41 protein-coding genes, 2 tRNA genes and 1 pseudogene (2 of these 44 cut by a window edge) are annotated in these 57,671 nt (G+C 49.7%); 23 read left to right on the plus strand and 21 right to left on the minus strand.

Features of this window, described 5'->3' with window-relative positions:
- The 4 genes and pseudogenes from Pan161_RS23400 to Pan161_RS23415 form a co-directional block, all read right to left on the minus strand.
- A protein-coding gene (locus Pan161_RS23400) for a tRNA-queuosine alpha-mannosyltransferase domain-containing protein (RefSeq protein WP_145231166.1) crosses the window boundary here: on the minus strand, positions 1 to 478 show its beginning. Its footprint begins 638 nt before the window's first position; the window shows 478 of its 1,116 coding nt (coding positions 1–478); its start codon is at positions 476 to 478; its stop codon lies beyond the left edge, outside the window.
- 100 nt (positions 479 to 578) lie between these two features.
- Positions 579 to 1,163 carry an STAS domain-containing protein gene (locus Pan161_RS23405; protein ID WP_390620756.1) on the minus strand — a complete coding sequence of 195 codons (585 nt, stop codon included), beginning with the start codon at positions 1,161 to 1,163 and terminating at the stop codon, positions 579 to 581.
- 27 nt (positions 1,164 to 1,190) lie between these two features.
- Positions 1,191 to 2,338, minus strand: a pseudogene (locus Pan161_RS23410) (SulP family inorganic anion transporter); the annotation flags it as partial.
- A gap of 185 nt (positions 2,339 to 2,523) precedes the next feature.
- The gene (locus tag Pan161_RS23415; RefSeq protein ID WP_145231169.1) at positions 2,524 to 2,796 is read right to left on the minus strand and encodes a hypothetical protein; all 273 of its coding nucleotides are present in this window, start codon (positions 2,794 to 2,796) and stop codon (positions 2,524 to 2,526) included.
- A gap of 397 nt (positions 2,797 to 3,193) precedes the next feature.
- On the opposite strand from Pan161_RS23415, the gene Pan161_RS23420 reads away from it, so the two are divergent.
- From Pan161_RS23420 to Pan161_RS23430, 3 genes are read left to right on the plus strand one after another with little or no spacing between them, the layout of a single operon-like run.
- A complete protein-coding gene (locus Pan161_RS23420; protein WP_145231170.1) occupies positions 3,194 to 6,922 on the plus strand; it encodes a S8 family serine peptidase in 3,729 nt (1,242 codons plus the stop codon).
- 35 nt (positions 6,923 to 6,957) lie between these two features.
- The gene (locus tag Pan161_RS23425; protein ID WP_145231171.1) at positions 6,958 to 7,368 is read left to right on the plus strand and encodes a thioesterase family protein; all 411 of its coding nucleotides are present in this window, start codon (positions 6,958 to 6,960) and stop codon (positions 7,366 to 7,368) included.
- Positions 7,369 to 7,373: 5 nt separating this feature from the next.
- Positions 7,374 to 7,682 (plus strand): putative quinol monooxygenase, encoded by a 309-nt coding sequence (locus Pan161_RS23430; protein ID WP_145231172.1) that lies wholly within the window; start codon positions 7,374 to 7,376, stop codon positions 7,680 to 7,682.
- Between the two features lie 7 nt (positions 7,683 to 7,689).
- Here Pan161_RS23430 and Pan161_RS23435 read toward each other — a convergent pair whose 3' ends face one another.
- The 4 genes from Pan161_RS23435 to Pan161_RS23450 all read right to left on the minus strand — a co-directional run bounded on the left by Pan161_RS23435 (position 7,690) and on the right by Pan161_RS23450 (position 14,373).
- Positions 7,690 to 10,827, minus strand: coding sequence for a tetratricopeptide repeat protein (locus tag Pan161_RS23435; RefSeq protein ID WP_145231173.1), 3,138 nt, complete (start codon positions 10,825 to 10,827; stop codon positions 7,690 to 7,692).
- Positions 10,828 to 11,129: 302 nt separating this feature from the next.
- On the minus strand, positions 11,130 to 12,410 hold the full coding sequence (gene serS / locus Pan161_RS23440; protein ID WP_145231174.1) for a serine--tRNA ligase: 1,281 nt from the start codon (positions 12,408 to 12,410) through the stop codon (positions 11,130 to 11,132).
- Between the two features lie 477 nt (positions 12,411 to 12,887).
- Positions 12,888 to 13,211: a hypothetical protein gene (locus Pan161_RS23445; protein ID WP_145231175.1), complete on the minus strand. Its 324-nt coding sequence runs from the start codon at positions 13,209 to 13,211 to the stop codon at positions 12,888 to 12,890.
- A gap of 184 nt (positions 13,212 to 13,395) precedes the next feature.
- Positions 13,396 to 14,373 carry an NAD-dependent epimerase/dehydratase family protein gene (locus Pan161_RS23450; protein WP_145231176.1) on the minus strand — a complete coding sequence of 326 codons (978 nt, stop codon included), beginning with the start codon at positions 14,371 to 14,373 and terminating at the stop codon, positions 13,396 to 13,398.
- Positions 14,374 to 14,557: 184 nt separating this feature from the next.
- On the opposite strand from Pan161_RS23450, the gene Pan161_RS23455 reads away from it, so the two are divergent.
- Positions 14,558 to 14,631, plus strand: a tRNA-Val gene (locus Pan161_RS23455).
- 151 nt (positions 14,632 to 14,782) lie between these two features.
- Here Pan161_RS23455 and Pan161_RS23460 read toward each other — a convergent pair.
- A complete protein-coding gene (locus Pan161_RS23460; protein ID WP_145231177.1) occupies positions 14,783 to 15,841 on the minus strand; it encodes a DUF1559 domain-containing protein in 1,059 nt (352 codons plus the stop codon).
- Between the two features lie 467 nt (positions 15,842 to 16,308).
- Between Pan161_RS23460 and Pan161_RS23465 the strand changes: the two genes are divergently transcribed.
- The gene (locus Pan161_RS23465) at positions 16,309 to 16,800 is read left to right on the plus strand and encodes a carboxypeptidase-like regulatory domain-containing protein (RefSeq protein ID WP_145231178.1); all 492 of its coding nucleotides are present in this window, start codon (positions 16,309 to 16,311) and stop codon (positions 16,798 to 16,800) included.
- 180 nt (positions 16,801 to 16,980) lie between these two features.
- On the plus strand, positions 16,981 to 20,055 hold the full coding sequence (locus Pan161_RS31540; RefSeq protein ID WP_145231179.1) for a redoxin domain-containing protein: 3,075 nt from the start codon (positions 16,981 to 16,983) through the stop codon (positions 20,053 to 20,055).
- A 245-nt stretch (positions 20,056 to 20,300) separates the two neighbouring features.
- Here Pan161_RS31540 and Pan161_RS23475 read toward each other — a convergent pair whose 3' ends face one another.
- Positions 20,301 to 20,768 carry a hypothetical protein gene (locus tag Pan161_RS23475; RefSeq protein ID WP_145231180.1) on the minus strand — a complete coding sequence of 156 codons (468 nt, stop codon included), beginning with the start codon at positions 20,766 to 20,768 and terminating at the stop codon, positions 20,301 to 20,303.
- A gap of 19 nt (positions 20,769 to 20,787) precedes the next feature.
- A complete protein-coding gene (locus tag Pan161_RS30720) occupies positions 20,788 to 20,988 on the minus strand; it encodes a hypothetical protein (protein ID WP_232103439.1) in 201 nt (66 codons plus the stop codon).
- Positions 20,989 to 21,736: 748 nt separating this feature from the next.
- On the opposite strand from Pan161_RS30720, the gene mgtE reads away from it, so the two are divergent.
- Entirely contained in the window at positions 21,737 to 23,128 is a 1,392-nt protein-coding gene (gene mgtE, locus Pan161_RS23480) for a magnesium transporter (protein WP_145231181.1), read from the plus strand.
- Positions 23,129 to 23,172: 44 nt separating this feature from the next.
- Here the strand turns inward: mgtE and Pan161_RS23485 are convergent.
- Positions 23,173 to 23,245, minus strand: a tRNA-Thr gene (locus Pan161_RS23485).
- 379 nt (positions 23,246 to 23,624) lie between these two features.
- On the opposite strand from Pan161_RS23485, the gene Pan161_RS23490 reads away from it, so the two are divergent.
- From Pan161_RS23490 to Pan161_RS23510, 5 genes are all read left to right on the plus strand, one after another.
- Positions 23,625 to 25,289: a CocE/NonD family hydrolase gene (locus Pan161_RS23490; protein WP_145231182.1), complete on the plus strand. Its 1,665-nt coding sequence runs from the start codon at positions 23,625 to 23,627 to the stop codon at positions 25,287 to 25,289.
- 64 nt (positions 25,290 to 25,353) lie between these two features.
- Positions 25,354 to 26,151: an NIPSNAP family protein gene (locus tag Pan161_RS23495; RefSeq protein ID WP_145231183.1), complete on the plus strand. Its 798-nt coding sequence runs from the start codon at positions 25,354 to 25,356 to the stop codon at positions 26,149 to 26,151.
- A gap of 400 nt (positions 26,152 to 26,551) precedes the next feature.
- Entirely contained in the window at positions 26,552 to 27,082 is a 531-nt protein-coding gene (locus Pan161_RS23500; protein WP_145231184.1) for an RNA polymerase sigma factor, read from the plus strand.
- Entirely contained in the window at positions 27,069 to 27,737 is a 669-nt protein-coding gene (locus Pan161_RS23505; protein WP_145231185.1) for a hypothetical protein, read from the plus strand. Before Pan161_RS23500 ends, Pan161_RS23505 begins: the two co-directional genes overlap by 14 nt.
- A gap of 146 nt (positions 27,738 to 27,883) precedes the next feature.
- Positions 27,884 to 29,098: a S1C family serine protease gene (locus Pan161_RS23510; RefSeq protein WP_145231186.1), complete on the plus strand. Its 1,215-nt coding sequence runs from the start codon at positions 27,884 to 27,886 to the stop codon at positions 29,096 to 29,098.
- Positions 29,099 to 29,289: 191 nt separating this feature from the next.
- On the opposite strand, the gene Pan161_RS23515 is transcribed toward Pan161_RS23510, so the two are convergent.
- Complete coding sequence (locus Pan161_RS23515; protein WP_002647797.1) at positions 29,290 to 29,832, minus strand: inorganic diphosphatase; 543 nt, start codon at positions 29,830 to 29,832, stop codon at positions 29,290 to 29,292.
- Positions 29,833 to 29,985: 153 nt separating this feature from the next.
- Complete coding sequence (locus Pan161_RS23520) at positions 29,986 to 30,342, minus strand: FKBP-type peptidyl-prolyl cis-trans isomerase (protein ID WP_232103441.1); 357 nt, start codon at positions 30,340 to 30,342, stop codon at positions 29,986 to 29,988.
- A 390-nt stretch (positions 30,343 to 30,732) separates the two neighbouring features.
- Between Pan161_RS23520 and Pan161_RS23525 the strand changes: the two genes are divergently transcribed.
- On the plus strand, positions 30,733 to 31,164 hold the full coding sequence (locus Pan161_RS23525) for a GNAT family N-acetyltransferase (RefSeq protein ID WP_145231188.1): 432 nt from the start codon (positions 30,733 to 30,735) through the stop codon (positions 31,162 to 31,164).
- Positions 31,165 to 31,241: 77 nt separating this feature from the next.
- Here Pan161_RS23525 and Pan161_RS23530 read toward each other — a convergent pair whose 3' ends face one another.
- The 4 genes from Pan161_RS23530 to mfd form a co-directional block, all read right to left on the minus strand.
- Positions 31,242 to 31,871: a peptidylprolyl isomerase gene (locus tag Pan161_RS23530; protein WP_232103444.1), complete on the minus strand. Its 630-nt coding sequence runs from the start codon at positions 31,869 to 31,871 to the stop codon at positions 31,242 to 31,244.
- A 272-nt stretch (positions 31,872 to 32,143) separates the two neighbouring features.
- Positions 32,144 to 37,153: a hypothetical protein gene (locus Pan161_RS30725; RefSeq protein ID WP_197995488.1), complete on the minus strand. Its 5,010-nt coding sequence runs from the start codon at positions 37,151 to 37,153 to the stop codon at positions 32,144 to 32,146.
- A 412-nt stretch (positions 37,154 to 37,565) separates the two neighbouring features.
- Complete coding sequence (locus Pan161_RS23540) at positions 37,566 to 38,816, minus strand: peptidylprolyl isomerase (RefSeq protein WP_145231189.1); 1,251 nt, start codon at positions 38,814 to 38,816, stop codon at positions 37,566 to 37,568.
- Between the two features lie 186 nt (positions 38,817 to 39,002).
- Complete coding sequence (gene mfd / locus Pan161_RS23545; protein ID WP_232103446.1) at positions 39,003 to 42,440, minus strand: transcription-repair coupling factor; 3,438 nt, start codon at positions 42,438 to 42,440, stop codon at positions 39,003 to 39,005.
- A 119-nt stretch (positions 42,441 to 42,559) separates the two neighbouring features.
- On the opposite strand from mfd, the gene aroB reads away from it, so the two are divergent.
- The 7 genes from aroB (at position 42,560) to Pan161_RS23580 (ending at position 48,619) form a co-directional block, all read left to right on the plus strand.
- The gene (gene aroB / locus Pan161_RS23550; RefSeq protein ID WP_197995489.1) at positions 42,560 to 43,732 is read left to right on the plus strand and encodes a 3-dehydroquinate synthase; all 1,173 of its coding nucleotides are present in this window, start codon (positions 42,560 to 42,562) and stop codon (positions 43,730 to 43,732) included.
- A 428-nt stretch (positions 43,733 to 44,160) separates the two neighbouring features.
- On the plus strand, positions 44,161 to 44,544 hold the full coding sequence (locus Pan161_RS23555) for an Hpt domain-containing protein (protein WP_145231190.1): 384 nt from the start codon (positions 44,161 to 44,163) through the stop codon (positions 44,542 to 44,544).
- 46 nt (positions 44,545 to 44,590) lie between these two features.
- Entirely contained in the window at positions 44,591 to 45,178 is a 588-nt protein-coding gene (locus Pan161_RS23560) for a response regulator (RefSeq protein ID WP_145231191.1), read from the plus strand.
- A gap of 180 nt (positions 45,179 to 45,358) precedes the next feature.
- On the plus strand, positions 45,359 to 45,763 hold the full coding sequence (locus Pan161_RS23565; protein WP_145231192.1) for a hypothetical protein: 405 nt from the start codon (positions 45,359 to 45,361) through the stop codon (positions 45,761 to 45,763).
- A 133-nt stretch (positions 45,764 to 45,896) separates the two neighbouring features.
- Complete coding sequence (locus Pan161_RS23570) at positions 45,897 to 46,601, plus strand: YggS family pyridoxal phosphate-dependent enzyme (RefSeq protein WP_145231193.1); 705 nt, start codon at positions 45,897 to 45,899, stop codon at positions 46,599 to 46,601.
- Positions 46,602 to 46,622: 21 nt separating this feature from the next.
- Complete coding sequence (locus Pan161_RS23575) at positions 46,623 to 46,937, plus strand: DUF167 domain-containing protein (protein WP_145231194.1); 315 nt, start codon at positions 46,623 to 46,625, stop codon at positions 46,935 to 46,937.
- A 377-nt stretch (positions 46,938 to 47,314) separates the two neighbouring features.
- Positions 47,315 to 48,619: a PQQ-binding-like beta-propeller repeat protein gene (locus tag Pan161_RS23580; RefSeq protein WP_232103450.1), complete on the plus strand. Its 1,305-nt coding sequence runs from the start codon at positions 47,315 to 47,317 to the stop codon at positions 48,617 to 48,619.
- A gap of 76 nt (positions 48,620 to 48,695) precedes the next feature.
- On the opposite strand, the gene Pan161_RS23585 is transcribed toward Pan161_RS23580, so the two are convergent.
- Both Pan161_RS23585 and Pan161_RS23590 read right to left on the minus strand, forming a co-directional pair.
- Positions 48,696 to 49,490 (minus strand): hypothetical protein, encoded by a 795-nt coding sequence (locus Pan161_RS23585; protein WP_145231195.1) that lies wholly within the window; start codon positions 49,488 to 49,490, stop codon positions 48,696 to 48,698.
- A 1-nt stretch (position 49,491) separates the two neighbouring features.
- Complete coding sequence (locus Pan161_RS23590) at positions 49,492 to 50,961, minus strand: MotA/TolQ/ExbB proton channel family protein (protein ID WP_145231196.1); 1,470 nt, start codon at positions 50,959 to 50,961, stop codon at positions 49,492 to 49,494.
- Positions 50,962 to 51,352: 391 nt separating this feature from the next.
- On the opposite strand from Pan161_RS23590, the gene Pan161_RS23595 reads away from it, so the two are divergent.
- The 3 genes from Pan161_RS23595 (at position 51,353) to ppk1 (ending at position 56,197) form a co-directional block, all read left to right on the plus strand.
- The gene (locus Pan161_RS23595) at positions 51,353 to 52,375 is read left to right on the plus strand and encodes an ROK family protein (RefSeq protein ID WP_145231197.1); all 1,023 of its coding nucleotides are present in this window, start codon (positions 51,353 to 51,355) and stop codon (positions 52,373 to 52,375) included.
- Complete coding sequence (locus tag Pan161_RS23600) at positions 52,372 to 53,991, plus strand: Ppx/GppA phosphatase family protein (protein ID WP_145231198.1); 1,620 nt, start codon at positions 52,372 to 52,374, stop codon at positions 53,989 to 53,991. The genes Pan161_RS23595 and Pan161_RS23600 overlap by 4 nt, the downstream gene beginning before the upstream one ends.
- A 76-nt stretch (positions 53,992 to 54,067) precedes the next feature.
- Positions 54,068 to 56,197, plus strand: a complete 2,130-nt coding sequence (gene ppk1 / locus Pan161_RS23605) for a polyphosphate kinase 1 (RefSeq protein WP_145231199.1) — start codon at positions 54,068 to 54,070, stop codon at positions 56,195 to 56,197.
- 579 nt (positions 56,198 to 56,776) lie between these two features.
- Here the strand turns inward: ppk1 and Pan161_RS23610 are convergent.
- Positions 56,777 to 57,671 carry the 3' portion of a Gfo/Idh/MocA family oxidoreductase gene (locus tag Pan161_RS23610; protein ID WP_145231200.1) on the minus strand. The gene runs 404 nt beyond the window's last position, so only the last 895 of its 1,299 coding nucleotides appear in the window; its start codon lies beyond the right edge, outside the window; it ends in the stop codon at positions 56,777 to 56,779.

The following is a 57,671-nucleotide window of genomic DNA, read 5'->3' on the forward strand; positions in this document are numbered from 1 at the left end:
CGAGGGCATCAATGAACGCATAATCGGGCATCCGCCGTAGAAATTCACGGGAAGCCTGAAAGAAATCCTGTCGGTGAAAATCGGAATTAAACCAGAGCGAATCTGCAGCCAGCGCTGATTTTAAATTGATAAAGCCGTAGGTCAGATCGCGTGTTTCCCCTGTCGGTAACGGATAGGTCCACTGATTTTCGTGGAAATAAACAACGCGGGGTAGCGCCGCGATATCTGCTGGTACCAGCCCCAGAAAGGTCGCCAGATCAAACATATCGGTGACCCACAGGACATCCCAGCGTTCTCCCGCAACAAAACGGTTCCGGACGTCTTCAGCCAGCGTTACCGCCGCATGCTGCATCCGCCATTTCCAGTGCCGCGGCGGGAGCGTGAGCGTCGTGAACTCGTGCACGCTGTGGGAAATCCACTGCGTCAGGAATTCACGATGACTCCCACCGTGATAGGCATTGATTGCCAGAACTCGCATCAAACCATTCTCTACCCGAAGCCACGCCTAAAAACTTTTGCAGAAAAACGCCTGCAGGAACAGATTCCAATGAGATGAAACGGCAGGCGATCTGGTTTGATTAAACGTGTTCCAGAGCATCCTGTTCAACTCGACCTGAATGCGAACCCTGCTCCTGTTCGAGTTGCTGGATTCGCGAAATCGCATCATTAAAGGTCGCCAGGCAGTTTTCTTCAGTTACTTTTTCGATAATTTTCAGACGCACCAGTGTGCGTTTCACCTGTGGTTTTGTACCAGTAAAAAAGACCGTTGCTCCCTGATGATGTGCTTTTTCGATGATATCGTCAAGCAGGTAAGCGCCCGACATATCGACCATGGGTACCCGCGCCATTCGGATAATCAGATATTTGTAATCGATCAATGCCGAAGAAGCACGATAAATTGTATCGGAAACACCGAAGAACAGCGGGCCATCCAATCGCAGCTTCAGCACTTTTTCTTTGAGTTCATCCGGCATGGATACATCGGTGGGCAAAGAACGGTTCATATCATTCAAACTGACCACATTCTGCTCGTAGGTCTGCCCGAGTTCCTGGACGATTCGCACAAAAGCAATGGTAATCCCGACCCCCATCGCGACAAGTAAATCAACAGAAATGGTCAAAATCAAAACGGCCCAGAAACAGATCGCGTCCGTCAGAGGCATACGGTGCAATACAGGCAAAACGCGGTAATCGATGATATCAATACCCACTTTAAGTAGAATCCCTGCCAGACAGGCCATCGGAATGTAGGTGGCATAGGGAGCCAGTCCCAGCATTAACGCTAGAAGTACCACACCATGAATAATCGATGCAAGCCCCGTTTTTCCGCCACACTTGATATTGGCAACAGTCCGCATGGTGGCAGTCGCAGTGGTGACTCCCCCCACGAGACCACAGCCCAGGTTGGCAACTCCCTGCCCGAATATTTCACGATCACTGTCATGTCGCTCATTCGTCATGTTATCCGCCACCAGACAGGTCAACAGCGAATCAAAATACAAAGCCCGGCTACAGCAAAGGCACCGCCAATCATATCACCAAAGCGGCTAAAATCAGGCCAGTACAAATGAGGTAGACCGACCGGCATTGATCCGAGATATTCGATGTCTCTGAAACCAGAGAATTGAGCGATACTGGTTCCGACAATCAACCCCAGGAGAGGAGCCGGCAGCCACTGTTTTTTGGTAATGCGAGGCCAAAGCAAAATAGTAAAAAATGTTGCCAGAGAAATAATCAGTGCATGAGGTTTTTCATGCATGACGTCATAAGGGATTTGTTTAATCGCTCCCACCACAGAACTCGGCGTGGCAAAACCCAGCATGGGTGGGATTTCGAGCAGAATAATAATCACGCCGATCCCACACATAAACCCGGACACCACAGAATAAGGCGTGTAGTAGATAAATCGTCCGATTTTCATTAACGCCAGAACGATACAGATTAAACCGCTCAGAAAGACCATCGACATGATAAACACCATATCCGGTTCTCCAGATGCCAGTTTGGTCGCAGCAATCACTCCCGCTAACTGCATCACCATGGGACCAGTTGGACCACTGACGCCGGTAGTGGAACCTCCAAACAGCCCTACCAGAATTCCACCACAAATGGCGGCCCACATCCCTGCTTCTGGCCCTAGCCCGGAAGCCACTCCAAATGCCAAAGCCAACGGCATGGCGATCACAGCGACCGTCACTCCGGACAAGAGATCCGACGGAATGTTAGTGTGCATAACCTTAATGTTATGCCAGGGGTTAAAATCACTCAGATATTTAAAAGCATTAAATTTAGATTCATTTGAATCATTCGATGACATGGCGAGTATCCATAAATCCATCTACCTGAAATTATTCAGGTTAAACGAAGAGGAAAGCAGCACTCTCTGTTCAGGCAGCTCTTTGAAGTCCGGATAGGACGAAATCCATTCACGAACAAAATCGTAAGGGAATTGATCTGAATGAGCGCAACAGGAGAGTAACCAGTAGAAGCGAAAGTGAGCATGCCCGAAAAACCGGGCAGCATTCAACTGAGGGCAGGAGGTCCGCGGGAGATATGAATCTCATCGCAGTCAGACTCTTTCACACTGAAATCGATATTCTGAGTCAGTATGCCCAAAAGAGGCAGCACGTCTGAGAATTCAGCATCCTGAATCAGCGTTTCATCTTCGACCGAGTCTTCACTTTCCTCCAGCTCATATTCAGCACAGAGCCAGTCAGGATTGGACTCGGGAGTATCCAGCAAACTCGAACCGCCCAATAGAAAAACGATGTCCAGTGCAATCACTGAACATAGCATGAACATCAAAGTCTGGCGGGAGTTCTGTAGCATGCATCAATGATATTTTATTTTCACACTTTGTCAATGACGCGTTTGTGAACTAACCTGAAATAAGAGTCCTCAGGTGTATTTTCATCTGGGCAACGTTCGTAAGTGCTTAATAAGTCTACCCTATCTCATATTTTCTCATAACACCAGTATTCACAAAAACGACGCTTCATGTGAGAATATAAAAGAGTCTGGCAAAATGCGTTCTATATTAAAGTATGGTCTACCAGGGAAGGATTAACGGTTAGCGTTTGCAAGACGTCTGCCGTTCTCCAGAATAGATTCGCCCTCCTGACTGAATTCCAATGAAACAATCAAAAAATCAAACAGGGCCATCCGCCCTGAATCCCGAAAGCGTGAGGGGCTGATGAATCGTTTATATCGTTATAATCTGCTGCGTTCCTGTCTGGTGATGATCTGCCTGGCCTACTGGCTCTCTCCCGGAATCCAGCCGGCGTCAGCACAGATGAAAGAAGAATTGTGTGACTGCTCTCCGGAATTAACCCTGCTGTTACGTGTCAACGATGTGCGTCGCACAGCGGAGCTGGTCACGAAAGCCGGTGGAAAAATTGTCTACGATCCTAACCTGGGCATTGGAAATGACATTCCCTTCCTCGTCGTAAATCTGCCTCCCAGCAAACTCAACGATAAAAAGTTCATCGATTCGCTTAAGCTTCCCTCTGGTGTGATGGAAGAAATCATCCCCAGTAAAATTGTTCCCCAGGCGGAACCAGCCATCGATACGTCCAATCCGGCGGACCTGCAGGTTGCCCCTGATGCAGACTTTGATTCGCTGTATGTCCCTCTGGATGATATCAAGGTCCCTGCACTGCGTAAGCGGGTTGCCGGCAAAGGACTGGGAGAAGGCACGATCGTCGCTATTATCGACACCGGTATTGATACCAGTCACCCCGTCTTTCAGGATCGCGTAATCTTCTGGAATGATGCCACGCGGGAAGGTCGATCGCCGCTGACTAAAAGCAGACAGTTGGATGGCAAAATTGAACTGGAACATAATAAGTTCATCGCACTCCCCGAAACAATCAAAGACAATGAGTACGTCTATTCCGGCTATATCGACGAGAAAAAGCTGGGATTTCAACAGGGAGACCTCTGGACCACGCTCGACAAAGAAGGTGTCGATATCAATCGTAACGGCACGAAAGACGACAAACTGCTGGTCGTCGTCGGAATCATTCCAAATCCGGAACTGGTCAAACTGGAAGCAGCCAGCAAAAAAGCGGAAGAAGAACGCAAAGCCGCAGCTGCAAAAGACGAACCCATACCGGCAGAAAAACCCGATCTGGAAAAACGGGATCTGACCAAAGAATACGCACTGGCATTTGTTGATGTGAACATGGATGGCAAGTTCAGCAAAGAGGAAGCTGACACGCCCATCATGGATTTCAATTCTGCCCGAAAAATGCAGCGGGAAGATCTGAAACCTCCCTATCAGCTTATGCTGGAATTTCCATCACGTACCAAGCGAATTGCCTACCCTCTGTTATTTCGACCGGATGCCAAGAAGCAGGTCACCGAAATTACAGTCGCCTTTGACCAGCAGTCCCATGGCACCCATGTTGCAGGAATTGTTGCCGGCAGTGGTCTGCAGATTGAGGGTGCCGCGCCGAAAGCCCAATTAATGGCCATCAAGGTCTGCTCAGGTCGCAGTTGTACCGACCAGGCGATTCTACGCGGAATCATCTCTGCCTTTTTCAACCCGCAGGGTTATGTTCCCGATGTGGTGAATATCTCACTGGGCAGCCACGAAGGCTATATCAAGCGCCCCTTGAGCATTCTGCTGCAGGATCTCTCGGCGAAATTTGGAACGACATTTTTCATTTCCGCCTCCAATGACGGTCCCGGCTACCGTACCATCAACGGTCTGGGTGGTTCCAGTCCGGCGGTATTTGTGGGTGCCCACGTCTCTGCGAATACATTACGCGAACACTATCGCCTGGCCGAAGGGGTGAATGCCCCCGAGCATGGGCTGCTTTACTTCTCATCTCTGGGCCCCTCATATACAGGGGAAATGCGTCCGAATGTGGTCGCCCCCGGATCGGCTCTGTCATCGACACCGTTGAATTCGGATGGCTCCAGCATGTTCAACGGAACCAGTATGTCATCACCGATCGCCGCTGGTGCAGCAGCCGCCATGCTGTCTCTGATCAAAGCCGATAAGGAATACGCCAAGGTCCTGGAACGGCAGGAGAAGAAGATTGAAGCCATTCGGAAGAAATCGTCAGACAGTAAATATTCCCTGACCTCACTGGCATTGAGTATGCGACTGGCACTGGAAAATTCCGCCATGCGAATGAAGGGCTTTACTTACGCTCAACAGGGAGCAGGCCTGATCGACATCGATAAAGCCTACCCGGAATTTTTGAGGCTGGCCAACCTGACGCTTGATCCTAAAAAACAGACTGCGGAATTCAGCATCAATCACTATTCCAAGTTCAATCGTCTATATGATCGATCGAATAATATCGAAGCGCACAAACGCGTTGATCTGGATCTGAATATTGACGGTGAGGTATCCGATCAGGGTAGCCTGTTATTAAAGAATACCACCGCAATCGTCAAACTGGAAAAAGTGGAAGTTCAGGACAGCGACGGGAATGTCACGATACTGGATGTAAACGGAAAAAATGAGAAAGTCCCCTTCTCCATCGCGTTACCAGGGAAAGAAGAAGCACAGGGTAACCAGATCTCGCTGGTCCTGTCCAACAGCAGTAAATCCTACTTCTACAGCACTCGGAAACGAAATCTGATGGAGACCGGGAAAACTTACCTTGCCTATTACACCGTCACACAGCACGGCGAGCGTGAATTCAGTTTCCTGGACGTGGTTCATAAACCAATCGAACTCTCAGACCTGAATACGGAAGTCAGTCTGCCCAGCCTGAATCTGCAGGATTCAGAACGAGTCGCCGCTTTCGTTGTGCCACAGAAGACGATCTCCGCCGGTGCCTACCATCGTTATCCTGTCGCAGTGACACGCCGCGACAGCGGCCTGACCGTGATGCTGGGTTTTGTTGCCAGCAGTTCAGGACGGTTACTGGTCAGTGTCTTTAATCCAGAGGGAGAAGAAATTGGCTACCGCGTCATCCAGCAGACCGCCCAGCTGGGTGGAGACCGTTCTAACGCTTCTCTGACTGTATCCACCAAGGATGAAGGCATCCATGAAGTGGTCGTCAGTACGTTCAGCGGAAACTGGTTGAACGAATCGAAATATGATCTACTGATCGAAGCCCAGCGGTTCCGCGCCTCAACTGAGGACCTCGCGCTGGCAACGGTTGACTCTGGAAAAGATGCGGAAAAACTCATTACGTTTTCCAATTCCTCAAACCAGGTCAAAAGCATGTCCGCCAGTCTGGGAGGCCTGACCCGGGTTGTCCCACAGGACAAGTTCCCGATCCTGGCCAACTATCGTACGTTCCGTAAGCTGGATATTCCTGAGTGGAGACCGGAAAGTGGTGAAAGCCAGACGACCAGCGTGCGGCTCACTTTCCCTCCCGATGATAAAAAATACGAAGGCTTCAGCGGACGCATCGACCACAGGCTCTATAAGAAAGGCCCGGATGGCAAAATGGTCGAAGCCCATAAAGGGATGTTCTTTGGACGCGGAAAATCCTTCAACAATATTCCCCGCCCTGAGCCGGGTAAACCCTATGAAACATTGTATGCTGCAGTTGATACCTATTTCACGGTGCCTAATGACGAAGGCTTGAAAGACAGCCAGGGAACCATCACCCTGGATGCTGCTTTCCCAGGAATACCGGTAAAAATGGAAGGCTCCTTCGATCTGAAAATTCTGACTGTCGGCAGACCTGATGTGTATATTCTTCAGATCAAAGGACCTAAGAAACTAATTGACGCCTCCGCTGCCAAGACGAATCACAGTAACCCCTCGGAAGCGACTCTGGAAATTCCGACACGGATTAATGGCATCTCCAAAATCACCGTTACCTTGCCAGTCACGGTCACACCGGATGTCAAATCCACGCTGGCGAAGCAGCTGATTCGCTCCTCCATCAGTATTTCGACAAGTGATTCCCGGATCTCGGACTCGATCCCGATTGAGATCACGCAGTAACCCGGCAATCACGTTCAGGCAGGAACTGAGATTTCATGCAGGACCAGCAGCCTCGTATCGGGGCACAACATTCGATTTCGTTTCAGGTGGAAAGCAGCCAGGCGATTACTTTTTCGCAGGAAGCAGAGATTTCCGTGCTCTCCACACCGTCTCTGATTTGGTTTCTGGAACAGGCCGCGTTACAATTTCTGCAACCGTGGCTGGATGAGAAGTCGATCAGTGTGGGCACTCATGTGGATGTGGAGCATCTGGCTCCGACTCCCGTTGGTGCCACAGTGAACTGTACCGCACAGCTGATCTTTCATGATGGCCCCGTCTATCGCTTTAAAGTGGAAGCGTACGCCGGGGATGAAAAGATCGCGAAAGGTCTGCACTCCCGTCGGATCATTCAAACCAGCCAGTTAGTACGACGCCTGCAGGCATTAGAAACAAAAAGCAGAAAGTAATCAACATGATCTTCGTCATCGCAGATATTGAAATCGCAGAGGGAAAACAGGCAGCCTTCCTGGAAGCCTTTCATCAGCTAGTCCCGCTGGTACACGCGGAAGAAGGCTGTATCGAATATGGTCCCGCAATTGATGAAGAGACCGACATCCCGGTCCAGGTGAAGAATGGCAGCCAGATTGTGACCGTCATGGAGAAATGGGAGAGCGTGGAAGCATTGAAAGCACACCTCGCTGCCCCGCATATGCTGACTTACCGGGAACAGGTCGCCGATCTTGTCAAAGGGACAAAGATCAAAGTTTTAAAACCGGCTTAAGGGTAGCTTACGGTTTGGGAGCAACCAGCGGCAGCTCCTCTGTCTCCGGTTCTGTCTGACCTGCGGGGGCTTCTGGCAGAACCGGAATCAGTTCTCCAGTCAGCTGATACAGATAAAATCGCACCAGTGGCCGGTAAGGCGTCGCTGGTTCCGACTCCAGTATCTCACGCAAATGCGCTGTCGCCAGTTCGGGTTGACCCGCTTCGATTTCACAGCGGGCCAGATTCAGCAGCAAAGGTATCTGCTGCTGCGAAAGCCCGTACAGATAGTTCACGATCGAAACGGCATGCTGATTAGGCCAGAAACTGTTCGATATCGGTTGGATCAGAGGCATTGACTGCAGGATCCCGGCAATACGAGCTTCTTCTTGCGACCGGATTTCCTGCCGCCATAAATCAAAGCAGCCACGATAATTCCCATTCCCCAGATTGGCAAATGCTGCCTGTGCCCGCCAGGGGATCTGTGGATTCTGCAGCGCTTTCTGTTCCAGCAGCGACATCTGATTATCCGCTTCTTCCGATTGACCCACTTCCATCAGAATACTCGCATTCAGATTCTGAGCCAATGGATTCTGTGCCTGATACACCGGATCATCCAGATACCGCCGGGCCAGTAAGACGAATCCATTCTGATACGCCTGGCTGGCTAACTGCAGCCTGTCGGCTCCTTTTTCCTGCTGGGCATCCAGCTCCTGTGTGATTTGGGTGATTTGCGTATTCAGCTTTTCCAGATGATCTGTGTAAGCCCGCAGTCTGGCAAAAGCATCATCCGATAACTCTTCTTGCCCCTCGATCATTTCCAGATAAGTCTTCAATTCATGATGTGCCAGATCGATCTTTCCCATATTGGAATACAGGTCGAACAACATCAGATGTGAGGGCGCAAATTCCGGTTCGATGATCAGGGACTGATGGTAGGCATGCAAAATCTGAAAGTAACGCATCCGATCGATACTGACTGCAGGCCGCTGCTGATTTCGATCGACAGGCGGTGCCAGCAGTTGGGCTTCCAGGCTGGCCAGATAGCCGTAGGCACTCCCCAGGATCCGATAGGCTTCTGCACTGTTCGGATCCTCAATTAAACCCCGGTTTGCCAGCTGAATGGCCAGGATCGCAAAACTGGATGACAACTCGTGGTTTCCCCCGGACTGGGACATCAGACCCAGATAATGGCGGGCCGTCTGCACATCGTTGCCCATACTCGAATTCTGCGGCAGCAGATAGCGGCTGTAAAAGGATTTGGGACGTGCCCAGTCGCTACGGATTTCCGGAAAATCTTTCTGTTCCCGGAATGCCTGTTTTTTGAAATCGAGTTGATGTTCCGCCAGGAAATTCTTTGTGGTTTCGCTTTCATTATCTGTTCGATAGAAGACGGCGGTCGCAGCATTTAATTCCGTCAATTGCCAGTCCGGGGTGGTCAGCAGGTCAAAAAATGTACGATAATCCGGATTCATCCCGGACAGACGCGGAATCACATGGGTCACCTGATATTGATTAAACGTCTGCTTCCAGACTTGAGGTAAACCGCTGCCGATCTGATCTTCGCGTTGCACACGCAGTGCACGTCGCGTTTTATTATGCAGATCAATCAAGTCATCTTCCCCGGTTCCCGCGAACAAAGCCAGGCGGTTATCCACGAATGATTTCTGATCCAGCCAGATGAGCAGGTCCCCCTGCTCCAGTACAAAATGGAAGGGTCGGTCATCCAGTGAATCAGCTAATGCTTCCTGGTACCCCTCAATGGTATGTGTCAATGAGGGACTGAAACCAATTCCCACAGCATGACGTGTCGAGCCCTGCCCCTGGAATCGTCCGCAGACGACCAGGTAAGCCAGGACAAAAAATGTCAGAACCGTTAATGCCCGACCGCCGCGCGAAAACAGCAACTCGGAAGTTTCAACGCTATAGGTCTGCCGGAAATTATCTCGATACCAGATCTGAAAATTCCGATTGGCAAAGATAGCACAGAGCACCCCCGTCACCACCAGTTCGTGGCTGGCCAGTACAGAAAGACCACAAAAGCCGATAAAGACAAACAGCTGGCCCCAGCTCATTTTTGCCTGGTTCAGCACAAAACTCACAAACGTCAACACGATCAGAATGAAAGAGGCTACCGCGTAATGATTGAGCGACTTCCAGAACAAAGGCGACGTCATGGAAAAATAGCCGAGTTCTTCAGGTCTGACTCCGCCGACAAACATCGAACGCATGAGCGGATAATCAACGGCGTAATAGTTCAGACCGGTGGTGAGCGAATGCCAGCCAACGGGATTTAGCAATGTCGCTAGCAGGCTGACTCCCAAAACCATCCAGAGCGATTGATAATCGGTGTCATCATTTAACACCGAACGATCCAGCAGTGAGGCGACCGTCTCTCCCAGTGCGAATAACGCCAGCAAGGCGATCCCCAGAAAGACGCGGGGGTCAAGATTAGCCCAGACCAGAAACAGCGGGACTAACAGCCACAGTGCGCGCGGCGAATTAAGTTCCTGCCACCGATACAGACAACTCAGCGTCAACACCACACCCAGAATCGTTATGATTTCGGGAGTCACATTCAGCTGCGGAAAACAGGCAATCAAGGCCAGTACCGCCAGGATCGATCCCCACCAGGTGGAGATCTCCCTCTGGCAGAGATGCACGATCACATAAAATGTAATACCCAGCAGCAGGATCTTGAACAGCGTTAATCCGGTATCACCCAGCACGCCATACACACCCGACAGCGTTAAATCAAACAGCCAGGCATTGTTGTACCAGGGTCGATCATTGGCGGTATAGGAAAACACATCATTTGCCGGAGGCCAGAAGCCATGGCTGGCCAGATACTGACCGGTCTTCACATGCACCAGTGTTTCGGTATCCGAGATATACGTGGCTGCAAACAGACAGGCCAGCAGAATCGCCGCCCAGCGTAACATAAAATCGCCGCGAATGGCTTCGTCTTCCACCAGTTCAGGGGTCAACGGTTCCCACTCTGGCAGACCTTCTTCTTCTGCGCTCTGATTCACCAGGGCCGCATCAGACTGATCTTTACCCGCCTGACCTCCGTCAGCATCGGTTGGAGTCCTATTTTGTTCGGGATTGGATTCAGAAGGGTCGGGGGAGTTCTCGTCAGGCAAATCTTTGTCTGGATGATCGTTCACGTAAATACTCTAGATCTGAAACGGGGACAAAAAAGAAAAGTACACCGAAACCAATTTTGGCCGGAGCACACTCAGGTTGTCCAGCTAAAACCAGTAATATTCAGGATCTGCCCAAAAGCGCATCCCGTGGAACTATAGTTTCTTCAATATATCTGTAATTGATTGAGAGAGTCTTCGAGATACTGTCATAAATCCAGCACAGGCAGGATCAACCTGATCCTGAGGGATTCGGTACATTCCACCAGCTTCCCTCATTCTTTTACGAATTCCTGATCGACACCGTTTGCCGTAAATCGGAACTTTTAACCAATCTGACCTTTTCCAATCCAGGGTCGCAGCACTTCGGGAACCAGAATGGTTCCGTCCGCCTGCTGATAATTTTCCAGAACGGCTATAATTGCCCGGGCAATTGAAACGGCAGTCCCGTTCAAGGTATGTACGAATTCCGTCCCCTTCTGCCCGCTTGACTTGCAGCGGGTTCCCAGTCTTCTTGACTGGTAATCCGTGCAGTTGGAAGCGGAGGTCACTTCACCATATTCGCCTGCTTCGCCACGACCGGGCATCCAGGCTTCCAGATCATACTTGCGATAGGCGGGCGCTCCCAGGTCACCGGTACAGGTATCAACGACGCGATAATGCAGCCCCAGTCCCTGGAAGATCTCTTCTTCGATCCGCACGATTTCTTCATGCATCTCATCGGAAGCCGCATTGGTGGGTTCTGTGAAGGCAAACATTTCCACTTTTGTGAACTGATGCACGCGATAAATGCCACGTGTTGCCTTACCATGGGCGCCGGCTTCGGTACGGAAACAGTGTGACAGGCCGGCAATTTTATAAGGCAGCGTCTCGCGGTCCATGATCTGATCTTTCATGGAGCCTCCCAGCGTAATCTCTGCTGTCGCGACCAGGCTGAGGTCCGTATTCTCCACGGAATAAATCTGGGTCTCGTCTCCACGGGGATTAAAACCGATCCCTTCCAGAATCTCTTTCTTTGCCAGATCGGGAGTGCTGTGAAGAATGAATCCTTCCTGCACCAGTTTCTGCATCGCATACTGACAGAGTGCCATCTCCAGCAGTACCGCTTCGTTTTTCAGATAATAGAATCCGTGACCGGCGACCCGCGTTCCCGCTTCAAAATCAATCAGGTCATGCTTCTCAGCCAGCGCCACATGATCCAGGGGAGTGAAATCAAACGCAGGCTTCTCGCCCGACATCCGCACGACGGTATTCGCCTTGTCTTCTTTTCCCACAGGTACATCAGGGTGTGCCAGGTTAGGCACGCGTGCCTGCTCCGACCTCAGCAGTGTCTCGACTTCACGCTGCTCGATCTCAATCGCGGAGATCTGCTCGCGTAGTTCTTTCCCCTGAGCGATCAACGGCTGCCGGGCAGCGTTGTCTGCTGCCTTGGGAATTTGAGAGGAGACCGATTTCTGTTCCTGCCTTAAGTTGTCACCCTGAACAATCAGCTCTCTACGGCGCTGGTCCAGTTTGCTCAGTTGCTCCAGATCGACTTCGATTCCACGATTGCGACAATTCTCAAGAATGACTTCCTGATTCTCGCAGATGAACTGCAAATCCAACATAAGAAATCAACTACTCCATGCAGAGTTCAGAAACAGTGTAATAAACGGTGCCCGGACGGCATTCCCCCAAACAGGGAGCACGCATCATATCTCATGACAATTTTAATGTCCAAGGGTAACGCTTTTTCACTGCAGAAAATGGCTGATGCAGCCGGAATAATGCAAATTTGCCTGTTACAGCGATTAATAGACTGGGTCCAGTTTCGCTGTAGCGTCTCCAAGTCCAATTGGACCGAGTATAATAGATCGACAGACGCTATAACTATATGTGATGCGCTCTAGCGTCCCGACTCTGCCGCTTCTCCACCCTTCGGAAGAAAATCCCTCCAAAAGCACCAGCATACAACATATCTACCCGCTGAAAAAATAAACTCCTGCCAATGTCGAAAGCCGCGCAGGAAGCTCAGCTCTCAGACAACTCACAGGAGCAACAATTTCATCTTCAGACGACTGTATTGAGCGCGCCGTCTGGTTTATTTACTCAGGTAAAGGCAGAGTCAGCATTTCACCGTGAATCGGCTGAGTGCTTTTGACCTGGTAGCGATCATAATCATAACGCTGATACAGCCCTGTATTCATCCGGGTATCACAGCGTTTACCGCGATACAGGTGGTAGGAATAACGGGGCCAGGGATACGTGTTGCCTTTAAACTGGCGTCCCTGATTCTCTTCCTGACACAATTCACAGAACGAAAGAAAGAAACGTCCGCCGCCCGCCTGGGCTGTCTGCACAGCCAGTCCGGTCCCAAACATTCCTAATAAGACTGTAGAAACAAAAACGGTCTTCCGGAATCCCTTCATCGTACGCTCCATTCCCTTGATTCTGCGTGTTGTGTGTGATGTAAGAAAGAGAACCACACTTCACATTCATCATCGGGTTTAGGGAACCCGGGAAATAAGAGCCGCCTCGCTCCGATCTGGATCCACAGCAGATTCGTATTCAGGTTATGCGGGTTATACGACTCTTATCAGTTATTTCTGACTGTCAGGCCAGACCACGGATCCGCTTTTTGGACGCGATGATATCATCCAGGATGGCATCCAGCTTGACCTGTGGCTTGCGACCCAGCGTCTGCTCCAACCGTCCCAGATCGGGAACCCGCCGCTGCACATCTTCAAAATCTTCATTGTACGCCTTGTTATAAGGCAGATATTCAATTTTAACTGCCGGGTTCACTTTGGCAATGATGGCTTCCGCCAGTCCGCAAATCGAAACCGGTTCATCGCTGCCAATGTTGTAGACCTGCCCTTTCGCAGAATCCAGATTGGTCAGATCGATCACACAATCCACGATTTCATCCACATGTCCGAAGCAGCGCACCTGGCTGCCGTCATCGAAGACAACAACAGGTCCTCCATCCAGCGCCTGATCAATAAAGCGGGGAATCACCATTCCATATTGTCCCACCTGACGGGGGCCGACGACATTAAAGAAACGACCAATGCGCACATCCAGATCATATTTCTGGGCATAAGCCAGCGCCAGAAACTCATCAATGGCTTTCGAAGCTCCATAAGCCCAGCGGGGCCGCGTCGTGGGACCGAAATGCAGGTCATCTTCTTCCGTCCAGCGTTCTTTGGGGTTTTTTCCGTAGACTTCACTCGTCGATGCCAGGAAAAACTTATGCCCCCCCTGCACGGCATGTCGCAGCAGGACTTCGGTCGGATAAATATTGGTTTCAATAGTTCGCACCGGATTGTCTGCGACCAGTTTCACACCGACGGCAGCGGCCAGGTGATAGATCGTATCGACTCCCTGCACCATTTCCGCCATGAGTACAGGATCGGTAATCGAGCCTGTGCGAAACGTGAAGTTGGGATGATCAATGATGCCATCCAGATTCTGAAGAAAGCCGGTCGACAGGTCATCGACGGCAGTAACCTCTTGTCCCTGTTGAATTAATTGCTCACATAAATGGCTGCCAATAAATCCGGCACCACCGGTGACCAGGCAATGAGACATAAAACAAATCTTTCTCAAGAAAGGAAAAAACCGCAAAAATGCGAAATTCGGTCCAAAGTCGGCGAAGGCTTAAAACAGTTTACACGCAAGAGTTGCATTTCGCTACGAACCTGCCATAATACGTACGTGTCATACATAATGACGCAAGAATAATATCGAAATTACCGATGTTAATCAAAATTCCGGGCGATTAGCTCAGTTGGCTAGAGCATCTCGTTTACACCGAGAGGGTCGGGGGTTCGAGCCCCTCATCGCCCACTTATCAAGCACCGTGCATACATTGCAAGGTGCTTTTTTTATTGGGGTTGTGCGATACTGCAACGCACCAACGAAAAAATCCCTCTTCACTTTCTGAAAAGCAAAGAGGGATTGGAAATCGGATTAACAGATCATGGTGATGGAGCGTGACTTAATACTCACCTAATATTTCTTCACTCTCTCTTGTTCCGAGTGCGCCCCATGTTCCATAAGGACTTCTAACAGTGGAGGTCGTACCCGGACTGGGCTGACTTAAATCTCCCGTGTCAATATTTTCAGAGATAAATTTAACTCCCCCATCCGCCATCAGGGCGTGAACGCCCCCGACATGCAGACTGGAAGGCGCCAACGCAGCGGTCCCGGAATCTGCATTGCTGTTTGTCCCGGAAGCACAGGAAGGAGAGTTCGGGGGAAGAATCGTATTAAAGGCACAACGTTCTGCCTGCCCATCCCACAATGATGTTCCATGCCTGCCTTTCACGTTGGTTCCAGACACCCAGTTTGCTCCAGAAGCAAGGCTCCTGCAGGCACCAGGATTGTTTGCAGGGTCCTGGCTGAGAGCAATACCCTCGTTGTGTTTGCGAGTAGCATTATTGGTACTTGCACCGTAGTTGGCCCGGATATGTTCGCTCATGGCGATGGTGTTACTGGTTCCATCGGTAATATCCCGAATCCGTGTCCCAAAACGATAGGGGAACAAGCCGCGCGAATTGGTACCATTGATGCCTGTCGCCGTATCGCCAATACAGAACACATAATTGTTCACACGAATCGCCTGTTTGTTGCGCCCGTCAGACGGACACAGCAGCATCGGAATCTTAACATTCCAGACACTCCAGCCGCACCAGGCACAGGGCCCCATCGGCTGACGGGTAGAATCACCGGCTGAAATTTTGTTAAACAAGGGCGCCTGATCTATGTAAGGCAACAGTCCCACAAAGCCGCTGAGTCGCGCACGGTTTGAAGTAGCACTGTCTGAGCCATTCGTTCCCCCTCGACGCAACACAAACATCCCATGTACATCATGGTAATTGTGCAGCGCCAATCCCAATTGCTTTAAATTGTTTTTGCATGTGGATCTGCGGGCCGCTTCACGTGCCTGCTGAACCGCCGGCAATAACAATGCAATTAAGATGGCAATGATTGCGATCACAACCAACAGTTCGATTAATGTAAACGCTTTTCGTTTGTCTCTTTCTAAATTCCTCACCAAAGGATTCTCCTTGTTAAAAAACAGAACTGAAACTGAATCGAGTCAGTCAGTCAGTCAGTCAGTAAAGATGTAAGTACCCATAGAAACAAGTGTTTTCCACTTCTTTCAGCCAATTGGTATTGATGAGATTATTGAGAAATAATCTTATTGTATGGCGGGTATTACAAAAGATAAAAAACTGATCATTCAGTTTGAAAGATATGAAAGTGAAACGACTGCCAGCGTGGAAACAGAAAAAAATAAAATGCTATTAACCTCGTTTGAGTTACACTCAAATCCTTAACAACTCTACTTATCCTAGTTGAATTTTACGAATTTTCAACTACGATAAATTGACGTCTGCAATTTTCAAAACAGTGTTTTACCTCAAATTCAGGGAATTTTATTCCCGCCGTTTTTATGTTCAAAGTTTATTAAATTTCGTTCAATAACATTTAAGTACCTTGCAAGAACTGGACTTCAACATGCAACACACTCTAGGAAATCAACTGACAGGACGCTGCAGTGCGCTGGCTCTCTTTTTTCCATTATTTTTTTTACAGGGGTGTGGAGGCACTGAAGAAAAGCTTCCTCAACGTACGGCTGTCTCAGGAATCGTCACCTTTGATGGAGAACCGGTCGAAGGTGCCAGCATCACCTTCCGACCTGTCGAAGAATCCGGACAGACTGCCAACGGTCGTACCAACGACGAAGGGCAATTTCAGATGGGAACGTTTGAAGGAACAGATGGTGTGGTTGCCGGCGATTACATTGTGATGATTTCTAAAATCAAATCAAAAAGTATCGCTAAAGTATTACCGGAAGATGATCCCAATTATGATCCCGATCCCCAACCGGAACCACCTCCTGAAAACCTGCTGCCTGAAAAATATTCCCAAGCGGAAACTTCGGGACTAACGGTTACAGTTTTAAAGGGAGAAGAGATTACAGATCTCAAATATGAATTATCTGAATAGCCTCACTGAATCAGCATTGTGTCCAGGTGTGATTCAATAGAGTCCCACCTGGACTTATATCACACGCCTGCTGCCGTTGAATCCTGAAGATCCTCTTTGCATTTCCGACCTGCAACCGTGTATACTTGCCCTGAACCCACAAATATACATCCGCATCTTCCATTGCTTCAGACGTAAGCCATGGAAGAAAATCAAATCGGGGGAAATGTGATGGTATGTTTTCGCGACTCAGAATCAGGAAATTACCGGTTTTCATGGTGGGTCTGGACATTACTCACTCTCTTCGGAGCATTCCAGTTGAGTCTCTGGCAGGCTCCACTGATGGCAGCAGAACCAGAAGAACTGTCAGCGAGTCGACCACCGCAGGTAGAAACTTTGTATGAGCCGGGCCAGCTTGGCGGACACGGCGCAACACTGCATCGTGTTACCATCACGGGTACGGCGCGGAATACTGCAGGCGATCCGGTCAAAGACGCTGACATCTATGTTTCCAGTCGCGGCTGGATTATCCCGAGTGATTTTGAACAACTCCGGGGGCATACTCGCAGCGATGAGTACGGGCATTTTGTACTCAAAGACGTTCAACTGTTTGTGATCAACAATCGCGATTCGCGCTCGAGACCGGATGAAGGTGATTTTATCGTCTTCGGCACGAAAGAGAATTACGGTCTCACCTGGCATCCCACCCGCACCTATCGCCCCGCTGCGCGTCCGGAAGAAACAGACAGTAGAGATCGAAACAGTCAGTCTACGACAAGCGCCTTTTATCAGAATGAACCGATCGTCATTGATCTGCAGTTTGATACACCGGCGAAACTGAAAGGTGTCATCACCGATAAGCAGGGACATCCCCTGGCAAACGCGAAAGTGCAACTGGGATATGTTGATCGCCCACTGAGTACCACCCCTCACAGAACAGGTTCCTGCGAATATCTCAAACAGAAGAATCCCTATTCAAACCAGAATGATTCGTTTATCAATTTTTCCGTAGTCCCTTTATCAATGCGTGAAACCTATACCGACGCGCAGGGACGTTATGAATTCACACAACTCCGCCGCGACACCAGTTATTCTGCCAATATCGATCCGGGTCCGGAGTTCGACCCCTGGCAATTTACTCTGGTCACCGCCAGCCAGTCCCGCAATTCCAGAAATACAGTCGCCGCTGGTTATGCTGGCGAAGTCAACCATCAGTTTACCGCACCGCGTGATGTCACTGTCCGCGTTGTGCAAAGCGACTCGGGTCGGCCGGTTTCCAATGTACTTGTGACAGCTCATCCTATCGGCGAAGTGCGACGCAGTGGCATCCAGGCACGAACAGACAGCCAGGGAAAAGCACGGCTCAGGCTCATCCCGGATGAATACAAGCTGGTGTCAGAACCCAATCCGGATCAGCCCTTTCTGTATTTAAGCCAGCAGTATTTTGTTCCCAAACGAGAAGCTTCTGGAAGGAACGACACCCCCAACGTCACCATGAAACTCAACCCGGCGGCGATTGTGAAACTGAAAGCCATCAATGCGAAAACCGGCGCCCCGATTCCGGGAGTCCGCTTCAATTACGAAACTTATGACTCGGGAGAACAGACCCCGGTCTCCACGCAGACCGTTTACGTCGATTATCCTTTTACAAACGATGCCGGAGAAATCCAGGCCTTTATGGAACCAGGTACGCGCCGTTTTGTTGTCGCCGAACCTTTCTCACTGTCCCAGGCAGCAGGCAGTCGCTCAGAGCGGATCAAACTCACCGCAGGTCAGGTCACGGAAGTGACTATCAAATTGACACCGGCGGAATTTCTTCCCACACACCTGGTCGCCAGTGAGATACAGCCTCGTAAAAATTCGCTTTACGTTCCCGAGATTCAGAAGAAATGGCACATTCAGTCGGAACTGCTGCGGCTCACTCCCCTGCGCATCACCACACAGAAAGTCTCAATCTATCGAAAATCTGTCGATACAGAGAACCTGCTCAAAGATTTACGCGCACTGGATCCGTATGAGCTGCCTGATATCAAATCGTTACTCAACAAATATTACACTGGTGAATTAGACTGGTACAAACAGGTGCTGACAGCGCAGGGCACTCTCAAGCATGAAGCACGCTACTTCAACCCTGATGCTCGCCCTCCCCTTTTCTTCAATCTGTCCGGTCAGCCGTTGCCCAATCTCACCACGATGACCGATGGTTGGAAAACAATTCATCATCAAAGCATGAGTAATCAGGCCGGGATTAACCTGAACCGCAGAGGAAGAATCAATTTCCATGTTGCATCCCCCTACGACTTCTGCGAGTGGCCATCACTCCGCAACCGTATTCCTGCCCCCAAAAACACAAAGAAACCCGACGTTAATATCAGCCAGGCAGGACAGAGAATCATTTATGAGAGAGAAAGTGACGAGAGAGTATTCCGCCGCGTCCTGGATCAGGACACCGGTTTTATTTTCGAAACTTCTTACCAGATACATTCTCATCAGTCCGAACAAGTCAAGCTGTCATTTGCCCCGTATAAGCTGGCCAATGGCCTGATCCTGCCGGGGATGCACATCAACTGGAAGACTTACCAGGGAAAACTCCAGCGTCTGGAAGTCACACTGATTGAACAGGCAGAAATACTTTCGACCGTTCCCGCAGATGCCTTTGCGATTGCCTTACCAGCGGGGACTGAGTTCATTGATTCCCGCCAACTGCCTGACAATATCAGCTATATCGCCGGGAATCATGAATCGAAGAAAATCCTGTCTGGACCAGTCAGCGATTTCGCCGCTTACCTGCAGCGGAACCCCTATTACAGCCACGAAATGGAAACAGAGCCTCAGCTCGGCAGACACGCCCCCACTCTGGAACCAGCCCTCTGGTTGACGGCGGATGGAAAAACAGCAGCCCCCAACCTGAATGGAAAAGTGGCCCTGATCCACTTCTGGGGAACCCGGAATGCCAACAGCATGGACCAGTTGTCTGAAATGAAAGCCGCATACAAAAAATATGCAGAACAACCTGTTGTGCTCATCGGACTGCATGATTCTTACACCTCAACATCTCAACTGCAGGCCATTGCAGAACAGAAAGACCTGAAATACACGCTGGCCATCGATCAACGCCCTGAGGAAGCCGGCTGGTTCGGTAAAACCATGCAGCATTTTCGAGTACGCGACTTACCCCAAATGGCGGTCATTGATCAGCACGGAAATCTGACCTTCGTCGGCGATCTCCGACAGGCCCTCCAGAAAGTGAACCAGCTGTTGGATGAGAAGAACTAGAGCGAGTCACATTGAACCATAGCGTTCTCAATCTGATATACTCGGTCCAAATGGCTTTGGAGACGCTACAGTAAAACTGGACACAGTCTAAAACAAGTCAAGAGAGAAACTCATCAGAACACTCAGAGGCAGCCAGAAATACTTCCAGTTGCTGGCATACTCTCTGATTTTCGCTGCATACCTGATCCAGATAAGCGATTCTTTAGTTTGAACCCTGTTCAGAGTGACAGAAGATCTATCTTATTTTATTCCTGAAAACGAACACATTTAAATTTCCAGTGAGTCCCTTTTCCATCAATCATAGTCCCGGACCAGTGTCCCAGACGATTGAAATCCAACCAGAAACTCCCCTTCAAGTCCGTCACAACTTTTCCTTTTTTAGTGAATGCACGAAAATCGGTGAGTATCATGCGGGTCTTCAGTTTTTTGGGATAGTTTTTGCCTACCGCTTTAGAGTAGCTGGGGTCATCAGGCGTTTTTTTCTGATACAAAACATTGTTTTCAACTCGAAATCGACCGTGCAATGTCTTGCGCCGTTCCGCTTTAGAAGTCATCTCGAATTTCCAGACTGCCCCTTCGAACTCCCCCGCATCATAAACGTTATTATTAGCGGAAACTGGTGGCGAATTGAAAACCTGACATGTGATCAGCAGCAGCACTGACAAAAACTTGACTCGCTCCACAGATTTGGATTTTCGTTTGGCAGTTTTCATATCATGGCCCTGTTTTAAATTACGGTCCGTAATAAAAGTAATTAAGTAGATTGAAACTCAGAATTCGTCGCGTATTTTCTGCCCCCTCTTCATTGGTCAGACAGATGGCAGCCCGCTTGAGTAGTTCTCCATAAACAAAGAGCAGCAGATAGTGAATCGCCAGCGCATCGCCAGCATCAGGAATATTCATGATCTCAGTGAGCTCATTTATGGTCAGCATTCTGCCCGGCTGAAGCAAGATATGTTGAGTCTGAACTCATACCGCATCATAACTATTCCCTCTGCGAACAGGCAAACTTTCAATTATGAATTTTTGAATTCTCCAGTTAATCAAAATCGGGCTCTGCAACCGTTTGCAGAACACATCAACTTCCCCCGGATCATGTGGTGTGATGTGCATTAAAATGGTAAGCATCCCTCTTGGGTACAGCAGATCAACCCATGAATCGCAGGAGGAAACCCCTTAATTTTTGTCGTATCGGCGACATTCTGACATTCTATTTTTTTGTTCGCTGAACCTCGTTGACAATCAGCAACAGGAGCATAAGATCATCTCACAGGTGAGTATCAAAGCAGGGATGCCGTTACAAAATCTCTCTGAGATCGAGTAAACCGACAGGATGTCGGAACTTGCCTGGTTATCTCTTACTGATCAGTAATCTCACGACAGACAGAAATCTCACGACAGACAGAGATCATTGAAGGTTCTCCTCTGCTGTTCTTTAACTGCGATACCTCTCCCCAGTTAAAATGCTTCGGCGTCAATTCAACGAATTCCATTGCTGTAACCCCCCTCTGCAGGATTTGTCGCGTCCACTTCAATAGTGTAGACTGCGTGAAGAATCCCAGACGAGTGACGCGTTCCCAACTCCTGGGTTGAAACAAACGCCAGTCATATATACCTGTTTTTCAGCCAGAAACAGAACTATGCGCTTCTGAATTCCGTCAAATGAAATGGATACAACCAGATGAATCAACCGGATGAACCGACAGAACAGACCAGCATTGAACAACCTGATGCCTGGGATCAGCTGGAGCAGATCGTCGCCGCCGGGGACCCTGACGCCGCGCATACGTTTCTCAAGGAACTTCCTCCCGGCGAAGATGCGCGCATCATGGCGCAGTTGTCGGAGACAGAACAGCATGAGTTCATCGCGCTGCTGGATGACGAAAACGCTGCCCGCCTGATGGAGTCGCTCCCCGAACTGCAGGCCGGACAATTACTCTCCACATTATCCGCAGAACAGGCCGCTCACATCTTTGATGAGATGAACAGCGATGAGCAGGTCGACCTGCTGGATCAACTGACAGATGCCCAGTCCGAAGCCATCCTGGAAGAGATGGACCCGGAAGAGGCCGAGAATGTCCGCTTTCTGTCCAAGTACAGTCGACTCTGTGCCGGCGGGCTGATGATCACCGAACTGCTCTCTTTCCAGGAGACAGAGACGGTCGACGACGTGGTTTCGGACCTCCGTAAAAATGCCGAAAAGTACGCCGAATACAACGTGCAATATATCTATGTCATTAACGCCGACCTGCAGCTTGTAGGCGTGCTGCGACTCCGCGATCTGCTGATGGCACCTCCCGGCCGCAAGCTTTCTAAAATGATGATCGCCAATCCACACAGCTTTCCGGATATGACCCCGCTGCAGGATCTGCTGCATTTCTTCGATGCACACCCGCTGTTTGGTCTGCCTGTGGTCGATGAGAACAAGGTACTGGTCGGCGTTGTTCGGCGGGAAGACGTGGAAGCGGCGAGCGAAGAACTGGCCGGTAAAACGTTCTTGAGATTCGCGGGGATTATGGGCGGTGAAGAACTCCGCAGCCTGCCCCTCAAAACCCGCAGTGCCCGCCGCCTGTCGTGGCTCAGTATCAACATCCTGTTGAATATTGTCGCCGCCAGTATCATCGCCATGTACGAAGAGACGCTGGAAAGTGTGATCGCGCTGGCGGTCTTCCTGCCCATCGTATCCGACATGAGTGGCTGCAGCGGCAACCAGGCGATCGCGGTCAGCACGCGGGAACTGGTGCTCGGCGTCATCCGACCCAGCGACTGGTTACACGTCTTCCGCAAGGAATTCGGTTTGGGAATCGTCAACGGCCTCGCCCTCGGTATTTTACTGGGAGGTGTCGCCTACATCTGGAAAGGCAACCCCTACCTCGGCCTGGTCATCGGCGGAGCACTGGCCTTGAACACGCTGATGGCGGTCTGCCTGGGCGCCTTGATCCCGCTGCTGCTGAAAGGCTTCAAACTGGACCCCGCCCTCGCTTCGGGCCCGATCCTGACCACCCTCACCGACATGTGCGGCTTCTTCCTCGTCCTGTCCTTCGCCCAGGCCCTGCTCCCCTGGCTGATTTGATTTGAGAAGATTTCTGACAGCAGACAATTAAGGGAAAGAAAAAGAGCCGCCGAGGAGAGTCGAACTCCTGACCTACGCATTACGAATGCGTTGCTCTGCCAACTGAGCTACGGCGGCGTTGAGGTTCAGCTTGTCACTGATAGATTCATCAGCCGCAGCACAGGTTCGCCGGGCGAGAATCGTGGGGAGCCGGTTTCGGAAATTACGATCCTGAACAGGGCTCTGGCGGTAGCATACCCCCTTTTTTCGGTTTACGAAAGGATTCTGCCCGTTTTTCGTCCCTGATAAACTGATTTCTCAGGCAAATTTGACGCCTGTAATGGCTGCCCTGTTTTTGTGATACCGCCTGCCGCGTGTGTCAATGCTGTCAGGAGCTGAAATCGGTTCAGGGACAAGACTTCAGATCAAACCGTGTTTATCCTTGCTGTCTGCGCGGGGGTTAGCCACAATCGAAGAAGAACAATTCCTACCCAGATTATCCAGCCGGAGAAAACCCATGCACAAACTGGCCTCTGCCTGCCTGCTATTGGCTGCACTGCTTCTGTCCCCCTCCCTCCTGTCCGCCGCCGATCCCCCGCTTGATTATGAAGGCGTCACCGAAAAACATGTGATGATTCCCATGCGGGATGGCGTCAAACTGTCAGCTTACCTGTATATTCCCGATGGGAAAGGTCCCTGGCCGGTGTTGATGGAACAGCGGTACGCCAGCCTGCGGAGTAAAGGGGGACGACTCTCTTTCGCGGAAATGGCCTCTCATGGTTATGTCGTGTGTGGCGTCAACTTCCGTGGCTCGCAGTTATCGGAAGGAACCTGGGTCGGTTATCGCGATCTGCAGTGGGGCGAGAAACGGGACGGCTACGATGTCGTCGAATGGCTGGCTAAACAGCCCTGGTCGACCGGCAAGATCGGGACCTTCGGCAGTTCGCAGGCCGGTTATGCTCAGAACTATCTGGCGGTCACCCAGCCGCCACACCTGGTCTGTCAGTTCATGATCGATACCGGCCTCAGTCTGTATGATGAAGGTTATTTCATCGGCGGTGCTGCCAAGCCGAATCGGTTTAAAGGGATGGACGCTGTCAGCCGCGTGCCTGCCCACAACCGGGCTTTGATGAAAGAATGGTTCTCGCATCCGGATTACGATGATTACTGGAGAGCGGAAGACGCTTCACTGCATTTTGACAAGATGAATGTCCCCTGCTTTACCGTCGGCAGCTGGTATGACTTTATGTGTGTCGGTTCGGTGCAGAGTTTTATCGGTCGCGAGCATAAGGGAGGCCCGAATTCGCGAGGTCAGCAGAAGCTATATGTCGGTCCCTGGCTGCATGGTCGCTTCAATAAGGTCAACAAAGTCGGCGAAATGGTTTATCCGGAGAATGCCAACTTCGACATGATGACCGAGATGATCCGCTGGTTTGATCATTACCTCAAAGGGGTCGACAACGGTATCGAGAAAGATCCCAACGTCCGTTATTACGCGATGGGAGCAGTCGGAGAGCCGGGTGCGCCGGGCAACGTATGGCGGGCCGTGGATGACTGGCCGATTAAGACCGTCGAAACACCTTACTATCTCCAGCCTGAAGGTAAGCTGGCAACAACCAAACCAACCGATGGTGACGCGTTCACCCAGATCATTGCCGATCCTCTGAACCCGGACAAGATTGAAGCCCGCGGCTTCCCCGGTGCCCGCGATGCCCGCAAGGTCGAAGAACAGGAGAACGTACTCACCTTCACCACCGATCCCCTGACCGAACCGGTCGAGTGGACCGGCAATGTGAAAGCGGAACTGCTGGTCTCTTCTTCGGCGAAAGATACGGATTTCATCGTTCGCGTGACGGACGTGTATCCGGACGGGCGTTCGATTTTGATCATTGATATGATCCGCCGAGCCCGCTATCGGGATGGCTATGAACAGCAGGTCTTCATGGAGCCGGGAGAAGTTTACAAAGTCCCGTTCAATATCGGCTGGTTGAGCCAGGTATTCAACAAAGGGCATCGTATTCGTGTGACAGTCGCTTCGACGGGGGCGCCCTTCTACGAGCCCAACCCGAATACAGGCGAACCGATCACAATTGAATTTCCTGAAAAAGTGGTTGTGGCAAAAAACAAAATTCACCACAGCCCGCAAAACGCGTCCCGCATTCTGGTACCCGTCAAAAAGTAATCGTGACGGGCGTTTTTGATACGAACCAAACCTGCATCAGTTACCCATAAAAACGAGGATCAACATGAATCAGAATAAAACCGACCGACGACAGTTTCTGGCGGGTACCGTAGGTGCCGCCGTGGCGCTGGGAGTAACTCAGAGCGTGCAGTCCGCTGACTCGAAAGCGACACAGCAGTTTTACGAGCTGCGCATCTATCGCATTCCCTCAGCCGACAAGCAGGTGATTGTCAGCAATTATCTGGAGCAGGCGTTGTTGCCGGCATTAAAACGGGCGGGCATCAACCAGGTTGGTGTCTTCAAACAGATCGACACCAAAGATGATCACTCCCTGTACGTATTGATTCCTTTTAATTCGCTGGATCAGTTCTCAACGCTGAATGATGTTCTGGAAACCGACGAAAAATACCACCAGGCTGCCGCCGAGTACTTCTCTTACCCCAAAGACTCTCCCGCGTTCACGCGGATTGAGAGCCGACTGATGAAAGCCTTTAAAGGCATGCCTCAATTAAAAACGCCGGAAGGAAAAGGCCCGAATCTGTTTGAACTGCGGACTTACGAGAGCCACAACGAGAAGCTGGCGAAACTGAAAGTCGACATGTTCAACTCCGGTGAGATTGGCATTATGGAAGATGTGAAGTTGGCGCCTGTCTTCTTTGGTGAGATGCTGATTGGCGACGATGTACCAAATCTGACGTACATGCTGTCTGCCCCCAATCGCGCTGCGCATGAGAAACACTGGGAGGGATTTCGTTCTCACCCGGAATGGGACCGCATGAAAATGATGGACAAATACAAAGGAACTGTATCCAAAATCACCAACTGGTACCTGGAACCTTTGCCTTTTTCGGCGATTCAGTAGTTCACAACACATCTGGATTGGCTAATATCTTCTATTAGATACCAACTGGCATTCACTGATTCCTATGCCCTTTTTTCGAAGTTCAGTGAGATTCGCAATCGCAGGCGACTTGGTCTCACGCCAGGAAGTATATTTTTGTAAGTAACTACAAAATAACAAGATATGAACAGCCTTCTGTTTTCTGTCCTCTTCTACGATGTTAAACAGTGGGGGCAGGGAGGGTTGGAATCTGTTCCGAAACCTGAAATATGCTGAATGGAGGTTAGATTCTGATCTGGATACCGTCTATTCTAGTGCATGTGAGTTAGCAGAGTGTTGTTAAGGCTGGCAAAGATGAATTTCGCAGCTGACACTCTCCAATGAACTTAGATTATCCCTCTTCTAACGTATTGGAATTTGCATGCCTGATAAGCAGGCCAATCGGTGGTCGGCAGAGATTGAGGCGGTCTATTTGCGTGATGGTCGAGAAATTTGGGCATTATTATATGCTCAATGCTCAGACTCAGATCGTGCATATGACGCGCTCCAGGAAGCATTCGTACGTTTACAATCACAAGAAATAGAGTCAATTCGAAATATCCGGGCCTGGGTTTTGACTGTTGCTCAAAACTGGCTGCGCGACTATGCCCGTCGGCAGAATCATGCAGCAAGGCCTGCAGACTATTTAGACAGTATTGTAGGTAAACCTTCAGATCCATCGGAGGGTCTGGAGAAAGAAGAGAGGAACAGCCGAGTCCGGCTAGCACTTCAACAACTTCGAGCCGAGGACCGTGAGGTTCTCGTACTTCGTTATGCACTAGGATGGTCATCAAAACGAATGTCGATAGCGCTCAATACTTCAACGTCAGCGATTGATATGAGGCTTTCTCGATCGAGAAAGCGGCTGTGTGAAGAGTTGGAAAAAGTGGGGATAGATCATGAAACCGTATGACACTTCAGGAATGCTCGAGGATGAGGATGAGCTGGAGAGTGTTCTGCGCGAATATTTTCAGCAGGAGATGCCTCCAGAGCTTCAGGAACTTTCCGAAGCCTCGGATGAAGAGTTTGAGAAACGATTCCGGCAGATTCAGACTGTGGGAAACGAAACCGCTGATCCGTTCGCGTCCAGACGACATCGGGCCTTTAAACTGGGCCTGTTGACTTCGGCACTCTGTGCCTGCCTGGCTGTGGGAATTGGATTGATTCAGTTTCAACCAGAAGAAAATCCTGTAGTCGTCGATCGTATCATACCGGCTCAATCTGAAATAGATCACACTCCACCAGCAAATACAAATACAGATACTGACGATTCGGATGAACTGGATTCCAACACACTGGTTGTCGTCGATCATGGCAACAGCCCGATGGAAATGACCCCCAGGGTCGATAATAATGTTCATGAATCAATTGATATCACACTTTATAATACGGAAATGGGACCTGTCGAACAGCGAACAGAACTCTCATGGACGAACATTACGGTTGAGAATCCAAAGACGGGTTCCAACGTTAAAATGTCAATGCCGGAATTAACCATTGATTTTGTCCCCATTAACAAAGCCGGTCTGTCTCTGATCGGAGACGAGAGTGGCGGGAACGGTCAGTAATCAACTGATACTGCGAAATTAATGTTACCACCAGCGGATAAGTAGGAAATATTATTACGGGCCACTTGAAGGATCGATCCTGAACGGAAACGTTTGCGTTATCAGGTGAGGGAGCGGTCTTTCTCGAATCAATTCAAGGCAGTACAATGAAACAGTGTCGACGGTTCATAACGGGCGGTCTCATTTTTTCTCTGCTGGCCGGTCAAGCAGCTTTCGCAGATGACCAGCCGGTATCGGCGAAAAAACCAGGCCAGGCAAATGTCAAACAAGATAAATCAGCGCCAGCAAAACAGGCAATGCCCGCTGCTTCCAAAGAGGCCTCTGACCCCAGTCGCGCGAAAGCCCGGTTCCAAGTCACCAGCAGTCCTACGGGAGAAGCCCACCTGCGAAATTTCGTAGGCATCGTCACCGAACCTGTTGAAGCCGCCCTGGCTGCTCAACTGAACGATATGATGAAAGAAGGTCAGGGAGTCAGCGTCAAGCTGGTCCTGCCCGATTCTCCCGCCAGAAAGTCAGGCCTCAGAATGTATGATGTGCTGACGACATTTAACGGTCAGGCAATCACCTCTTCTGACACGCTCCGCAAATACGTACTGGATTCCCCCAAAGGAAGTAAAGTGGAACTGGGTGTGATCCGCGCTTCCAAACAACAGACGATCGAAGTGACTCTCACTCAGAAGTTGTATCGAAATTATAAATTCACCGTGAAACCAGTGGGGCACACCCCACCTCCGAAGAAACCAAAGGATAAAGAAGACACAGCGCCCCCAACTGATTCCGAGCAGGAAGGCCCCATCGCAGCCCGCTCTGGTGAAAAAAACACGAAGGGCCGCGAGTTACGACTCGGGTTCAACCATGCTCCGGTGACAACAACGCAGAACCTCTGTCTTTTATTCGTGGGCAGTATCAAAGATGGTTACTCTGTCAAGATCAGCTATCAGGACGAAACCGACACGCTCCAGACACATCAGCTCAAAGGAAGTATCGATGAGATCACAGAACAGACTATCGACATGCCCAGCCACGTTCAGATGATGATCAACGAGCGATTGCAGGAACTAAAAATGGCCTTGCAGGGGAAAGCCAGTTTTCGCCTGCAGGTCAAACCATACATGCAGGGAAAGAATCGCTTCACGCGTGTCTTTCTCAGTCGAACCACAAAAGAAAGATCGGTTCGGATGGTCGAACTCGACCATCACCTGGGAAATCGTCCGTCGCTAAACGTGAACCAGATTCTCGGTAACCAGGTTTTCACCTCAGAATTGAAACAACTGACGCCAGCCATTCAGGAACAGATTCGAGCCGCTTTGCATCGGGTTCGCATCCCAACCATCCAGATCCATGCGGATAACCCGATTTAATCGCTCTGACATTTAGACTGTGTCCAGTTTTACTGTAGCGTCTCCAGGGCCATTTGGGCCATTTGGACCGAGTATCATAGATTGTGAGACGCTATGGTTAAATGTGGTGCGCTCTAGACATAAAAAAACAGCTGTTTCCGATACAGGAACAGCTGTTTTTTTATTTGAATCAATGCGAACACGCGGGCATCTTACAGGAAGCCGCGGCGTCGCTGACTGCTATAGCGTTGCAAAGAGTCTTCAATGATGGGGAACGCGGCGGAAGCTGACTGGAATTCTTCTACTTCTACCGTTTTTCCTTCCAGCATTTTGTAATCCTGGAAGAAGCGTCTCAGCATCGCCAGACGGTGTGGCGGGAGTTCGGAAGCTTCTGTGAACGGGTTATATTCCGGATCATTGACTGCAACAGCCAGAATCTTATGGTCTGGCTTACCGCTGTCGATCATGGTCATCACGCCGATGGCCCGGGCATCCAGAATCGTCAAGGGATCAACGGGTTCCTGACAGAGTACCAGTACGTCCAGCGGATCATCATCTTCAGCCAGCGTCTGGGGAATAAACCCATAGTTGGCGGGATAATGGACCGCGGAATAAAGCATGCGGTCCAGCCTGAGCAGGCCCGTAGTTTTATCCAACTCATACTTCACTTTGGAAAAGGTCGGAATTTCAATCACGGCGGTGAAATCGCGAGGCAGGTTCTGCCCCGGAGTCACATCATGCCAACAGTGGGTCACTGTTTCTCTCCTGAATTGATTCGATAGATTACAAATAGATCAGCCGATTGTGCGCGTCATCAACTGGAACGTATCTCATTTCACCAGTGCGTCTCGTTGTAGCATACTCAGCCCAGATAGCCCCGGAGACGCAGCAGCCAATCTGGACACAGGTTAATTTACTTTAAACAGTTCAACCCGGAAGTGTAATGTCGCCCCGCCAGGAATCACCGGTGGCATACCCTGGGCACCGTATCCCAGTTCGGAAGGAATAATCAGTTCGACTTCGCCCCCTTCACCGATCAACTGCAGACCTTCAGTCCATCCCCGAATCACCCCATTCAACGGAAACGAAATTGTCTGACCGCGACTGTAAGAACTGTCGAATTCAGTACCGTCTTCCAGAGTGCCGCGGTAATGTACGGTCACATGATCTGTCGCTCCCGGTTTAATATCGCTACCTTCGCGAACAATTCGGTATTTCAAGCCACTTGCTGTAGACAAATAACCTGGCGTTGATTCATCACTCACGTAAACTTCCATTTCTTCTGATCTGGATCTTCTGTGTGCCCGGGAATCGGAACTGACCGAGACCGAACCTGAATCCTCTTGTGGTTGAAAGTAGCCTTTACAACCAGTAAAAGTCAGACAGATAAAGCCACATAAAACTAAAAACTGAGATTTTTTCATAGACTCATTACCTTATCTACCGGCAATCAATTATACTGCGGCCGTGACATCAGTAATGGTCGTAAGCGATACCATAACCAATAGGCCTTTGAGTTGCACCACCAGGGTGTCTGCCTTTTTCCGACTATCAGAAAAAGAGTACACGCCCCTGCAGTCACGATCTGCGATGTTCACGCTCCACAATGAGAGCGAACAAATCAACACTTTCTTATGTAACAAAGTTCTTCTTAAATGATTCAGCATATTCACATCCGTACTGCAAAACATGAGGATATCAGCAAACTTGCTGAATTTATTGTTCCCTTTGTGGAGCAGGAAAAGATTCTACCTCGGACATCGGAAGAACTGGATGTATTAGTGGAAACCGGGTTTGTCGCGGTGGAACAGGTGGAAGCAAACGAGGAAATTGTCGGCTTCGCTTCACTGGAGATCTATTCCAGAAAACTGGCCGAGATCCGCAGCCTGGTAGTCGCCGATCACCGGCAGGGAATTGGGGTTGGTAAAAAACTGGTTTCAGCCTGTGTTGAACGGGCTCGTCAAAGAAATATTCTCGAAGTGATGGTGGTGACTTCCTCAGATGTCTTTTTTCAAAACTGTGGTTTTGATTTCACCTTACCTGGGGAAAAAAAGGCGCTCTTTCTTCAACCGCATCTCACTGACTGAACAGTTTCAATACAGTCAATAATGAAACGTAGTCTGCTGTAATCTGGTATCGACGTATCCACCGAAAAACAGAACGATTATTTTTCTACAATCGAGGCCGTTGTAATAAAATCCAAGCGAGGAAATTCTCGCTTCAGATAGTGATTGCCTTCGTACTGAATTCTTGCCTGTGTTGGTCCACGGCCTGCCGGAGATCCTTCACCATATCCGGAGTAGAGCGCCTCAACTATTTTCATATCGGCCTCTGACACAAATCCGAAAGGCGCAAATCCATACCCGTCGAGCCTGCGATTGTCATTATAGTTAATAAAGATTTGAGTCGTTCTTGAATCAGGAGCACCCGTCTTGGCAAACGAGACGTACCCCTTGAGATTGGGCTTTACCACCGGGTCGTCCTGAATCGTCCGGTCCCGCCACTTCTTCTGGACTTCCGGGTCACCGTTAATACCAAACTGCGCCATAAACCCATCGATGACTCGAAAAAAAGCACAGTCATTGTAAAACCCGGCTTGAACCAGTTTATAAAACTGATCTGCTCCGTTCGGACACCAGCTGCGAGTTACATCAATATGGAATGTACCTCGAGTGGTCTGCATTTTGACACGATAGGTTTCAGGCGCCTGAGCCTGAAGTGAAGTTTGATTTCCCATCCAGACAGACGAGCTCAGAGCCGCTGCTACAATCAGTAAGGTCTTTCTTGATATCACGCTTTTCATTCCTTTAAAAGACGCTCAATGAAAATTTATATCGGCGAAAGTTTAGTTGAAATCAGCTTTTTATCACAAGATCGATTCAGCAGCTCTGCCTGTTCTGAAACGCAAATCTACTGACTCGTTAAAAATAAAAAAAGCCGCCGCGAATCAGGGGGGGAGAATTCGCGACGGCCAGAGCCCGGGGCTGCTGACGATCAGCCCCTCTGCAGATCCCGCGATCTGCAACTTTATGGAGTCGCCCACGATTGTGGACAACTCCGTTTTCCTTAGTATCCGAGGAGTGCTTCCTCTTCTTCTTCCTGGATGATGATACGGGGAGTGACCATCATCATCAGACTTTCTGTTTCACGCCCCACCCCGGTATTCTTGAATAGACGGCTGACATAGGGCAGTTTATTCAGAATCGGAACACCGGCCATGCTGCGACCTTCACGGAGTCGTTTAACACCGCCCAGGAGCACAGTACCACCGTCGGGCACACTGACTGTGGTTGTCACAGTCACCTGTTCGACCACAGGCTGCTGAATCGTCGTGGTTCCCAGACCACCACCCTGCTGGCCTTGCTGACCCTGCTGGCCCTGTTGACCTTGCTGGCCACCCTGGCCACCCTGGCCTGTGCCGCCGGCACCACCAATACCACCCACACCCGTTCCTACTCCGTTTCCGAAGTTTCCACCACCCTGCTGACCCAGCTGGCCACCCTGCTGGCCTTGCTGACCCTGTTGACCCTGCTGGCCGCCGGTTGTCCCCCCCTGGAAGGAGAAGGTAAAGACATCGGTGACGTTGGTGAAGTTAGGATTAACTGAGAGTCGTACATAGCGTCGGTCTGCAGAGATCACAGCCGAGACTGTTAAGGAGACCCCTTCAGGAATGTTTGCGATGATTGGCGTGAACCCGACAGCAAAGTTACCTACCGTTGGTACCAGACTGATCACGAAAGGCCGCGATACGTTACTGGTCACAAAGGCAACCTGACCGTTGAAGAGTGTCACTTTCGGAGCAAACATCAGGTTTGATCGTTCATCTGCCTGAGCAGCGTTGATGAAGAAGAAAGCTTCGATGTCACTCAGAATAGCCAGACCCACGTTCACACCGGCATTTGCATTGAAGCTACCGAATTCAGGTACACCGATTTCAAATGATCCCTGGCGGAACTGTACATCCAGGTCGGGAGTGAAGGACTCCGGTGAGGCCATCCCGACGACAGTACCTGATTTGGGCCAGTTATCAAAATTGAGCAGAGTCCTTGTGGGTGGATCACTGAATGGTGCAACCCCTTGTCCACCCGTCTGACCACTCGATGTGGTCGTCTGCCCCTGCTGTCCCTGTTGTCCCCCCTGTTGTCCCCCCTGCTGACCACCACCAGTCTGGCTGGTATTCAGCAGGTTGACCTGACCGAAGGCAGGAACCGGGTTACCGTTATTATCGACAGTAGGACTACCTACGGTATCCGCTACGTTAAAGTCAAAGTCGACCCCAATTCGTTCGAAGAACCGGTCAGATACGGTGACGAAGCGAACTTCGATTGTTACCTGCAGGTCCTGCAATCTTCGCAGCTGTTCCAGCAGGTTGGCAATTTCATCATGGACTTTCTGGGTCTGGCGAATGACCAGACTCAATGTTGTTTCAAAAGGACGAACACTGCCTGCTCCACCAATCTCTTCCCAGGAATCGGGTTCGACGGTCGAGACAATCAGTTCAGTCAGAGAATCAAAGTCGATATTGGATCCCCCACCGGCAACCTGAGCTGTCGCTCCGTTGTTGTTCCAGGGATTGGAGCCAGGTACACCACCCATTATCGGGTCAGCAACCTGGAAGTTACCAGGAGCAGCCTGATTGCCACCAATGCCGGAACCATAGCTGATCGCTCCCATCTGACTGTAGGGATTGGCGGCCATGCTGCCACTTGCGGCAAAGTTCGGAATGGGTACAACCAGATCAGCCACCGGGTAAGTCTGAGTTTTCAGAGTCCCCTGCTGACGGATGCGGCTGGTGATCTTTAATACTTCGTTATCAATTGTGTATGACAGATTCAGAGGTTCGAGCAACAGATTCAAGGCACTTCGCAACTTGATTCCATTGACGTTGATCGTCACAGGAGCACTGGGAGTAACCCCTTCTTCTTCAAGTCCCAGACCGTCCAGGAAGATGTTGATCCCGGTGAGAGTCCCAATCTTGCTCATAACATTTGTCAAAGGCTCATCTTCAAACTGAAGGTTCACTGGTCGATCCAGGCTCTCTTCAATCTGCAGTTCGCGTTCTGTTTTCTGGTTATGATTTTTGACATGATATTTATCACGTCGTTTGCTCAGTTCAGCCCACTCTTTGGCATCGTGACCAAACTTGATATCTGATGTGTAGGCATCTGCCAGAGATTCTTCTACATCGTTCAACTGATTCCAGGTATTCTGTTCCTTACGATCACGCATCGCATTGTTGGATGCATCCCGTCTCAGGAATTTAGCCTTCCATTCCATGGTGACTGCCACAGGGTTTTGTGGGTCAAGGTCTTTGGCCTGTTTGGCAATCACTTCTGCTTCCGCATAGCGACGCTGATCGACCAGTTCATTAAATTTCTCTACCAGGTCGGCCAGTTCCTGTTCGACCCGGATTTTATTTTTGATGCGAGCATCGATATACTCTTCGACTTCCTGGTTCTTCTTTTTCAGCTCTTCCAGAGGAGCAACCTGCTTACGGAAGGAGTCAATTGACTCGCGTGTTCGCTGCAGAGAACCGATCAGAGTGGCGGTCGATTTTTTATCCAGACTGGAACTTTCGACTTTCGACATGGTCTGATCGATAATGTTCAATGCGTCGGTAGGAGCTGATTCACGCATCCTTTCTGCTTTAAAGATGGCATTCAGCACATCAGATCGCAGGCGGCTGAACTCAATCGCCTGTTTCTGCTGAACCAGATCAATATTACTGGGTTCCTGCGAACCGGCAGCCGCATCGTCTGCAGTACTCTGGTTCTTCACGAGGCGGATCTTGTCTGCCCGGGAAGGAGCCAGTTCCCGTACGGCATCCTGCAGCTGTTGTGCACGATGATTGTCCAGTTTTTCACCCGACTGATAAGCAGCCAGGAATGACTGGTAGGCAGCCTCCCGATTACCTTCGGACAGGCGTTGCATACCAAGATTATACAGTTCCAGAGCAGACGCACCGGGATGAATCACGGCAATCTCGCTGGCTTCATTTTTCTGCATCCGGGCGACCCGCTGAGGCTGTGCTGCCATGCGGGATTCCAGATCTCGTAGAATTGACTGAGGGCTGTCTTCACCAGGTTTGAATTCCACGCCGACATTCAAAGCTTCCAGGGCATTCACCCGGGCAGTATCAAGACGACCAGCTTTCAGATCGGTTCGTGCCTGTGCAACCAGTTTCTGAGAGAACTGTTTTTTACGTTCATTTTCAGCGGCATACCGCTGTTCCTGTGAGAGTCCGCCTGGTTGTCCGGCCATATTGCGAATGTCTGCCAGAACCTGTTCAGGACGATCTTCAAACAGACTGTAGGCAGTATCAACCTGCTGGGCTGCTTCCGCTTTCTGTCGTGCATCTTCGATTCGCCCTTGAGCTAAATCGTTCCGGGCAGCGGCAACCAGCTTACGAGCATATTCAGGATTATTCTTTTCACTGGCAGTATTACCAGGATTAAATTTGCTTGCCGAGCTGGTTCCCACACGCTTGATGAAAGCTGAAGGAGATTCGTTGTTAGCAGCAAATTCAATATTCAGTGTTTCAGCCAGTTTCTGAGCAGAGGAAGCCAGCATCAGTGCTTCGTCTTTATTACCCTGCTGCAGGGCAACCTGTGCCTGTTCCATCAGACGGTTAATCCGTGGTCGAATGGCATCCTGGTTCTGCTGCAAACCCTTGATACCGGAAATCGTAGCGGCTTCGTCAGAGATCCGATCGATGGCTGCCAGAACCAGTTCAGGACGGTCGTCAAACAGATCATAGGAAACTTTCATTCCCTGAACCTGTTGAACCTTCTGGCGAGCTCCTGCGAAGTCTCGTTTCTTAATATCCAGTCGCGCCTGTCGCAGTAATTCGGTAGCCTGTTCTTTAGAAGCTCCTTCAGCTCCAGTCATCCGGTCAGCATCGGCGTTTCCAGTGGAAGCCAGAGTTTCTGCACCAAACTGGGCACGTTTAATTTCGTCGAGTACCAGTTCCGGACGATCGTCAAACAATCGATAAGCGACATCCAGTTGGCTGGCCTGTTGAGCCAGAGCCCGTGCGGAATCGAGTCGACCCGTCTGCAGCTCTGCGCGAGCCTGCTTCAGCAGTCGTGCTGACTCGTCTTTATCAGACGAACCAGGGGAAGACTGTGCGATCTGTTGAGTTGATTTCCGATTGCCAGCGAAAATTTTGGCACCGGTTTTACGTTCGATTTCAGACAGAATATGTTGAGGGCGGTCTTCAAACAGTTGGTAGGCAACATCATAATTCTGAGCCTGCAATGCGAGAGTACGGGCATCATCATAGTTGCCAGATTTTAGTGATTGTCGAGCCTGCTTAAGGAGTACGGAAGCCTGCTCTTTTTCAGTCAGTTTTCTGTCCTGGTTACCATCAAAAGGATTTGCAGCGGAAGGTGAGAAGGGATTACTTCCCGCTGGTTCTTCGACAGCGGCGACCTGCATCACTTGTGAGTTCTGACTGTTAAATCCACCAGCCTGCTGAACAGGAGCATTTTTCTGTACGCGTTGTTCTGCGCGAGCAATGGATGCGAGGACCTGTTCGGGACGTTCTTCGAAAGGACCATACTCCAGTCGCATGGCTGCGACCTGGCTTGCCTTCTGACGGGCTTTGGCCAGTTCATTCAGCTTAATATCTTCACGAGCGGAATGAAGTAACTGTCGTGCCAGTTGCTTCTGTTCTTCCGGAGACTTTCCGGCATGACTCGAAAAGTTCGCAGGGTATTCGGTGTCGGATGCAGGAGACTGTGCTCGGACAATCTGTTTTTCCCGGGGAGCAGCCGCTCTTGTCCGAGCCCTGCCCAGGTACTCGTTCATTTTGCGGAACTCGGCGGAGGACAGTCGTCCCGGAGAGACAGAGGCTTTTTCAAGCACCTCTACCGCTTCGGCGAATTGTCCTCGTTCGTAATATTGAGTCCCCAGACTCAGATAGTAACGAGCTGAGCGTAGTTGACGCCCAGATACAGACTGACCGTTATTCTCGACATCAGCAGCGACCTTCCTGGTCGTGTTGCCGAGATTGGCCAGCCACATTGACGCTGCGATCAGCGTCGTACAGGCCAGTACTCCAAATGCCTTGCCCAATGTAGGTCCCTCCTTCAAGCCAGAACACCAACTGTGATTATGTTTATTTTGAGGAGTCATCATGACTTCCAACTCGCTATCTATCTATGGGTAGGATTTTAGTCCGAATTCTGGATTTAGTGCCATACGAGTTTTGCAGGACTAACCAGGATTCCAGAAAAACGAAACGCTATTGAATGTTTGCCCCAGGGCAAAATTTAACAAACGATTGTCAGAGAAATGATAGTGTGATTTGATTTATTGAGAGTAGAGAGAAGTGTGTGCGGTTAATAATCGATTTGTCGTTTTCAGGTCAATATGATTTTGACAAATATTTCAATTTTATTTGCATGCTTTTCAAAATACTTTTTCAGTCTGTATTTCATGAAGCAAATCTTAATCTGAGCTTCATTTTTGCTCTTCACAAAGCCACTTATTTTGTAACTTTTTCATCTTCTGTTTCGTATTCGAACATCGATTCGATGATCGCTTTGTCGTAGAGTTTATCCAGAGTTTCCCTGGTCGCTTTCATACGTGCATCATTCACCATCGTTTGCTCCAGTTTGGTCTGCACATCAGCAAATGGTGTATGTCCTGCCTCTTTCCGATCAATCACTTTCACGATCTGAAAAGAATTATCCGTCTCGAAGACCTGACTGGTCTGTCCAATCGGCAGTTCAAACAATGCGGCTTCGACTTCTGTTTCAGCCAGACTGCCTCGACCGGTCCAGCCCCATTGCCCTTTTTTTTCTGCCCGTGGTCCATCTGAATACTTTTCAGCCAGGGTCCCAAAATCTTCCCCGGCCTGCAGCTTATGAATTACTTCGTCCAGAACTCCAACAGCTTTTTCTTTACCGCCATGCTTTGCATAGGAAATACGAATTCGCTGCCAGCGTGCTTTAGCGGGGTAGGCATAATCCTGGATATTAGATTTATAACGTGCCAGAACTTCTTCACGGCTGAAATCATTTTTCGCTTTCGCTTTGACAGACATAAACTGAAGAGCTGATTGCTGCCTCATGAACATCTCTTTTTCAAAGTACAACGATCGGCCCTGCTGGTTCAGTTTATCTTCGAGTTCCTGGGGAGAACTGACCCCCATATTCTTTTGCAGTTCCGGGATTCTTTCTTCTTCGAAGGCCTTTACCAGATGTTCCTGGAGCATCTCCAGCTGTTCTTTTTTGAGAGTCGTTTTCATCTCATGAATCAGCAACTGACGTTCAATGTGATTTTTCAGGTCTCGTTTTACCAGAGCGATGCGCAGTTTCTGGTATTCTTCAGGTGGCATTCTCTGTTCTGCCTGCTTCAACTGAAAGTCATAGACGCCAATGATATCTGAGACGAATAGCGGGGTCCCGTTGACCATGGCCACCACAGTACTGTCTTTTAATTCCTCAACCGATTCATCGATGGCGCTGGTTGTGGAAGCATCAGAATTAGATGAGGCAGTGATAATTGGCGATTCGAACGGATTACCCGATTCCTCGAAGTCGCCTTCCAGAATATTTTTTCTGTCATCAGACCGACTCGCCATCTGCGTGTGTTCCAGCTTCTGCTGTTTCAACGCAGACTCCAGACGTGGAGGGGGTGGTCCCAGCACCGGGTTGTCGACTTTAGGAGTCGTTTCACACCCTGTAATGCTGAGAACAGCAATCATCAATAAATATATTTGCGCGTAGCGCATCAAGATGCATCCTGCATGATGAACGAATTATTTACCGGGAATTTGAGAGACAATCAGTAGTTAGATTTTGAATTCAGCCCGAATTACAAGGGAGGTGTAAGGAAGGGGAAACAGACTGTTTTCAAGATCCACAACACCCTTTTCAGTAACCAATGAACCTCTTGCAGAGTTCATCTGTTGAACCACTCAGGGTGATGTTGCAGGATTATAGGCCGGATCAAAAGTTTGTTGCAATACCGTTTTGAGTTCCTGCATCACCTCTTCAGTATTCTCAGCAGAAATCGGCAATGGAATGTATGCTGACTTCTGGTCCACGATCCGGACGGGAATCCGATCCCGATTGCTTTTTGACAATGCCAGTATGTGATTTTTGTCTCGATAACCCAATACCGCAAAGTTATCTTCCAGTCGAATACTGTCAACCTGCCAGCGTTGTGACAGAATTTGTAATTCTTTCAAAATCAATAATTGTCGCGCAGGATGCGGAATAGGGCCGAAGCGATCTTCCATCTCTTCTTCCAGAGCGTTCAACTCCTCAATGGAGCGTATGGCTGAAAGTTTCCGATAGAGTTCGATTTTAATTCGACCGGGAGGAATATAATCGGAAGGCAGATACGCCGTGCAAGGCAGGTCAATTGCCACATGATGATGTTCACGAATGGGCTCATTTTTCAGCTTCCTGCAGGCATTTTCCAGTAACTGACAATACAGTTCATACCCAACAGCTGCAATATGACCACTCTGTTCGGTGCCGAGAATATTCCCGGCACCGCGAATTTCCAGATCGCGCATTGCAATTTTGAAGCCAGCCCCCAGTTCACTGTACTCTTCAATCGCCTTTAGGCGTTTAGCAGCGATCGGAGTCAAAAGCTGCCCATCGCGCAACAGCAGATAACAATAGGCCCGATGGTGTGACCGTCCCACACGTCCCCGCAACTGATGCAGGTCGGATAATCCATGATTCCCCGCATCATGGATAAAAATCGTATTGGCATTGGGAATATCCAACCCACTTTCAATAATCGTTGTGCAGACAAAGATATCAACATTGCCGGATACAAAGTTCAACATCGCTGCTTCCAGCTCTGCCTCCTTCATCTGTCCGTGGCCAATCCCGATTCTCGCTTCCGGTACAATCTGCTGGATTCGATCGGCGTATTTCTGCAGATCATGTACGCGATTATGTACGAAATAAACCTGTCCATTGCGGTTCAGTTCCCGGACCATCGCGTGACGGATCAATTCAGGATCGAAGCGGGTAATCCGGGTTTCAATGGGAACACGATCACGGGGCGCTGTCATCAGGTTGGAGATATCACGGATCCCCAGCAGGGACATATGCAGCGTTCGTGGTACGGGGGTTGCACTCAAGGTCAGCACATCAATCTGTAACCTCAGACGCTTCAGCATCTCTTTGGCATCCACACCAAACCGCTGCTCTTCATCAATAATCAACAACCCCAGGTCTTTAAACTTGACGTCCTTCTGGATCAGACGATGTGTGCCGATTACCAGATCAACACTGCCGGTAGCCATTCCTTCCAGAATCGCCCGCTGTTCTTTTTTGGTTTTAAAGCGGGACAGTCCTTGAATAGTAATTGGATAATCGGCCATTCGCTCGCTGAAGGTACGGGTATGCTGTTCTGTGAGCACTGTGGTCGGCACCAGGACAGCAACCTGCTTACCGGCGTCGATGGCTTTGAAGGCAGCACGGATCGCAACTTCTGTTTTTCCATACCCGACATCGCCACAGATCAGTCGATCCATGGGCTGTGCCCGTTCCATATCATGTCGAACATCGCTGATGGCGTGCAGCTGGTCGGCGGTCTCCGAATAGGGAAACGCAGCTTCAAACTCTTTCTGCCAGTGACTGTCGGGAGGATAGGAGATACCGGGTTGCCCCGATCGCTGTGCCTGCAGTCGCAGCATGTCACTGGCCATATCCCGGACCGCTTCTGCCGCTTTTTCCTTCTTGCTGGCCCAGCTTTTCGTCCCCAGCTTAGACAGCTGCGGCACATGCTTGCCTCCACCGATATATTTCTGAACCAGATGCACCAGTGAAACAGGCACGTACATCTGCACTTTATCACGAAATTCCAGCGAAAGATGTTCTTCCCGATAACCTTCTTTCTCCAGCAGTTCCAGTCCGCGGAAACGGGCGATTCCGTGTGAAAGGTGCACAACATAATCACCCACATTTAAATCCAGAAAACTGTCGATCGCCCGACTCTCAACTTTACGTTTTCGAGGCTTATGCCTGATATCTGCACGGCCAAACAGCTCATGATCACTGAGTACCACCAGATGTTCGGGCACGATACGAAATCCCAGAGCCAGGTTGCCAATACAGGTTTTCACGCGTTGGGTGAGATCCAGAACGGACTCATCCAGCAACTCCTGCAGACGATCCTGTTCTCCCTGATTGTGACAGCAGACCAGCACGGTATCCTGTGGACCGGTAATCGATGCCAGCTCTTCCAGCATTTCCGACTTGGCCCGGGTAAACCGCTCTACAGATTCGATCTGTAGGTGACATGAAATTTCGGTCGATTCTGCAGAGATCGGTGCAATGGTCACTGAGGAAAAGTCCGTGCAGCGCGACATGGTAGCCGGCACACTGAACAGACCCCGCGGATTTTCCAGACGATCCAGATAACGTTTCCCTTCATCAATCAACTCGGGGAGTTCTACCAATGCGATACAGGCATCGGAGGGCAGGTTATCCAGCAGACTTTCAGACGCGGTATTGTCTTCATCTCGGGTTGGAGTTTGTGGTTGCCTGTCGGACGGGGATGCGGGAACAGGCGAGATCAATGTCAGGTCAACCTGCTGACAGGTTTCCAAAGTCCGCTGAGTTTCAACATCGAACTGTCTGATCGATTCCACTTCATCCCCGAAGAACTCGATACGGATTGGCAATACAGAATCCGGTGAGTAAAGGTCCAGAATCCCACCATGCATACTGAATTCACCAGGCAGCTCAATCGCTGTGGTCCGCTCAAAACCACGCTCCAGTAACCATTTCATGAAGTCATCAGTATCGATTTCATCTCCGACCTGAATTCGACGCGTCGCTGCTTGCCGCTGTTGTCGACTTGGCACTGGCTGCAGCAGAGCAGGAAATGATGTGACGATCACCTGGGGAGCCGAAGGATTTTCTCCTGACTGCTGCAACTGACTGAGCACCCGCAGGCGTCCGCCAAATACCGAATCGGCGACGTCATGTTCGTCAGGCAGCGTCTCCCAGGCAGGAAAGATTTCGGGAATGATTCCCAGAAAACTGGCCAGGTCACCAGTAAATTCATCGATTTCAGAGAGTCGTGGAAGCACGATCAGCAGCACGGAATTCAAAGCGGAAGCTACACTTGCCGCCGTCAGCGCGCACGATCCTCCCCAGGCTCCGTCTATTGTCCCACTCTGTCCGGATCGCAGAGCCGCTGTTACCGCGGCAAATCCATCACTACGACTGAGAACGGGAACCAGATCCTGCATCGACTGAATCTGACTGTCACGGGAAATCATCATGTTCGGGAATATTTTAGCAGGCGGCACCAGATTGTCACCTGCCTGCTGCCGAAAAACCTTCTCTGCTGCTCGATTTGAGTCAATCCGACGTGACTTCATCCTGCGACAGAGTTACGATAGAGGCATGATTGATCAGCTGGTCGGAAACCTTTGAAAACCCTGTTGAACAAGGTTTTCAGTCGACTGCCTACCCGATTTTCCAGTACGAAGGATGCAAAGTGTCTGAAAGTTTAGATGTCAATGTCGCTCTGGGGCCACGCAGTTACCATATTTCGGTTGTCAGCAACCAGTTTGATCAGTTTGCAGACACCCTGGAAAACTGGATGAATCAGAATCCAGCCTACCGGAATGCGCTGGCAGATGGCAGTAAGACGGCATTTATTGTGACAGACAGGAATCTGTCGACCCTGCATACTCCTGCGATCGAAAAGAGTCTCAAATCAAATGACTGGAAATTTGAAACGGCCATCATTGAACCGGGTGAAAAATCAAAATCACTCGATGTGATCTCCAGCCTGTATGACAGACTGGTCGCGATGAAAGCAGATCGACAAACCGTATTGATCGCCGTTGGTGGCGGCGTGACGGGAGATGCTGCCGGTTTTGTCGCGTCAACTTATGTTCGCGGTCTCCCCTTTGTTCAGGTTCCGACTTCACTGCTGGCCCATGTAGATAGCTCAGTGGGAGGTAAAGTCGGGGTGAACCATCCCCAGGCGAAAAACCTGATTGGTGCGTTCTACCAGCCTCTGGGCGTTTTCATTGATACTTCGACACTGGAAACGCTGCCTGTCAGGGATTACCGCAGCGGTCTGGCAGAGGTGGTGAAGTATGGTGTGATTCTGGATTCCCGCTTCTTTCATTATCTTGAGCAGAATATCGAAGCACTGAACCAGCGCGATCCTGATGTACTGCGCCAAGTGATCGCCCGCAGTTGTGAACTCAAAGCTGAAGTTGTGGAACAGGATGAACATGAACGTTCCGGATTGCGTGCGATTTTGAACTATGGACATACTTTTGCACATGCATTCGAAGCGCTCTGTGGATACGGAGAACTGATGCATGGTGAAGCAGTTTCCATCGGTATGATCTATGCCAGCTATCTTGCCGAGAAACTGGATCTGATTTCACATCAGGAAACAGAGCGTCAAATCCGTTTACTGGAAGCCCTTGGTTTACCGGTACTGCTGCCGAAAGGGACCCGACTGGATACAGACCAGATCATTGACCGAATGAAACTCGATAAAAAAACCGTGGGTGGCAAACTGCGATTCGTACTGCCAACCTGCCTGGGCCGTGTCGAAGTTTTTAAGGAAATTCCGGAAAGTCGGGTCCGGGAAGTTCTGGAAGAATTGGCACATCCTGCGGCAACAGACGATGATTTTCAAATCTAGACTGTGTCTAGTGCAGGTTCTCAATCTGAAGGACTCCCTTGCAGGATCGCTTCTAAGCATCTTCTGCCAGACTTAACTGCGGGTTTTCTCTATTGAAATGGGTGAGTAGTGTCATCAGCAGTGTCACTGCCTGCAGGGGAACACCTCAAAATCCGTCATTCATTCACGGAACAAAAACATACTAAAGTACAAAGTTTCCTGAATTTTTTGCCAATTTTATTCTCGCAATCGGCACAGGTTGTAGAGTTCCTACAAAAAACACCTTCCCCTGTTTCTGTTTCAGACGATCTTGCTACATCACAGAAATTAGAAACTAACCTTACCTGTAGGCCTGCTGAAATTTTCTCAGATTCATTGCGCCCCAGCGAAACTTCATTTCCAGCAATAGTCGTCTGGTATGCGCAATATCCCGTTATGGAAGAATGTAGATGTCGAACTCAAATACAACAAACAAAGCAGGACAGTGGCATCTGATTGACGGTGGTCGGATTCTGGATATGGCTATCGGCGATACTGATTTTCTTGCCGAATTAATTGATCTATTTCTGAGTATCGTTCCTGAGCAGATGTGTGAAATCAGTCTGGCAATCGAACGAAAAGACGCAGCGACATTAGCTATTACTGCACATGGCTTTAAAGGAACCGTTGCCAACTACACCAAGGCTGAACCCTATCTGTTGTTGCAGGAACTGGAAGATCTCGGAAAGTCGAATCGACTTCAGGAGGCTTCTATCAGTTACGTTGAATTGGAAAACGAAATGCAGGAATTAATCAGCGAACTGAATATGTTTATGGCTCAAGTGTGCCATTGAAACTACTTTACCCGCTAAATCTGGTTTTAAACCAAAGGCTGATGTAATGAAAATTTTAGTTGTAGATGATGTTGGCTATTCCTGTCACTTTCATGCAAGACTCATCGAAAAATTCGGTTATCGGTGTTGTTCAGCGACCTCAGGTTTTGAGGCTCTGAATCTACTGAAAACAGATAATGATATTAATATTGTCATCACAGACTTGATGATGCGGGGCATGGATGGGGTTGATTTATTCAAAGAAGCCCAGCACCTGGAACGATTCACGGATGATGGCCAGTTGGATCCTCCCCAGTTTATTTTAATGACTGCTTTACGCCTGGAAAAGAATTCCAACGATAAAGATATACAACGACTCAAACTGGCAAAGGAACTCGGTGTTTCCAAAATCATGTTCAAACCGCTGGATCAGGATGAACTTCAGGAAACGTTAAAAGATATGGTCATGGGGGCTCCAGAAGGTTCGATAAGCAATCAAGCTGTCGACTTATATACGCCAGCTCAAAAGATCAAAGATGCGGTCAAAGATATCATCGAATCCGGAAATTCCGGAGCCGCAGAACAGTTCATTGAATGCCTGAATGGGGAAGTCAAATCACTGCAGGATTTTCTCGCTCAACTGGAAACCGTTTAAAAACGCAGATTTACAAAACACCACGTAACATCGAGACACCATAATTTCTTAATTCATGAAAGGAGGGATTTGACTGTATCTGAACAAGAACTATAGTTGTGGTATTCCTGAAACATACTTGATCATCGCTCGCATCAGGTAAGCATTAATTTTTATTCCATCTCTGCAATGGTTACTCCCATGAGTCTGATAAATCTGGACCAGTATACAGTCAAACAGAACCGGGCCGTCTTACGCGTACTGGATTCACTGGATCGTATGGATCAGCGAACCGGTCTGCACTATTCCGAAAAACGCGCACACGAGCGAAAAGACTTTCGGGGAATTGTGTGGATCTCATTGCCGGACAGCGATGTTGCAGACGACCAGGAAACAACCATCAAAGTCTGGTCTCGTTCGATCTCTCAGTCCGGCCTCTCTTTCATTTACCCGTTTCCCATCTATCGCAACAGTATCATGGTAGGAGTTCCTGTTCAGGACACCCATGTCGCCTGGTTTCGTTCAGAAATTGTCAGGCAAAAAGAGATCCAGGAAGAACAATTCTGGGAATTTGGTGTTCGCTTTTTAGGTAAAGTAATTACCTGAAACGGTTTCAGAAGCCTGGCTCTCAATTGGATTTTGAGAGGCCGGGAAGATATGATTCGAACTTTATCTTCAGAAACTCATGTAGCTGACCAAAGAATCGAATCCACTGAATCAAACGGGAATCACATCGGTAATGGAAGACCTCTCTGGCCGCCTCCTCAAGAATTTGACTGGGATACAAAACCGGATCCGAGCGGCCTGTCTCAGAGCACATCGTGCTCCCGAATCCGTAGCACTTATCGGCGTCACCAAATATGCCCGTCTGGACTGGGTCACCGAGCTGATCAAACTTGGTTGTCGGGAACTGGCAGAAAGCCGTACCCAGCAACTCGCAGAGCGGGCTGAGCTCCTTTCCCCGGATTTACACTGGCACTTCATCGGCCCTTTGCAGCGGAATAAGGTCAGACGAACTATCCAATACAGTCATTTGATCCACTCCCTCGATTCAGAAAAATTACTGAAAACCATCGACCGCATCGCTGCTGAATCTGACCTGAAGCCGCGTGTTCTGATCGAAGTGAACCTTTCAGGTGAAGCAAATAAAAAAGGATTTCAGAAAGCGGAACTGCTTCAACTCTGGCCGTCTCTCTGTCAGGTCACGCACGTACAAATCAACGGCCTGATGACGATGGCCCCGCATGTAGATGATCCTGAAGCAGCACGCCCTGTCTTTCGTGAACTGTCAGAACTACGGGATACTCTACAGGCGATATCTCCGGAACAAACCAGGCTACAGGAACTCTCGATGGGCATGAGTGGCGATTTTGAGGTGGCGATTGAAGAAGGAGCCACTCTCGTGCGAGTCGGCAGTGCACTGTTTGCAGGGCTTGAGGCCTGACCCGAGAATTGGGAACTCAACGTGAATCTACCATTAAATCTGGAAATGGATGGCACTGCGATTCTTCTGCCGGTACGTGCACAACCGCGATCCAGTAAAAACGGGATAGAAGGAATTCATGATGGCAGACTCAAAGTCTGCGTCACACAGGTTCCTGAAAAAGGGAAAGCCAATAAGGCATTGCTCAAAGTGATCCAGTCGGCGCTCAAACTGAAACGATCGCAAATTGAGTTATGTAAAGGGGAAACGGCAGCATTGAAGGTCTTTCGCATTCACGAAATCTCCAAGGAAGAATTGTACACACGAATCACTGCTGCTGCAGGAAAGTCCCGGTAACCACTCTTTGCTGTGACAGTCGATCCCAGGCATAATTCCCCAGATATTTCCCAGACCTCACCTTTCACAAAAAGCCCTGGAATTCAAAATAGACTCTCTGTTGGACAGGATTCGGTCAACATAGATTGCAGCCACCCTGACAGGGTCATATAATTGTTAATGCGTCCGTGTCTTACCCCCCAGAGGTCTTCGCTACGTCTTCTGAATCAAGCTGAACTGAAATCGGTAGCGACCTCTTAAACTAAAGAGCATTCCATTTAACCACAGCGTCTCTCACCCATTGATACTCGGCCCCAATGCCCTGGAGGCGCTACAGTAAACCTGGACACAGGCTGGATTCATCCTCGCCTGAAGATCTCAAAAAGGACTATTTGATTATGAGTTACTCGATGCCTGTTCGCCTGCTGCTGGGCGCCATACTGGTTTGTGGACTCTCCCTGTCAGTAAAAGCAAACGAACCAACAAAACTGTCAGACTCATGGGAACAGTGGAGAGGCCCTGATCGTCAAAACCATTCTGCTGATACTGGTCTGCTGGATGACTGGAATGCAACTCCTCCCAAACTACTCTGGACCGCCAGTGGTATGGGTAAAGGATATGCCAGTGTTTCAATCAAGGATAACCGGCTGTTCACAACAGGAAACCTCCCGGAAGGTCAGGCCGTCATCGCCGTCAACACCGATGATGGCAAGATCCTGTGGAAGACCAATCTGCTGGAACTGAATCCCGAACATGGTTACCCTGGTGCACGCTGCACACCTTCCATTGATGGCGATCGCCTGTATGTGATTACCTCGAATGGTGCCATCTCCTGCCTGAGTGTTGCTGATGGAGAAATCATCTGGACTAAAAACTTCCAGGAAGAATGGGATGGCAAAATGATGTCCGGGTGGGGCTTTTCCGAATCTCCACTCATCGATGGGGACCGCGTCCTCTGCACACCAGGCGGTAAAAATGCCATGATGGTGGCCCTCGATAAAACCACGGGCCGGGAAATCTGGCGGACTCCTGTTTCTGATCTGGGTCAGAAAGGGAAAGATGGTGCCGGCTATTCCTCCATCGTGATCTCCAACGGAGCCGGTGTAAAACAGTACGTCCAGCTCACCGGGCGAGGCGTGATCGGCGTACGTGCCAGCGATGGCAAGCTGCTCTGGAACTACAATCCGGTCGCGAATGGCGTGGCTAATATTCCCACTCCCATTGTTTCCGGCGATTACATATTCTGCTCCACAGGCTACAAAACCGGCAGCGCCCTGCTGAAACTCTCAAAAAACGGTGAGGGAGTCAAAGCGGAAGAAGTTTACTTCCTGGATGGCAAAACCCTGCAGAACCATCATGGGGGCATGGTACTCTACAAAGATCACATTTTCTGTGGTCATGGCCACAACAATGGTCTCCCCCTCTGTCTCGAACTGAAAACCGGGAAAGTGGTCTGGGGCGGCGACATCCGCGGGGAAGGCTCCGGTTCCGCTGCAGTCGTCTTTGCCGATGGGAATCTGATCTTTCGCTACCAGAGTGGTGAAGTCGCTTTGATCGAAGCCAACCCCAAGGAATACGTCCTTAAAGGGAGCTTCAAGGCAGATCAGGTACTGGGTAAAGCCTGGGCGCATCCTGTCGTTTGTGGCGGAAAACTCTACCTGCGAGAGCAGGATGTGCTGATGTGTTACGACCTGCGAAAGTAAGGTTCTACACAAGTCATACTGAACTAAAAGCTCTGTCGAATCGATCGGCAGAGCTTTTTATTTTTCATAAATCGTATTAACCGGCCGCGTTTTTAAATCGACTCAGATCGATTTTTCCGTTGCCTTCCACGGGCAGCTTGCCATTCGGACAGTAACGGGAACGAGCCACACTCGACGCGATGTTATAAGTATAGACAGCATCTTCCCGGATCAGAAAAATGACCGTTCCTTTGTTCTGGGCACCAATCTTATCCAGCAGCTCGACGAAGGGCAGGCTCTTCCGCAGATCATCACGTCGGACATGTAAGTCTTTCGCAGGCCCATCCAGAACGACGATTCCGTTTTTGGTACATTCAATAAACGTGGGATTCAGATCCACGCCCGAACCTCCCGGCTGAATTCGTACTTCCGCGGCGACCGGGTTTTCCCGTTTATTCAATTCGATTTTGAGCTTATCAATTTCCTTCTGCAGAGTCATCGGTTCGTCTTTAATTTCGGTGATCCGTTTTTCAAGACGATTCGCTTCCGCCAGCAGCTTCACTTTTTCCTCAGGACTGACATCCGTCGGAATTTTGTTTTTTTCCTGCTTCAGTTTTTTGAGCTCTTCTAAGGCCAGGATCAGATCGCGATTCAGTTTTGACAGATCTTCAACCTGACTCTGGACCTGCTCCAGTTCCTGCTGTTTCTCGGTGATCTGCTCCTGATCTTTTTCAAATTCTTCGACGCGTTTCCAGGAATCATCCTGTTGATCCATCTGACTGAGCGCCATGGCGGTGATCATCAGTGTCAAAACACCAATCACGCACGCCAGAATGCTCAGAAACGGAAACAGGGAAACCGTTTCTTCACTATCCTTCTTCTTTCTACCCACGTTACCTTACTCTCTTCGAGTTCCCGAACAATCCCCAGCGTTTGCGAGGTGTCTCCACCTGCTGAATCAGCACTTGCTTCTCACCCAGGTTTGTCAAAACCATATTCAGACCGTTTAATCCCTGCTGGACGCCATTAAAGGACTGGGAGAGTACCCCCGCGGCCTCGGCCATTTCCGTCGCGTCGCCATTCAGCTTTTCCAGATGTGACGTGTGCGCCGACTGCAGAGCCGTCATTTTTTCTTCCACGCTTTCCAGATGCTTCATCACCTGTTGCACTTCTGCCAGCTGTGCTTCCTGCTGCTCTCGAATTTTATCATCGATTTTACCCCAGGATTTCACAACCTGCTGCGACAGCGTACTGCCGACCCCTTCCAGTTTTTCGATCCAGGTCTGTAATTCCGCATGATGGTTCGCCATCGCTTTATCGATGGTCCGCTGGATCAGGCGTCGATGATCCTTTTCATCACCCCCGCCACCTGCCTGATCGCTCTCCTTGAGCCGCTTCAACAGGTTTTCGTTGCAGTATTCATCCACCCAGTTCAGCAGATCCTCTTCCGATTTCTGCATGGAACTGCTGGGAAACATCACTAGCATACTCATCACCAGCGCGACCAGTGTCGTGTCAAAAGCAGTCGATAGTCCGCCAGTCACACTCCCCAGGGATTCTTTCAGAGCCGAAATATCGGAGGCTTTATCCATCCCTCCGGCGAACCCCCCCACCGCAGCACTAATCCCGATCACAGTACCGATGAACCCTAAAATCGGAATCGCCCAAATGAAAACTTTGAGAATGGTATAACTGGAATCGACGGCCGTCGCGTCGATTTCCGATTGAGACTGCAGACGGCTGGAAACCTCGGAACTGCTTCTCAATACACTGAAATGTTCCAGTCCGCGTAAAACCCGGTTCACCAGAAAACTTTCGCGGGGATCAACGGGCAGGTTTTTGACATGCTCGATGAATTTGGCAACCGTCTTCTCGGAAATTTCCTCAGAAATATCCGTTGGCAGTGTATCAAACAACATCGAATCTTTCTGTTTGCCCAGCTTACGGTATTTCAAAATCAGAATCGTGGCAGACCAACTCATCAAAAAGACTAACGCAAATGGCACCCAGCCCCGGTCCAGAAACAATTCACCCAGATAGTATTTCCGGAAAGGAAACATCAATGCAATAAATGCGACAGACGTCCCCACGGCGATCATGCCACTCTTTGAGAGGCTGACTTCGGTACCATCGGCCCAGCCACTGGAAACATGCTTATTTGCACCGCGACTGCTGCTCGAAGGTCTACTGGAGCTGGTTGAGCCGGCAGAATTGACATCGATGGTAGTATCAATTATCGGTGACTCAGGTTTTTTGACCAGCATCGTATGGTGACAGTAGGGACAACGAACTTTTTTTCCCACGTTTTCATCGCGGACTTTTAACTTTTTGGAACATTTTTCACAGGGAAACTGGAAATACATTGAGGAAACCCCAGGGTGTAGTAAACTTTAGTGTAGCATTAAGCATTCAAATGAAAGGCTCAACAGTAATTCGTACCGAATAGTTTAGCCAAGCTGCCCCAGTCCCAAAAGTCAACAGCCTGCCGCAATCATCTAAACGTGGCAAACAGTAGCCTTTCCTGGTGGATTTTCCAGGTATTGATACTCAAGACCAAAAAAACTCAGTTTTCACTGGAAACAGAAATCTCAGACTCCCCTTGTTTATTGAGTTCTAAATGCGTCAGAATACACGAGATAAGAACGACTCGTTATAATGACAGCAGATAGAATACAATTGAGTGAAAACTGTTTAAGCTTTCCGCTGACCGCTTTTGAGCGGAGAGTAAGTCCCTAACGTATAGAAAACAAATTCATGTCTGCAGATTCCGTTGAAACCACCAGCCGCTACTGGGCCGGCTTCGACCTGGGTGGCACCAAAATGCTGGCCAAAATATATGACTCTCAATATAAAACTCTGGGCAAAAAACGGAGAAAGACCAAAGGTCATACAGGGGTAGAAATGGGACTGGAACGCATGGTCCAGACGATTTATCAGGCTTTGGAAGAAGCTGGTTTGACTCCCAACGAACTGGCGGGCATTGGTGTCGGCTGCCCCGGTCCGCTGGATCTGGAAGCGGGAATTATCTTCGAAGCTCCCAATCTGGGCTGGTATAACGCTCCCGTTAAAGACGTACTGGAAAAAGAGTTCGGTTGTCCGGTTGTGATCTGTAACGACGTCGATGCTGGCGTATATGGCGAATACCGTTTCGGAGCTGCCAGAGGTGCCCAATCAGTCCTGGGAATTTTCCCGGGAACCGGTATTGGCGGTGGTGCCGTCTACCGCGGACAGCTGATCCAGGGAAGTAAAAGCTCCTGCATGGAAATTGGACACATTAAGGTCCTGCCGGAAGGTCCTGAATGCGGGTGTGGGCAACATGGATGCCTGGAAGTTCTGGCGAGCCGACTGGCAATCTCTGCCGCTGCAGCACAGGCAGCATACCGTGGAGATGCGCCGACCCTGCGTTCCCTGGCTGGCACTGACCTGTCCAATATTCGCAGCGGCATCCTTGCATCAGCCATCAAGGGTGGTGACGAGAGTGTCAAAAATATTATTCAGCGGGCTGCGGAGTATATTGGAATTGCAGCAGGAAATCTGGTCCACACTTTTTCCCCGGAAATTATTGTTCTGGGAGGTGGCCTGGTAGAAGCGATGCCTGAACTGATTGTGCCCGCGGTGACCGAAGCCACACGGAAAAACGTGATGCCTACCTTCAAAGATTCATTCAAAGTTGTTGCCGCTCAACTGGGGGATGACTCGTCGGTTATGGGGGTCGCCGCCTGGGCTCAAAACGTAATTCAGCAAAACTCTTCGATGAGAATTGAAACGCAGGTATGAACACGAAAGATTCACCGCCGGCTGAAGCTTCTTCAGGTTCCAGTCGACCGGAGTCTGGCACAATTCAGTTGATCGCCGTGATCGATATCGGAACGGGTGCGATTCGTATGGCCATTGCTGAGATCAAAGAAGACGGCTCTGTATACGCATTGGAACGACTCTCCCAGGCGGTGACGCTGGGGAAAGACACGTTTCAAACGCGGAATATTCAGAAGTCAACGATGGAAGAGTGTGTGCGCATCCTCAAAAGCTACCGTCGGCGGCTGGATGAATACCAGATCACGCGCGACGATCAGATTCGGGTGGCTGCCACCAGCGCTGTCCGCGAAGCTGACAATCGCCTGGCGTTCACAGACCGGATTTTCATTGCGACCGGGTTTGAAGTCTCCCCCCTTGATGAAGCCGAAGTCAATCGAATTACTTACCAGGGGATTCGCCCTTACCTGGCAGCCAAACCCAACCTGGACGAAGCACAAACCATTGTTACGGAAATTGGTGGAGGCACAACGGAATTGCTGCTCGTGCAGAAAGGTGATGTTCTGTTCTCCGGCAATTATCGACTGGGGGCTTTGCGGCTGCGGGAAATGCTCAAGGGGTATCGTGTGCCGTTATCCAAGGAACGCACGATCATGGAGAATCAGATCGAACGTGTCATCCAGCAGATCGTACATGAAGTTCCCGGTGATAAATCAGTCAAACTGGTCGTATTGGGAGGTGATGTCCGCTTTGCTTTGGCACAACTCCGACCTGATGATGAAATCCCGGATCCTGGCAACTCACCCGATGAGCTGGATCGGCTCAAGGTCTCAGAACTCAGCAAGTTTACCGATAAAATTCTGCAGAAGAATGAAGACGAACTGGTCCAGGAATACCACTTGTCATTCACCGACGCCGAAACACTCGGGCCGGCACTGCTCGCTTATACCAAGCTGGCAGAAGCCTATCAGCAGAAACACATCTACGTGACGAAAGCCAACTTTCGTGATGGTCTTTTGAAAGAAATGGCCGACCAGAGTAACTGGTCTGACGAGTTCAATCAGCAGGTACTTCGCTCCACAATTGATTTTGGAAAACGCTTTGATTTTGATGAGACTCATGCCAGCCATGTCGCCTTTCTGGCAGACAAGCTGTTCCAGTCATTACAGAATGAACACAAACTCGACGCGCGGAATCGACTGTTATTGTATATTGCCGCTCACCTGCATGAGATCGGGATTTACGTTAATCAACGCGGTTATCACAAACATTCAATGTACCTGATCAGCAACGGTAATCTGTTTGGACTGGGACAGACCGACCTGCTGCTGGTCGCGTTGATTGCCCGTTATCATCGCCGCGCTTCACCCAAAGCCACCCATCCGGGATATTCCACACTGGATCGTGTCAGTCGCATTGCCATCGCTAAAATGGCCGCCATCCTGCGGGTCGCAGACTCCCTGGATTATTCCTACAGTCAAAGGGTTAAGGAAATTGAATGCGAGATTGACCAGGGACAGTTGATCATTTCGATTCCCCATGTGGAAGATGTCTCGCTGGAACAAATCGCGCTTGTTGAAAAAGGCCCGCTGTTTGAAGAAGTCTTCGGGTTGAAAGTTCACTTGAGGAAAAAACAGTAACACCGCCTGATAAGATCTCCAAACGACCATTGAGTTCTACTTCATACAATTGACATACTGAAATAACAGGTTGACCATGGCCAACAAAACAACGAATTTTATCAACCGGGAATTAAGTTGGCTGGAATTCAATCAACGGGTTCTGGATGAAGCACATGATCCGGAAATCCCGCTGCTGGAGCGACTGAAGTTTCTGGCCATCACCAGTTCTAACCTGGATGAATTCTTCATGGTTCGTGTGGGTGGTCTGCATCTGCTGCAGGCCAGTGGAAATAAAAGCACGGATCCATCAGGGCTGACACCGCGTGAAACGCTCGATGCAGTCGGTCTGCGTGCGCACCAGATGATGGTGGAACAGTATCAGTGTTTGCTCGAAGAAATTGAACCACCGCTGGCAGCCGCCGGCTTCCAGCGCGTCAACCCACAGGAACTCTCTGATTCCCAGCGGCGGATAGTCGAACATGTTTTCCGGGATGAAATTTATCCCGTACTCACACCGATGGCAGTCACGGAAGATATGGAATTTCCCTATCTGGTGAACCAAACGCTGAATCTCGTCGTGCGACTGGCCCCCGATGAAAAAGGAAATGGGAAAGGGAAAACAAAAGAAGACCGCTTCGCCATTATTCCCTTTGGCAGAACTGAATTCCGGTTCATCACTCTCCCCTCGGAAGGTGGCTACCAGTATCTGCCCATGGAAGATGCGATCTGCCTGTTTATCGAACAATATTTTCAAGGCGAACATGTTCTGGAAAGTATCCCTTTTCGAGTGACCAAAAATGCGGATGTCAGTCTGCAGGATGAATTCGCCTCTGACCTGCTGCATCAGATGGAAGACATGCTCGACCAGCGCAAGCAGGGAGATTGCATCCGACTGGAAATCGCGGAATCGGTTTCTGTTGAAACCCTGGAATTCCTGGAACGAGGTCTCGGCGTCCTTGATGAGAATGTTTATCGGATCCCCGGACCACTGGACCTGACGGCCTTTATGCGATTGACGGATACTTCGGGGTTTGATGCCCAGAAAGATGTCAGTTGGCCGCCCCAACCCTCTCCGGAAGTCAATCCACGCATCAGCATGTTTGAAAACATCACCCGGCAGGACATCCTGCTGTGTCATCCCTATGAAAGTTTTGAACCCGTAGTACGACTGGTTGAAGAAGCCGCCGTCGATCCTGATGTGCTGGCCATCAAACAGATTCTCTATCGCACGAGTAAACACAGCCCCATTGTGGCAGCGCTGACCCGCGCCGCTGAGCAGGGCAAGCATGTCACTGTGATCGTTGAGCTCAAAGCCCGATTCGATGAAGCGCGGAATATCGAATGGGCCAAGAACCTGGAAAATGCCGGCGTGCAGGTCATCTACGGAGTCAAAGGCCTGAAGACGCATGCCAAGATCTGCTGTATTATTCGCCGCGAACCGCACGGAATTCAACGTTACCTGCATTTTGGTACGGGCAATTACAACGACGCAACATCAAAAATCTACAGTGATATCAGCTACTTCACCAACGATGAAGTTCTGGCGTCTGACGCCATCAACTTTTTTAATTCGATCACCGGTTATTCGATCCCTCAGAAGTATCAGAAACTGGAAGCAGCCCCCATCAGCCTGCGGGATAAACTGCTTGACCTGATCCATCATGAAACGGAGAGAAAAAAACAGGGACAGAAAGCCCGAATTGTGGCGAAGATCAATTCCCTGGTTGACCCTGAAATCATCGATGCACTTTATGAAGCTTCGGAAGCAGGTGTGAAGATCAAGCTCAACATTCGTGGCATCTGCTGCCTGCGACCGGGTGTTCCCAAGCTCAGCAAAAATATCGAAGTCATCAGCATTATTGATCGCTTCCTCGAACATGCCCGGATATTTTACTTCTATCATGGCGGAGACGAACGCGTTTTCATTTCCAGTGCCGACTGGATGCCACGCAATCTGGATCGCAGAGTCGAACTGCTCGTTCCCATTGAAGAAGAAAAGTGTCACCGAAAATTGATCAAAATTCTCCACAGCTACTTTGAAGATAACGCCAAAGCACGCGTCTTAAACAGCGAGGGAGTTTACGAACGGATTACCCCGAATAAAGAGAAAAATCTGGTGCGCTGCCAGCAGGTGCTTTACGAAGAAGCCGTCGCTGCGATCAAGCAGGCTGAAAAAGCCGGACGCACCGTCTTTGAACCGCATATGGCCCCGGACGATCAATAATAGAGCGAACCTGTTTCAGACTTGCGTGTCACTACACAAGAAGTCAGTCAATTTGAGACACAACGGTCTACCGTCTGACTTCATTGATCTGGAATTCGCGGGAATGGTTAAATCCTTATCTTCTGCAATAAGAATATGTTACCGTTTTCTGTTTTCCCGTTCATGAGAAATTCTGCAGGTTCCTCGCAAATAGGTCTTGTCACAATCAAGGGATCTGCAAAAATAGGAGTAAGTAATGTATCGCACCCACGCAGTGCGATAGGACTAAAGCCTGTGTTCAAGTTGGAGCTACAGACCGATGATGAAACAGGGAGTTTATCCAAGAAAAGGAGGTGATTGAGTGGACAGTTATTGTTGTAGCCAGAAAGGTGGTTGTTCTTAGCGACTACTGGCGGGTTGTCAAAGACAACCACCACTCGTGAGGATCACCTCGATCCAAACGAAAAATTAGCCGGAGGCTGATCTGCGCCAGCGTAGATCAGCCTCTCTTTATTTCCAGAGAAGATCATGTAAAAAAACAGCACCGGAGTCTGACTCCGATGCTGTTTTTTATTTTCAGTAATACCCTGATCAGTACTGTCAGACTTCGTTAGGAACCACAAATGGTTCACGGTACTCGCGGGTCAGATATTTATCTGCTTCCGCATCGTTTACAAACTGTTCCGTCTTGGGATCGAAATTCAACTGACGCCCCAGACGGAAGGCGATGTTACCCAGGTGGGCAATACCGGAACTGGTATGAGCGGTCTCAACGGGACCGTTCAAAGTTTCTGCCTTACGTGAACGGACGGCATTCAGGAAGTTCGTGAAGTGAGGAACAACCGGATCGTCACCACTGTTTTTAGGCCCCGGTTCGCCTTTGCGTCCCAGGAAGATTTCATAGGAGTTATACCCTTTCACGACCATATATCCTTCTGACCCGTAGAAGATATTGCCGACAGAGGCTCCCCCTTCGTCATTGGTCATCCAGGGACGTACTTCAAACTGAATCATTTTATTTTCTTCAGGATAGAAGTAATTGGTAGAAAGAACTTCGGGAGTCACTTTGTCGTCATCCCAGAGAAACTTGCCTCCCATCGCAGTAATCTGAGAAGGAAGTTTGACATCCAGCCCCCACAGGCACATATCCGTTTCATGGACACCCTGATTCCCCACATCACCATTGCCATAATCCCAGGTCCAATGCCAGTTATAATGTACATAGCGTTGTGAATAATCGGTTTCCTGAGCAGGCCCCTGCCAGAGATTCCAGTCGAGGTAAGATGGAGCTTTCTCATCCGGTTTGTGGCCGATTGACGGACGCCAGCGAAAGACCAGACCGCGGGCCATATAAACATCGCCGATTGTTCCTTTGCGAAGATGCTCTACCCCTTCCTGAATCGCAGGCTGACTGCGGAGCTGTACGCCGTGTTGCACGATCCGTTTGTATTTTTTTGCCGCTTCAATCATTTTGCGGCCTTCAAACAGATTATGT

Source organism: Gimesia algae (genome assembly GCF_007746795.1).
GTDB classification, from domain to species: Bacteria; Planctomycetota; Planctomycetia; order Planctomycetales; family Planctomycetaceae; genus Gimesia; species Gimesia algae.

What these genes read in the sequence shown, in the direction of transcription:
- Pan161_RS23405 (WP_390620756.1), bottom strand. Translation starts at nt 1,163, where the DNA reads ATGCCTCTGACGGACGCGATCTGTTTCTGGGCCGTTTTGATTTTGACC.
- Pan161_RS23415 (WP_145231169.1), bottom strand. Translation starts at nt 2,796, where the DNA reads ATGCTATGTTCAGTGATTGCACTGGACATCGTTTTTCTATTGGGCGGT.
- Pan161_RS23420 (WP_145231170.1), top strand. Translation starts at nt 3,194, where the DNA reads ATGAATCGTTTATATCGTTATAATCTGCTGCGTTCCTGTCTGGTGATG.
- Pan161_RS23425 (WP_145231171.1), top strand. Translation starts at nt 6,958, where the DNA reads ATGCAGGACCAGCAGCCTCGTATCGGGGCACAACATTCGATTTCGTTT.
- Pan161_RS23430 (WP_145231172.1), top strand. Translation starts at nt 7,374, where the DNA reads ATGATCTTCGTCATCGCAGATATTGAAATCGCAGAGGGAAAACAGGCA.
- serS (WP_145231174.1), bottom strand. Translation starts at nt 12,410, where the DNA reads ATGTTGGATTTGCAGTTCATCTGCGAGAATCAGGAAGTCATTCTTGAG.
- Pan161_RS23445 (WP_145231175.1), bottom strand. Translation starts at nt 13,211, where the DNA reads ATGAAGGGATTCCGGAAGACCGTTTTTGTTTCTACAGTCTTATTAGGA.
- Pan161_RS23450 (WP_145231176.1), bottom strand. Translation starts at nt 14,373, where the DNA reads ATGTCTCATTGCCTGGTCACCGGTGGTGCCGGATTTATTGGCAGCCAT.
- Pan161_RS23465 (WP_145231178.1), top strand. Translation starts at nt 16,309, where the DNA reads ATGCAACACACTCTAGGAAATCAACTGACAGGACGCTGCAGTGCGCTG.
- Pan161_RS31540 (WP_145231179.1), top strand. Translation starts at nt 16,981, where the DNA reads ATGGAAGAAAATCAAATCGGGGGAAATGTGATGGTATGTTTTCGCGAC.
- Pan161_RS23475 (WP_145231180.1), bottom strand. Translation starts at nt 20,768, where the DNA reads ATGAAAACTGCCAAACGAAAATCCAAATCTGTGGAGCGAGTCAAGTTT.
- Pan161_RS30720 (WP_232103439.1), bottom strand. Translation starts at nt 20,988, where the DNA reads ATGCTGACCATAAATGAGCTCACTGAGATCATGAATATTCCTGATGCT.
- mgtE (WP_145231181.1), top strand. Translation starts at nt 21,737, where the DNA reads ATGAATCAACCGGATGAACCGACAGAACAGACCAGCATTGAACAACCT.
- Pan161_RS23490 (WP_145231182.1), top strand. Translation starts at nt 23,625, where the DNA reads ATGCACAAACTGGCCTCTGCCTGCCTGCTATTGGCTGCACTGCTTCTG.
- Pan161_RS23495 (WP_145231183.1), top strand. Translation starts at nt 25,354, where the DNA reads ATGAATCAGAATAAAACCGACCGACGACAGTTTCTGGCGGGTACCGTA.
- Pan161_RS23500 (WP_145231184.1), top strand. Translation starts at nt 26,552, where the DNA reads ATGCCTGATAAGCAGGCCAATCGGTGGTCGGCAGAGATTGAGGCGGTC.
- Pan161_RS23505 (WP_145231185.1), top strand. Translation starts at nt 27,069, where the DNA reads ATGAAACCGTATGACACTTCAGGAATGCTCGAGGATGAGGATGAGCTG.
- Pan161_RS23510 (WP_145231186.1), top strand. Translation starts at nt 27,884, where the DNA reads ATGAAACAGTGTCGACGGTTCATAACGGGCGGTCTCATTTTTTCTCTG.
- Pan161_RS23525 (WP_145231188.1), top strand. Translation starts at nt 30,733, where the DNA reads ATGATTCAGCATATTCACATCCGTACTGCAAAACATGAGGATATCAGC.
- Pan161_RS23540 (WP_145231189.1), bottom strand. Translation starts at nt 38,816, where the DNA reads ATGCGCTACGCGCAAATATATTTATTGATGATTGCTGTTCTCAGCATT.
- mfd (WP_232103446.1), bottom strand. Translation starts at nt 42,440, where the DNA reads ATGAAGTCACGTCGGATTGACTCAAATCGAGCAGCAGAGAAGGTTTTT.
- Pan161_RS23555 (WP_145231190.1), top strand. Translation starts at nt 44,161, where the DNA reads ATGTCGAACTCAAATACAACAAACAAAGCAGGACAGTGGCATCTGATT.
- Pan161_RS23560 (WP_145231191.1), top strand. Translation starts at nt 44,591, where the DNA reads ATGAAAATTTTAGTTGTAGATGATGTTGGCTATTCCTGTCACTTTCAT.
- Pan161_RS23565 (WP_145231192.1), top strand. Translation starts at nt 45,359, where the DNA reads ATGAGTCTGATAAATCTGGACCAGTATACAGTCAAACAGAACCGGGCC.
- Pan161_RS23570 (WP_145231193.1), top strand. Translation starts at nt 45,897, where the DNA reads ATGGAAGACCTCTCTGGCCGCCTCCTCAAGAATTTGACTGGGATACAA.
- Pan161_RS23580 (WP_232103450.1), top strand. Translation starts at nt 47,315, where the DNA reads ATGAGTTACTCGATGCCTGTTCGCCTGCTGCTGGGCGCCATACTGGTT.
- Pan161_RS23590 (WP_145231196.1), bottom strand. Translation starts at nt 50,961, where the DNA reads ATGTATTTCCAGTTTCCCTGTGAAAAATGTTCCAAAAAGTTAAAAGTC.
- Pan161_RS23595 (WP_145231197.1), top strand. Translation starts at nt 51,353, where the DNA reads ATGTCTGCAGATTCCGTTGAAACCACCAGCCGCTACTGGGCCGGCTTC.
- Pan161_RS23600 (WP_145231198.1), top strand. Translation starts at nt 52,372, where the DNA reads ATGAACACGAAAGATTCACCGCCGGCTGAAGCTTCTTCAGGTTCCAGT.
- ppk1 (WP_145231199.1), top strand. Translation starts at nt 54,068, where the DNA reads ATGGCCAACAAAACAACGAATTTTATCAACCGGGAATTAAGTTGGCTG.